Origin of the sequence: Streptomyces tamarix (assembly GCF_032423885.1) — a bacterium.
In the GTDB taxonomy this organism is placed as follows: Bacteria; Actinomycetota; Actinomycetes; order Streptomycetales; family Streptomycetaceae; genus Streptomyces; species Streptomyces tamarix.
The window spans coordinates 1-57,671 of record NZ_JAWCTQ010000029.1 but is presented as its reverse complement, the minus strand read 5'-3'; the positions used below and the strand labels follow the sequence as shown (position 1 = coordinate 57,671).

The window sequence follows — 57,671 nt, the reverse complement described above, 5'->3', positions numbered from 1 at the left end:
GGACGGTGTCGGTCGACTCCACGATCAGCCGGGCTCATCAGCACGCCGCCGGCGCCCGCAAAAAGGGGCGGCGGCGGGGGACGAACTGGAAGATCCGGCATGTCCGTCGGCTGGCCAGGCGCTGGGCCGGTCCCGCGGCGGGCTGACCACCAAGATCCACCTCGCCTGCGACGGCCGGGGCCTGCCCCTGGCTGTCGTCGTCACGCCCGGCAACGTCAACGACTCCACCGTCTTCGACACGGTTATGGACGATCTGAGAGTGCCCCGGACCGGCGCGGGGCGCCCCCGCCTCAGGCCCGATACGGTCGTCGCGGACAAGGCGTATTCGTCCCGGGCGATCCGCCAGTCCCTGCGACGCAGAGGCATCCGGGCGGTGATCCCGGAGCGGGCGGACCAGAAGGCCAACCGCCTGCGGCGAGGGAAGGCCGGCGGCAGGCCGCCGGCCTTCGACCGCGAGCTTTACAAGGCCCGCAACGTGGTCGAGCGCTGCTTCAACCGCCTCAAGCAGTTCCGCGCGATCGCCACCCGCTTCGACAAACTCGCCACCCGCTACAAGGCCGGAGTCCACCTCGCCTCACTCATCCTCTGGCTCCGCGAACCCAACCAAGATCCTTTGTCAGACAGGACCTAGTACGTCGACGCCCCCGGCCCCTCCGGTTGCGCCGGTTCGGCCGACGGGCCCTGGGCCGCGTCACCACCGACCGGCCGTGCCGCTCCGACAAGCACCGCCCGCGCGGGACGAACGTCCGGGTCGGCCGTCGAGCCGCTCGGAGCCCGTACGAGTCCCCCTCACCCCACCCGGAGCGGCCCACGCCGCCCGCGCGACCCGCACCCACGCCACCACCGACACCCCGGGGCTCCGGAGCCGGCGCCGTTTCGGTTCCGCGGGGTGGCCGCCCCATCGAGGCGAGTCTCCCCATCGACTCTCCCCCGGCGGCCCACCGCCATGTCGCGACGGCAGCCGGCTCCCGCTCACCGAGCACCCCACCACCTCATCCCTCGTCCCCGGAGCCCGCACCCGCACCCGCACCCGCACCCGCACCCGCACCGCGCGATCCCACCCCGCTCACCCACACGGCTGAGCTCCGTACCGCCGTGTTGCCGCCGAGCGAGACGTGCCCCCGGCGTTTGCGGTGAAGCGCGGCACAACGGGGGTCGCCTCACCCTTTCGTGGGACGGCATTGTTCGATTTGAGCTCGCTAGCATTCCCCTCACACCGGGCCATGAAATTGCATGACGGGATTGCATGGGGTTCCCGCCTGCGCGATTCCAGCGGACCCGCCAAGAAGGATCAATTAATAGGATTATCCAACAGGAAGGGTGAGTCTCGAATGCAGGACTTCACGAACGGCATGGCGGCCGGCCTCATCACCACCCCGTGGGTGAAGAGCAGCGTCAGCGAAGCCAACGGCCAGTGCGTCGAGCTGTCGCAGCTGCGCAAGGGGAGCGTGGCGATGAGGAACTCCACCGACCCCGACGGACCGGCGCTGGTCTTCCCCGCCGTCGAGCTCGCCGCTTTCCTCGAGGGAGTCAAGGATGGCGAGTTCGACGCCCTGGTGGCCACGAACTAGGCTTACGTGGTAGTGAGTTCGGGCGACACTTCGCGCTCGGGCGTGTCATGATGGCGCATATGACAAGCCTCTAAAGGAGCGTCAGTGTCCCCGGACCCGATTCCCATCAACCGTCGGGCTCGGCGCATCGCCGGGCCCGACGGTACCAACACGGCCGCCTTGGTCATGCTGGGGCTGGCGGCTAAGGACCTGCGTGACGAAGCGGGACTTACACAGACCGCCCTCGCGAAGGCGATTCACGTATCGAACTCGACGATCAGCCGCCTGGAGAAGGCCGAAACCGCCCCGGAGCGGCGGACGGTCGAGTCGGTGTTGAACCATCTCCGCCCGAGCCCCGCGAAGAGGGCGGAGATCGAGACGTTGTTGTCGCGGGCGCTGGAGCCGGAATGGTTCCAGCATCGTTTCAGTGACTGCACCCCGGATTACCTTCGGCGGCTGCTGGGCCTGGAGTCGATGGCGATCCACCTGACGACGTACGACGTGCGGCTGGTCTCCGGTCTCCTGCAGACGCCCGCGTACACGCGCTGCGTCATCCTCACCGGTCTGCACCTTCGCGAGTGGGACTCCCCCGAGGTGGAGCTGCGTCTCACTCAGCGCATGGAACGCCAGAAGCGCGTGTTCGAACAACCCGACCCACCTCGGTGCATCTTCCTCATGGACGAGTCCGTTCTGCTTCGGCGGGTCGGCCCCGACGAGGTGATGCGCGAGCAGATGTCACACCTTCGCGCACTGGCCGACCTGCCGCACATCACCATCCGGTTCGTGCTCCTCGACCGTATGATCGCGGGCAATGCCGGCACGATGGCCGGCTCGATGACCCACCTCGTGTTCGGCCGCGGCGGCCTTCCCGACTTCGTCTACGTCGAGGGGTACGAGAAGGCCGACTACTACAGCAAGCCCGCGCTGAGCGCCGAGGAGCGTGCGAAGCCGTGGCCGACCAAGGAGAACGAGTTCGAGCGGCATCTGCAGCTGCTCCTGCGTCTCCAGGGCGAAGCGTGCGCGTCCCCGGCCAAGAGCCGACTCATGCTGGACGAGGCCGTCAAGCGCTACTCGTAACAACTCGCGTGGCCCGACCGCCTACTCCCGGGGCGGCACCTTCCCCAGCCCCCCGTACTCCGTCCACTCGATGCTGCGCTGACGCTGCTGGAGTTCGGAGTCAGGACGCCAGTCGGTCACATCGACGAGTCCCGGCTCCTCCACGACGAGGTTCTTGAAGATCTCCTCCACGTCCGCCTTCTCCCGGACGCGGCCCCAGTTGCCGTGGGTCTGGACCCGCATGAGTTCGGTGACGTCGTCGCGGACCTCGGGATCGTCGCTCACGAGCTGGCAGACGACGACGAAACTGCCGGGGCGGAGCTTGTCGACGACCCTCTCCACGAGCTCTTTGGGGCCGGCGCTGTCGGGCAGGCAGTGAAGCACGGAGACGAACAGGGCGGCCACCGGCTCGGTGAAGTCGATGAGCCGGGTGAAGTCCTCGTGCGCGAAGATCGTGTCGGTGTCCGTCATGTCGACGGGCAGGATCGCGGTGTTGTCGTTCTCGTCCAGCAACGACTGGCCGAGCGCCAGGACGACGGGGTCGTTGTCGATGTAGACGACGTGGGCCTCGGGATCGACCTCTTGGGCGATCTGGTGCACGTTGCGCTGCGTCGGCAGACCGGATCCGAAGTCGATGAACTGCCTCATGCCGTGCTCCTCGGCGAGCACACGGACCACGCGCTGGAGGAACAAGCGGTTGTTCAGTGCGAGTTCGCGTGATGTGGGCGCGATCTCCAAGAGCAGTCGGCAGGCTTCCCGGTCGACTTCGAAGTTGTTGCTGCCACCCAGCAGCCAGTCGTACATCCGCGCCGCGCTTGGCACCGACAGATCGACATGCTTCTGCTTCGCCAACGGGCGTGTCCCCTCGCCGTTTCCGCCGCGCTCCCAGTGGATTCGCCCATCCTATGAGGGCAGCACACAGCGCACCAGCGCCGGTACGGGTGAAGGGTGGCGCAAGGTGGCGAAAAGTGGCGGAGCGGAGTGCCACGCCGGCGGATACGTGCGCGGGTGTCGTTCAGGAGTGCGTCAGGGGAGCTTCCCCCCGGCGAGGTGAGGCAGCGCGCGCCGGGCGACACCGAGGCCGGCCTCGACCGCGGGAGGTTCGAGGCCCATGAGTTCGGCCGCCTCGTCGACGGAGAGGCCGAGCCCGTGGCAGAGCACCACGCTGTCGGCGCTGGTCTCGGGAAGGCCGTGGTACAGGGCGGCCACCCCGGCGTCCTGCGGTGGGCTGTCGTCGGCCTCGCAGCGGATGTGGTGGCGGAGTTCCTCCCAGACGTCGGCCGCGAGACAGGGCTGGTTCAGCAGCCAGTCCCAGTGCCGGTGGGCGTAGGCCAGGGTGGCGCGCACCACGGTCACCACTCCGGCGGACAGGCGCGCCTCGGCGTAGCGCGTGTAGCGGGGGCGGTTTCGTTCGGCGAAGGCGGTGAACCCGAGGTCGGCGGCGACGAGGGCGGGCCCCGGCTGCACGCGGGGGTGAGTCCGCGCACCGGCCTTCGGCGCACTCGATCGAGGGGTGGAGAGAATGGGGAGCTCCTCAAGCATGCGGGACTGTTCGCCGGCCCTGTACTCATTGCCGCGCATCGCAGCGGCACGGGGAGAGGGCTCCACGCCCTTCAGGGCGCGGAGCCGGAATGCCCGGGCTGCCCGGACCGGGCCCCGGGTGACGTTCACGCCGGCATGTCAGGTGAAGCCCAGCGCGGTCACGACGAAGGCGGATCCGGCCGCGTCGGCGTCGGTGTCCGGGCCCGGAGTCCGCCCCAGGGCCAGCGCGGCGGGAAGGGCACTCGGCCTGACCGGCGCGCATCTGCCGGATCCATCGTGAAGTGCCACGGAAAAGGCACGGGAGCTGATACCGTGAAATTGCCCGGAGGGCGGCTGCAGATGCCCTCGGCGAATCGGTTCGAACATTTGGTGCATTTACCTTCGATCTGAATCGTCCTCGGGAATGTGGTGACGCACCTTCCCGGGCGGGCCCTCGACCAGGGGTCCGAAAGGAAAGTACCGCGCCGCGCAGGGCGATCGGGCCCCTCACCCCCCTCATGCAAAGTCATTCTTGTCGTACTTAGCACTTCGGTCAAAAGTGATCAGAATCTTCCATCGTTTGACCATGGCTGGTAATGGAAGAATCAATCTCATTCCCTCTCGGTCCGAAGGGGCAATTTCACCTCACATTTGACGTGGAAGGACTCCAGGCGGGGCGACGCCGGCCGGGGTCGGAAAGGCCACTTCGGTTCCCGTACCCGTGACCGACCCGTCATTCCTCGTTCACGCCGACGGCCTCGGCATACCGGCCCTCTTCCGCGACGGCCCGCACCGTCCGACAGCGAACGGTCCCCGCCTCGGCGGCCCGGCCGGCGAGGGGACCAAGAGCAAGCACACCCGCGAGGTCCCCCTCGTCGAGGAGATCCGGTCCGTCGTAGCGCAGCGCGTCCTGGCCGCCGGCCCCGTCTCCGATGCCCGCCTGTTCACCGGGTCCCGCGGCGGCCTCATCACCACCGCCGGAGCCGTGCTCACGCCCCACCCCGGCGTGCCGCGCGCCCCGTCGCCGTCGCGCGCCGGCACGGTCAGCGAGTTGGTCCCCAAGAGGCCCCAAAACGATCAAGGGGCCGTTTCAGATCTCTCTGAAACGGCCCCTGACCTGCGACTCTTTCGAGTCGGGACGACAGGATTTGAACCTGCGACCCCTTGACCCCCAGTCAAGTGCGCTACCAAGCTGCGCCACGTCCCGATGCGTCTCGGCCCGGCCATCGCCGGGTGAGCGCGCAAGAGAACATTACCTCACCGCGCGGGCAGGTCCGAAAGGGGCTGGTGGGTGCGGGCCGCCAGGGTGTCGGCGCCGCAGACCGCGGCGAGGGCGGCGGCGCGGGCCAGTTCGGCGCGGGAGCCGAGGGCGTGGTCGTGGCGGGCGAGGGCGCGCCCGTACGCGGGCGGGGACGCCTCCGGGTGGCGTACCGCGCGGGCCAGGAGGGGCCCGGCCTCGTCGGGGGTAGCGAAGCGGCGCGACGCAGGGCCTCTCGGAGGGCGGTTCCGGTGCCGGAGCGTTCCGCGCGGGTGAGGGCGGCGAGGCGGGTGACCAGGCCGCTGCCGCGTGCCGACGCGCCCAGGCCGCGCAGGAGGCCGGCGGAGCGGGCGACGGGTTCCGACCTCCGGTCCCGTACGGTCGCGAGGAGCTCGACCGTCCCGTACGGGTCGCCGCCGGTGACCCCCCGCAGTTCCCGGCAGGACGGGGCGTCGGTGCGGTCGCCGAGCGCCGTGCGGGCCGGGTCGGCGATGGTGTCCTCGGTGAGGGCCCGCAGGGTGGCGGTGAACCCGGCCCGGGCGGCGGCGCACCCTTTATCGAATGCGGGTTCGAGTTGCGAGGGTGGCCGGGGCGCCGGTCGGAGCAGACGATTCGGGCCGTCCGCGCCGTGCGGGGACAATGGGCGGATGGACAGGGCTCGGAGGGACCGCGACGCGGAGGGGCGCGCCCGCAGTGCGCGGCCCCGGGACGGGCTGGGGAGGCCGCTGCCGTACGGAACGCCGGGGGTGGAGCGGCAGCCCGAGGGGGTGGAGCGCTCCCCCGAGGAGAGCCTGCGGGAGGCGCAGCGGCTGCTGGACGCGGGGCGGCCGTTCCACGCGCACGAGGTGCTGGAGGACGCGTGGAAGGCGTGCGCCGGGACGGGGCGCGAGCCGGAGCGGGAGCTGTGGCGGGGGCTGGCGCAACTGGCGGTCGGGCTGACGCACGCGGCGCGCGGCAACGCCGCGGGCGGGGAGCGGCTGCTGCTGCGCGGTGCGGACCGGATCGGGCCGTACGGGGCCGGGAGCGGGGCTCCGGGGCCGTACGGGGTCGACGTGGGCGGCCTCGCGGCGTGGGCACGGGAGCTCGCGGGGCGGCTGCGCGGGGGCGCGGACGCGGCGGTGGACCCGGTCGCGGAGGCGCCCCGGCTGACCGGGCGCTGACCGGGCGCCGGCCGGGTCGGTCCGTCGGTGGTCCTGGCGGAAACCGCACGGTGAGGGGTGCCGGGGGCGGTGCGGTCACCCGCCGCCGAGCCGGTCGCGCAGGACGGCGGCGTGGCTGCGCTCCGGGTCCTTGGCGGCCGTCAACAGGGTGAGCGGCCCCTGCCGCGTGAGGGCCCGGACGCGGTCGAGGGCCTCGGCGGCCCGGGGTTCGGCGAGCTCGGCCTCGTACCGGCGCCGGAACTCCTCGAACACCTCGTCGGACGTGGCGTCGGAGGCGTGGAACCAGCGGCGCAGCCCGGTCGACGGGGTGGCGGACCTGGGCCACTCGTCGACCCTCGCGTCGGCCTTGGAGAGCCCGCGCGGCCACAGCCGGTCGACGAGCACCCGCGGCCCGTCGCCGGGCTCCGGGGACTCGTACACCCGCCGCAGCCGGACACGGGACTCGGGACGGCTCATGCCCCCAGCGTCCCCCGGCCCCCGCCCTCCGGCAACACCCACCGGCCGACCCGGCGGCCTGTGCGGGGCGGCGGGCGGCGGGCGGGCCGGAAGAGGCCGCCCCCGGCGCCGGGGGCAGGCCGGAGCCGGGGGCAGGGGCGCTCCCCGCCGTGCCGGGGCGGGGGCGCGGGCGGGGTCCGTGTCCGGACGCCCTGGCCGGTGTGCTGGTGTGACGTTTCCGCGGTGGGGTCCCCGTGCCTAGACGCGCTGCCAGAGCGCCGGCACGTTCGGCGGCTCCCAGCCGGCCTGGGCCTGGTGGGACTGGAGGCAGCGGTAGGTCGCGCCGCCGTACGTGACCTGGTCGCCGGCGCTGTACACGGTGCCCGCCGCCCACGTGCCGCCCGGTTCCTCCGGCGGGTCGCCCGGCCCCGGCTCACCGGGGTCCGTCGTGGTGGTGAGGGTGAGGCCGTACGTCTGGAGGATCGGGTTGATCGGCTGGTGGTACGTCGTGCCGCCCGACCGGCAGTCGCCGGAGCCGCCCGAGGTGACGCCCTGGGCCTGGCTGCCGGAGATGTACGAGCCGCCGGAGTCCCCGGGCTCGGCGCACACCGACGTGCGGGTGACGCCGCTGATGGTGCCCTCCGGGTAGGTGACGCTCGTGTTGTGCTGCTGGATCGCCCCGCAGTGCCAGCCGGTGGTGGAACCGGACCGGCAGATCGACGCGCCGACGACGGCCTGCGTCGACCCGGTGACCTGGACGTTCTGGCCGCCCGCTCCCTTGACGTACGGGGTGGAGCGCCAGTTGCTGTTCGCGGCCACCCACGCCATGTCGCGGCCGGGGAAGCTGGACCCCTGGAAGGAACCCAGCGCGATCTGGTTGAAGCCGCTGGTGGCGGTGCCGGCACGGCCGCAGTGGCCGGCGGTGGCGAAGCCGTGCTGGGTGCCCTTGGTGACGGCGTAGCCGATCGAGCAGCGGCCTCCGCCGCCCATGTAGTACGCGTCTCCGCCCCGGATGTCGTACAGCGGGCGCGGCCGCTCGGCGGAGGACTCGACACGGACGAGGGACCGGTCGACGCCGGCGGCCCTCAGGAACGACTCGGCGGCGGCCCGCTTGGTGGCGCGGACGGTGACGGAGTTGGTGCGCACGTCGACGTACCAGACGGGCGTGTCGAGGGTGTCGGTGCGGGCGGCGGCCCGGTCGAGGGCGGCCTTGGCGGCGTCGAGGGCGGCCAGCGCGTGGGGGACGACCTTGGCCTCGGCGCCGGCCGCGCGGATCGCCGGGGCGTCGGCCGGGTCGGTGGTGGCGACGGTGAGGGTCGCCGACTCGGCGCCCCGCACCCAGGCTCCCGCGTAGTCCGCGCCGAGGGTGCCGCCGAGGCGGCCGGCCACCGCGCCGGCCTCCGCCTCGTTCACCAGGCGCCGCTGGGCCTGGGGCGCGCTCAGCCCCAAGTCCCGCTGCATCGCGGCGAGTACGTCGGGGGACGGCTTGTCGGCGCCCATGCTCACCGCGGCCGAAGGGGGGGTGGCGGGCGGGGTGGGCGCGGCGACCGCCGCGCCGGGGAGCGCGGTCAGCGCGAGCGCGCCGACGGCCGTTGCGGCGACGGCCCACGCGGCTCCGGTGTGTCTGTGGAGCATCTGGTGTTCTCCTCGGTTTCGGTGGGGGTCCCGAAACCGTAGGTGTTGCCGAATGCCCCTCAGAAGATGTCGCTTTTCCCTCTCTTCGACGTTATGGGAGGGCCGAAGCCCTCCAGGCGGCGTAACTGCGGCTGCGGGCCGCCGCCTCGGTGTGCGCGGCGCGCGCCCGGGCGACGACGGACGGCGCGGCGAGCGCGGCGGGCGCGGCCGGGTGCCAGCCGATGAGGTGTCGCCACACGAGGGGCGTGCCGGCGAGCGGCCGGGTCACGAGCCCGGCCGTGTCGGGGAACGTGGCGCGGCAGAGCCCGACGGCCCGCCCGACCTGGACCAGGTGGACGCAGGAGGCGGTGTCGGTCTCGTACACCCGGGACGGGGCGAAGCCGGCGCGGGCGCAGGCCGCGTGGAAGCAGTCGGCGAAGCAGCCGTCGCCGGGCACGTCGGCCCAGGCGGCGCCGGCGAGGTCGGCGAGGTCGACCTGGTCGCGGGCGGCGAGGGGGTGGCCGGTCGGCAGCATGACGAAGACGGGGTCGGTGGCGATCTCCGCCCAGGCCAGCCGGTCGCCCCCGGGCGGGGCGCTGGTGCCGCAGGTGCCGATCAGGGCGTAGTCGAGGCGGCCCTCGGTGACGGCGGCGGCGATCTCGCGCTCGGACCAGGAGGTGTGGGTGGTGACGGCGGCGCCGGGGTGGGCGGCGGCGAGCCGGTCGACGAGGGCGCCGAGGAGCGGGCCGTGCGTGCCGCCGAGCCGGAAGCGGCTGCCCGTGCCCTCGGTGGCACCCCTGGCGAACCGTACGGCGTCCTGCTGGAGCTCGCTGACCGCGGGCAGCACGATCCTGGCCCGCTCCAGGACGAGCTCGCCGAGGGGCGTCGCCCTCACCCCGTGTCGCCCCCGCTCGAACAGGGCCCCTCCCAGTACGCGCTCGATCCGCTTCAGCTGGGCGCTGAGGGCGGGCTGGGCCAGGCCGAGCGCGGTGGCGGCCTTGGTGAGGCTGCCCGCGTCGGCGATCGTCCGCACCGTCTTCAAGTGCCGCAGCTCAAGGTCCATGGAGCGAGCTTCGCGGGCCCGCCCGGACAGGGCAAGACTCTGGTCCGGACCTGTACGGCCGCTCCGGGGAAACCGCCGCGGAATCCGTGGGAGGGGGTCTGTCGAGCGGGAGGCGATCACGAGATATCTTGATGTCGAGCAATGTTACAGACGTGGAGCGGAGCACCCGGTGACTGACTCGACCATCATCTACACCCACACTGACGAGGCCCCGGCCCTGGCGACGTACTCGTTCCTGCCCGTGGTCCAGGCGTACGCCTCGACGGCCGGCGTCAGCGTCGAGACCCGCGACATCTCGCTGGCGGGGCGGATCATCGCCTCCTTCCCGGAGCACCTCCAGGAGGGGCAGCGCATCGACGACGCGCTGGCCGAGCTCGGTGAGCTGGCCAAGACGCCCGGCGCCAACATCATCAAGCTGCCGAACATCTCGGCGTCGATCCCGCAGCTGAAGGCCGCCGTCGCGGAACTCCAGGAGAAGGGCTACGCCCTTCCGGACTACCCGGACGACCCGAAGACGGACGAGGAGCGCGACATCCGCGCCCGGTACGACAAGGTCAAGGGCAGCGCCGTCAACCCGGTCCTGCGCGAGGGCAACTCGGACCGCCGCGCCCCCGCCTCGGTCAAGAACTACGCCAAGGCGCACCCGCACCGCATGGGCGCCTGGTCGGCCGACTCCAAGACGAACGTGGCGACGATGGGCGCCGACGACTTCCGGTCCACCGAGAAGTCCGCGGTGATCGCCGAGGGCGGCACCCTGCGCATCGAGCTGACCGGCGAGGACGGCACGACGACCGTGCTGCGCGAGTCCGTGCCGGTCCTGGCCGGCGAGGTCGTGGACGCGTCGGTGATGCGCGTCGAGGCGCTGCGCGAGTTCCTGTCCGCGCAGGTCGCCCGCGCCAAGGCCGAGGGCGTGCTGTTCTCCGTCCACCTGAAGGCCACGATGATGAAGGTCTCGGACCCGATCGTCTTCGGCCACGTGGTCCGCGCGTTCTTCCCGAAGACCTTCGCCGCCTACGGCGACGTGCTCGCCGGCGCCGGCCTCAGCCCGAACGACGGCCTCGGCACGATCCTGAAGGGCCTGGAGGCGCTGCCGCAGGGCGAGGAGATCAAGGCGTCCTTCGACGCCGAGCTCGCCGAGGGCCCGGCCCTCGCCATGGTCGACTCGGACCGCGGCATCACCAACCTCCACGTGCCGAGCGACGTCATCGTCGACGCCTCCATGCCGGCCATGATCCGCACCTCCGGCCACATGTGGGGCCCGGACGGCAAGGAGGCCGACACGCTCGCGGTCCTCCCGGACAGCAGCTACTCCGGCGTGTACCAGGCCGTCATCGAGGACTGCCGCGCCAACGGCGCCTTCGACCCGGCGACGATGGGCTCCGTCCCGAACGTCGGCCTCATGGCGCAGAAGGCCGAGGAGTACGGCAGCCACGACAAGACCTTCGAGATCGCGGCGCCCGGCACGGTCCGCGTCGTGGACCAGGCGGGCGAGGTCGTCCTGGAGCAGTCCGTGAACCGCGGCGACATCTTCCGGATGTGCCAGACCAAGGACGCGCCGATCAAGGACTGGGTGAAGCTGGCCGTCACCCGCGCCCGCGCCACCGGCGACCCGGCCGTGTTCTGGCTGGACGAGAGCCGCGCCCACGACGCGCGGCTGATCGAGAAGGTCAAGGCGTACCTGCCGGAGCACGACACCGAGGGCCTCCAGATCGAGATCATGGCGCCGGTCGAGGCGACCAAGTTCTCCCTGGAGCGCATCCGCCGCGGCGAGAACACCATCTCCGTCACCGGCAACGTGCTGCGCGACTACCTGACCGACCTGTTCCCGATCCTGGAGCTCGGCACGAGCGCCAAGATGCTGTCGGTCGTCCCGCTGATGAACGGCGGCGGCCTGTTCGAGACGGGGGCGGGCGGCTCCGCCCCGAAGCACGTCCAGCAGCTCGTCAAGGAGAACTACCTGCGCTGGGACAGCCTGGGCGAGTTCCTCGCGCTGGCCGTCAGCTTCGAGCACTTCTCGCAGGTCACGGGGAACGCCCGGGCCAAGGTCCTGGCCGACACGCTGGACCGCGCGACCGCGACGTTCCTCAACGAGGACAAGTCGCCGACCCGCCGCGTCGGCGGGATCGACAACCGCGGCAGCCACTTCTACCTCGCCCTGTACTGGGCGCAGGAGCTGGCGCGGCAGACCGACGACAGCGTGCTCGCGGAGGCGTTCGCGCCGCTCGCGAAGACCCTCACCGAGCAGGAGGGCACGATCGTCGAGGAGCTGATCGCCGTGCAGGGCCAGCCGGCCGACATCGGCGGCTACTACCAGCCGGACCCGGAGAAGGCGGCGGCGGTCATGCGCCCGTCGCAGACCTTCAACCAGGCCCTGGCGTCCCTGAGCTGACGCCACGCGCGCGAAGGCCGTGCCGGGCACTGTCCGGCACGGCCTTCGCCGTACCCGGGCGCCCTCCCGGGACGGACTTCCCGGACGGACTTCCCGGGGGCTGCCGGGCGGACTTCCCGGGGCTGCCCGGACGGGCTCCCGGGAACGGCCGTACTCGGCCGGCCGTCCCCTGCCGCCCGCGGGCCGCTCACCGGGACGGCAGGGCCACCGCGGGCTCGGCGTGTGCCTCCCGCCCCGCCCCGCGCGGCGCCGCCGGCTCGTCGGGCTCCCGGATCGTCCCCGGCAGCAGCCCTCCCTGGTCGCGCAGGCGGCGGCAGACGTCCGCCAGGACGGCGATGTTGGGGTTCTCGCGGTTCGGTTCGGGCCAGACCACGCTGAAGGTGCACGGCGCCAGGTCCGCGACGGGGCGGTAGCGGATGTCGGGCCGGGGGAACAGCTCGGCCGCGACGGCGGGCAGGAAGGCGATGGCCCCGTCGAACGAGACGGCGGACAGCAGGGACTCGACCCGGATGGCGTGGTGGTCGGTGTAGCGCACCGGGGTGCCGTCGGGGCGGGGGTCCATGCCCCAGAAACGTCGCTCGGCGACGGACACCGCCGGTGCCAGGCCGACCATGGGGCGGTCGGCGAGGTCCGCCAGCCGCAGCGCCGGCCGCCGTGCGAGCGGGTCGGAGGAGGACAGGCACACCACGCGCGGCTCGGTGGTGAGCGGCTCGGCGTGGAAGCCGGCGGACACCGGACCGTAGACGAACGCCGCGTCGATCTTCCCCAGCGCCAGGGCCATCGGCTGCTCGACGAGGTCGAGCACCTGGAAGTCGACCTCCAGGCCTCGGTGCAGGGTGGTGAGCGTGGCGATCACGCTGCGCGTGGCGGCCAGGGTCGCGGCGCAGTCGGTGAGTCCGATCCGCAGGACCATCCCGTCGGCCCCGGCCGTCGAGTGCCGAGCGGCGTCGCGCAGTTCGTCCGCCGCCCCCACCACGTTCCGCACGAGCGGCAGCAGGGAGCGGCCCAGAGGGGTCAGTTGCACCCTGCGGCTGGTACGGGTGAACAGTTGGACCCCCAGGCGCCGCTCCAGGGTGCGGATCTGCTGGCTGAGGGCGGGCTGGGTGAGGTACAGCCGCGCGGCGGCACGGCCGAAATGCAGTTCCTCGGCCAACGCCAGCAGCGACCGCAGTTGATGAACGGCTGGGTCCTCCGCGCCGGCCATCCCCCACGCCTCCTACCACTGCAGTTGCGTCTTCATCCATCAAGCATGCTAATCGATGGATCATTGCGCAAGCCCTCCGGTTCGCGGGAAACTGGCGTAGCCCGGGTCCGGTTGCGGGGATTCCGGTACAGCGCGAGGGCATTGGCCGAAAACCGGTCCGCCGATCCTTTGCCCTGTCCTGAATTCGCCCGCACACGGCAGGGCGCTCTCCGGCACGTTCCGCGGAGGGCGGTCGCCGGATCGCGTGCGGAAGGGTCGGCGGAGGACCGCACGAGCCCGACCGGCGATACGGCGACAACCGCGCACGGCCATAGAGCATCGAACGGTTTGTCAGGTCATCGGTGATCGTCGAACATCCCCCGGGAACCGCCCGCCCGCACGGGCCGATCCCCCGGTCCCGCGCCCGTGTCCGTACCCGAATGCTCCGTGGAGGTGGTGTGAACGGCGACTGGTCGGGGACACCGGCCGTGAGCGCGGAAGCGGCGGCCGGGCGGCGTCCCCCGTCCCCGGCGGTCCCGCGGCGAACGCCCCGGGGACCCACCGAACGGCACCGGAGCGCTCCGCCGGGCGCGGCGGCCGGACCACCCCCGGGCGCCGGTCCTCCCGTGACGCCGCGCGGCGCGCCGCGCCACGGTCGAGGAGGCGGTGGACCGGCAAAGCCGCACGCCTCCGGAAACCGTCGCCTCACGCATTCCTCTTCACGGACCGCGAATCCCCGCTTCCCGGACCCTCTGAAAGGAAGTACCCGCACATGACGAATTCCACGTCCACCCCCGTGGGTGGCCGGCGCGTTCCGCCGTATTCCCCCACCCGCCCGGCCGGATTTCCGGGCGGCAGTGCCCCGGGAGGAATTCCGTTCCCGGCGCGGGTGGGGTGAGACCATGGGCATCGGTATCGTGGGCACGGGGATATCCGGTCTTCACCTGGCCCTCCGGCTGCGGCAGTCGGGCATCGACGCCACCTTGTACTCGGCCCAGGGGCCGGACGAGATCCGCGGCGGGCCGCCGTTGAACTTCGTCACCAGGTTCGCCTCCACCCGGGAGCGGGAAAAGGCGCTCGGTCTGACCGCGTGGGAGTCGAGCACGTTCGACAACGCCTGGGTCCACATGTGCGTGGAGGCGCCCGGGGGGCCGTCGTTCCGCGCCCGGCTGCCCCGGCCCGCCAGTTCGGTCGACTTCCGGATGTACCTCGCCGCGCTGCTGGAGGAGTACCGGCGGCGCGGCGGGAGCTGGGTCCGCGAGCGGGTGGCGGACCGGGACGACCTGCTGCGGCTGGCCGAGCGGCACGAGCTGCTCGTCGTGGCGGCCGGACGGGGAGCGCTCACGGACGTCTTCCCGCGCGACCCGGCCCGCTCGCCGTACGACTCCGCGCCGCGGCACCTGGTCGGCGGCCTCTTCCACGGCGTCCGGTCCCCGGAGGAGCCCGGGATGACCATGCACATGGTCCCCGGTGCCGGTGAGGTCCACGCCCCGGCGTACCACTCGTTCACCGGGCGGGTGACCGCGGTGCTCGTCGAGGCGGTGCCGGGCGGCCCCTTCAGCGCGGTGACGGACCGGGACCACCGGGAGGATCCCGGCCGGTTCGCCGGGGAACTGCTGGAACTGCTCGCCGCGTACGCGCCCGCCCTGCGCGCCCGGATCGACGAGCGGGAGTTCGCCCTGACCCGGCCCGTGGACCTGATGCGGGGCGCGGTGGTGCCGGGGGTCCGCCACGGCTGGGCCCGGCTGGCCGACGACCGGTACGCGCTGGCCGTGGGCGACGCGTGGATCACCAACGACCCGATCACCGCGCAGGGCGCCAACCTCGGCTCGGCCCTGGCCTTCCAGCTGGCGGACGCGCTGCGGGAGCACCCCGGGCCGTACGACGAGGCGTTCTGCCGCGCGGTCTCGGAGCGGATGTGGACGACCGCCCAGCCCGTCGTCGACTGGACGAACCTGTTCGTCGGCCCCCCGCCGCCCCAGGTGGGCACGCTGATGGCCGCCGCCGCGGCCGACCAGCGGGTGGCGGACGCCTTCGTCGCCCGGCTCGACCGCCCGGACGCCATGTGGCGGTGCGTGCGCAGCCCGGAGAGCACGGCCCGGTTCATCGAGGAGGCACGAGCAGTGAGGAGCGCCGCATGAGTGTGAAGGTCGGCCTCGTCTGGGACGCGGTCGGAGACGTGGGGGCCGGACGCGGGCTGCTGGAGGTCGCGCGCCGGGCCCGGCTGGACGCCTTCATGGTGGTCGACCACCTGATCAACGTCTTCCCCCGGCAGGCCTGGGACACCGACTTCAGCTACCTGGCCGCGGACATGCCCACCCCCGACCGGTGCCTCGACTTCGCCACCGTGCTCGGCAACTTCGCCCCGCTGGCCGGCCCGGTCCGGCTCGCCATCGGGGTCACCGACCCCCACCGCCGGCACCCCGCCGTACTGGCGCAGACCGCGCTGACCCTCGCCCAGCTCACCGAACGGGCACCCGTGCTCGGCATCGGGGCGGGCGCGCTGGAGAACCTCGTGCCGTACGGCGTGCCGCACGACCACCGGGTGGGCCGGGTCGAGGAGGCGCTGCGCGTCCTGCGGATGTTCTTCTCGGGCGAGGGCCCGCACGACTTCCGGGGCCGCCACTTCACCCTGGACCGCGCCCTCATGGGCCTGCCCGCTCCGGCGGGCCGAACCCCGCTGATCTGGCTGGGGGCGAACCGCGAGCGCATGCTGAACCTGGCCGGCCGCTACGCCGACGGGTGGATCCCCTCCGACCTGATGGCCCCGGACGAGTACGCCCGGCGGCTGGCCGTGGTGCGCACGGCCGCCGAGCAGGCGGGCCGGGACCCCGACGCCGTCCTCCCCTCGGGCGGCGTGCCGATCGTGGTGGCGGAGTCCGACGCCGCCGCCCAGGACCTGCTGCGGGCCGCCCCGATCCGGTTCCTGGCCCTGCACGCGGGAGCGCGGGCCTGGCGCGCGCACGGTGCCGCGCACCCCTTCGGCGAGGAGTACAAGGGCCTGGTCGACCTGCTGCCGCACCTGCTGACCCGTGAGGAGGTGACCCGGGCGCTGGCCGCGGTGCCCGACGAGGTGGTCGCCGACCAGGTCCTGGCCGGCAGCCGGGAGACGGTGCTGAAGAAGATCGGCGAACTGATCGAGGCGGGCATGCGGCACCCCATGCTGATGCCCGCCTCCGCCATGGCGTCGCCGGAGGCGGCCCGGTTCACGATGGAGGCCGTGGGCTGGCTCGCCGACCGGCTGCGCGGCGGGTCCGCCGAGGAGGAGGCGAAATGAGCGGCGTGGGCATCATTGGCTGCGGCATCTCCGGTCTGCAACTGGCCCTGCGGCTCCAGCAGCTGGGGGTGCCGGCCACGGTGTACTCGGAGCACGACGTCGACCGGCTCAAGGCCGGGCGGCCACGGAACTTCCCCGCGCGGTTCGGCCCCACCCAGGAGCGGGAGCGGGAGCTCGGCGTCTTCGACTGGGACTTCCCGGACGCCCAGGTCCACCACTGGGCGGTCACCATGCACACCGGCGGTCCGCGGCCGCTGGAGTTCCTCGGCGCCCTGCGGCCCCCCTCCAGCGTGGTGGACTTCCGGATCTACCTGCCGCACCTGCTGTCCGCGTTCGTCGACCGCGGCGGTGAGCTGGTGATCGGGGACTTCCCGGTCGAGGACCTCGCGCCCCGCCACGACCTGCTGGTCGTCGCCAACGGCAACCAGTCGGTGCGGCGGCTGTTCCCCGCCGACCCCGAGCGGTCGCCGTACTCCGCCCCTCAGCGCGTCCTGTGCACCGGGATCTACTTCGGCATCGGCGAGGAGGTGCCGCACTCCGTCGACATCCACTTCCTGCCCGGCGCGGGGGAGATACTGAAGCTCCCGTTCCTCTCCCCCGCCGGGCGGGCCGACGTCCTGTCGATAGAGGCGATACCCGGCGGCCCGCTGGAGGCCGCCCGGCACTTCGACGCCGACGCCGACCCCGCCGCGTTCCACCGGGACGTACTGGACCTGGTCGCCGCCTACGCCCCGCGGCTGCGCGAACGCATCGACACGGCCGGGTTCTCACTGATCGCGCCCGGCGAACTGGCCCAGGGCGGGATCACACCGGTGGTGCGCCGGGGCTGGACCCGGCTGGACGACGGCACCTGCGCGCTGGCCATCGGGGACGCCTGGATCACCAACGACCCGCTCACCGCGCAGGGCGCCAACCTCGGCTCGTACACGGCCTTCGCGCTGGCCGGCCTCATCGCCGGCAGCGAAGGGCCGTTCGACGAGGGGTTCTGCCGCGAGGCGTCGGCCCGGCTGTGGGAGCACGCACGCCACGTCGTGGAGTGGAGCAACGCCTTCCTCGCCGAACCGCAGCCGCACGTGGCGGGGTTGTTCCGACGGGCCGCGGCGGACCCGCGGGTCGCCGACGCGTTCATCAGCAACTTCCACGACCCGGTCTCCATGTGGCAGGCCCTGGCGACCCCGGAGGGCACGGCCGCCTTCGTGGCCCGTTGCGAGCGGCAGGCGCCCCCGCCCGCCGGCCCCCCGGCGGTCCCCCGCGGGTGACCGGCCGCGCCCGGCCCCTCCTCCCGGCACGACCCGACGCGACCCGAAGCCGCCCCGACGCCGACCCGAAGCGACCCGATACGAACCGACGCAAAGGAACACCATGACCTTCCCGGACATGGCCCGTGACGAGAAGGGCCGCCTGATCCCGGAGTCCGAGCAGACCGCGGTGTGGCTGCTCGGCGGCCTGGCGCAGATACGCGTGCCCGGCTCGGCCACCCGGAACTCCTTCACCGTCGTCCAGCACACCGGCAACCGCGGCTACAACACCCCGCTGCACGTCCACGACTACGAGGACGAGGTCTTCATCGTCCTGGACGGCACCCTGCGCATGGTCTGCGACGGCGAGGAGCAGGTCGCCGAGGCCGGCAGCACGATGATCGTCCCGCGGAACGTTCCGCACGGCTTCGTGACCACTTCGGACAACGCTCGTTTCCTGACCATCCACTCCACACCGCAACCGGACCGCCGCCCGCAGTTCGACCTCTTCCTGGAAGCGGAGCTGCCGCACGCCAAGACGCTCACCCTGCCCACCGAGGACCTCGCCGGCCCGGACCTCGACCACCTGATCGCGCTGGGTTCCGCGTACGCGTTCCGCTACGCCGGCCCGCCACCCGCCCCGTGAGGGGCATCCCGCGGGGCACCCCCGGCCGGGGCCCGACGCGCCGTCCACCGCGGCGCGTCGGGCCCGGCCCCGCGGGCGACAGTCGCGTCCACCCCGAATCAGAAGAGACAGCATGTCGTTGAAGCTCGTTGCCCTGATGCTGTGCGTGTTCGGCATCACCTCCGGTGAGTTCGTCATCGCCGGCATCCTGCCGGACGTCGCCGACGACCTGGAGGTGTCGATCCCCTCCGCCGGACTCCTGGTCACGGCGTACGCCATCGGAATGATCGTCGGCGGTCCGGTGCTGACCGCGCTCACAGCGCGCTACCCGCGCAAACCGCTCATCGTGGGCCTCATGGTGATCGTGGTGATCGGGAACCTCGCCTCGGCGCTGGCCCCGGTGTACTCCGTCCTGTTCGTGGCACGCGTCGTGACCGCGCTGATCACCGCCACCTTCTTCGCCAACGCGGTCGTCATCGCCGTGTCCACGGCCCCGGAGGGCAAGCAGGCCTCCACCGTGTCCAAGCTGGCCTTCGGGATGAACCTGTCGATGATGCTCGGTGCGCCGCTCGGCACCTTCATCGGCAACAACTTCGGCTGGCGCGCCACCTTCGGCGTCATCGCCGTCGTGTGCCTGCTCGGCCTGCTGCTGGTGCTGCCGTCGGTGCCGAACGTGGCGGGCGCGACACCGGGGGGCTCGGCCGTGGCCGAACTGCGGGTGTTCCGCAGCCGGGACGTCCAGCTCGCGATCCTCATCACCGCCGTCGCCAACATGGGCCTGCTGATGGTGTTCACCTACTTCGCGCCGCTGCTCACCGACGTCTCCGGATTCGCCGCCGGCTCGGTCGCGGTGCTGCTGGTCGTGTACGGCGTCGGCGCGGCGGTCGGGAACTTCGCCGGCGGCTGGCTGTCCGACCGGGCCCTGATGCCGTCGCAGGTCGCGCTGCTGGGGCTGCTCGCCGCGGGCCTGCTGTTGACCTGGGCGGTTAGCGGCAGCACCGTGGCCGCCGCCGTGATGGTGTTCTTCGTCGGCGCGCTCGGCTTCTCCGTCATCCCCGGCATGCAGACCCGGGTCCTGAACACCGCCAGTTCGGCACCGACCCTGGCCATCGCGGTGAACGCCTCCGCCTACCAGGTCGCCGCCGCGCTGGCCGGCTGGCTGGGCGGTCTGGTCATCGACGGCCCCGGTCTGCGCTCCGTCTACCTCGCCGCCGCCGCGGTCACCGTCCTCGGCATCCTCGTGAGCTGCTACGCCTGGTACCGGGACCGCGCCACGGCCGCCTCCGGGTCCCCGGAGACGGCGGTGGAGACCTCGCCGGCCTGACGCCCGTACCGTACGGGCACCCCGCGAGGAGGAACCCCGAGCCGCGCGTCCGCCCCGGTCACCGGCGGCCGGAGCGGGCGCCGCGGCTCACGGGGGCTTACGGGTGCTCACGGGTGCTCACGGGGCCGTACGGCCACCGGCCGGTACGGCCCGCCCGACGGCGGACGCGGGAGGCCCAGCGGCACCGGCACCGGCACCGGCACTCACACCGGTACCGGCGAGTCCTGGCCTCCCACCCGCGTCACGCGTCACCCCTTCCCCACCGACCCCATGTCCGAAGGGAGCAGGGCCGACCCGACCGGGCGGCACCGCCACCGATGAGCGCACACTTCCCGCACCGCATCTCCGACAGCACCGCCCTCCGGCACCGGCTGGAGGGCAAGGTGGCCCTGGTGACAGGCGCCAGTTCCGGTATCGGCGAGGCCGCCGCGAAGGCGCTGGCCGCCCAAGGCGCGGCCGTGGTCCTGGCGGCCCGCCGCCGCGCGGACCTGGACCGGGTCGCCGGGCAGATCACCGCCGCCGGCGGCACCGCGGCCGTCGTACGCGCCGACGTCACCGTCGACGAGGACGTCGCCGCCGCGGTGCGCACCGCCGAGGAGCGCTTCGGCGGGCTGGACATCGCCTTCAACAACGCCGGCTCGCTCGGCACCCCCGGGCTGATCGCGGAGCAGAAGCCCGAGACCTGGGCCGAGGACGTCGGCAAGGTGCTCACCAGTGTGTTCCTGTCCATGCGGCACGAGATCCCCGCCCTCCAGCGCAGAGGGGGCGGAGTGATCGTGAACAACGCCTCCCAGCTCGGTGTCGTCGGATTCGGTGCCGGGATCAGCTCCTACGTGGCCGGCAAGCACGGGGTGGTCGGCCTGACGAAGGCCGCCGCGCTGGAGTACGCCGGGCAGAACATCCGGGTCAACGCCCTGGCGCTGGCATCGGTGGACACGCCGATGTACCGCTCCACGGTCGGGGGGAGCCAGGAGAAGGCGGACATGTTCGCCGCTCTGCACCCGCTCGGCCGCGTCGCGACCCCCGAGGAGGCCGCCTCGGCGGTGGTCTACCTCGCCGGGGACGAGGCGGGCTTCTTCACCGGCTCGGTGCTGGTCATGGACGGCGGGTGGACCGCGCAGTGACCCCGCGACCACCCCCGGCCGCCGGAGGACACCCCGCCGGCGGCCGGGCCGGAGGTGCCGCCCGTGACCGGCCGGACCCCCGCGCCGCGCCCCGGCCACACCGCGGGCACCACGGCACGGGCTTCCGCCCCGGCGGTCTCCCCGGGCACCCGCGGACAGCCCCGGGGGCCGGCGCGGCGTCCCGCGCCGCACCGGGCACCCGTGCCACCACCGGCACGGGGCCGGTCGCGCCCGGCCCCGCACGGTCCCCCGGTAGCCCCCCGGCGGCCGTACCCGTCCCGTCGCCCGCGAAGGAGCCCCCGATGACCTCCCTGCTCGCGATATCCGCGAGTCCCTCGGCGCGCTCGCGCACCGCCGCGGTCGCCGCCCACCTGGTGCAGCGCCTGTCCCGTGCCGGCTTCCGCACCGCGCACCTGAGGGTCCGGGACCTGCCGGCGGCGGAGCTGCTGGCCGGGCGGACCGACCACCCCGTGATGCGCCGGGCGCTGGACGCGGTGGCCGCCGCCGACGGCGTCCTCGTGGCCACCCCCGTCTACCAGGCCGCCTACAGCGGCCTGCTGAAGACCTTCCTCGACGTGCTGCCGCAGTCCGGGCTGGCCGGGAAAACGGTGCTGCCGGTGATGACCGGCGGCAGCCTCGCACACGCGCTCGCCCCCCACTACGCCCTGCAGCCGGTGTTGGTGGCGCTGGGCGCCCGGCACGTCGTCCGCGGCGCGTTCGTACTCGACCACTCGATCGGCGTCGACGGCGACGGCCTCCCCCCGGTCTCCGGGGACGCCGCGCCCCGGCTCGACCGCGCCCTCGAGGAGTTCGTCGCCGCCCTGCCGCCCAAGGAGCCCTCCGCCTCCGGGGCCCTCCACGCGGTCCGGTTCGGCGACCCGGCCGCGCCCCGTACGCACTGACCCCCGGCGCCGTGCGCACGGTCGGTCGGGCGGTCGCCCCGAGTGCCCGGGCCGGTTCCCGGGCCGCGACGGCCCGGGGCCTGTGGTGACGTGCTCCGCGGGCGTCACCCCATGTGCACGGGTGTCTGTCCGCCGCTGGTGACGCCCTCGCCCGTGGAGTGGGCGAGGAACGGGCGGACGGCCCTGAGCAGTTCGTCGGCGGCTTCCATCGGTACCAAGTGCCCGGCGCGGGGGACCAGTTTCAGCCGTCCGTCATGCAGACGGCGGCGGGCGGCGATCCCCTGCCAGAAGGGCACCAGGACGTCCTGGAGGCCCCAGGCCACCAACGTGGGCATCGGCAGTTCCGGCAGTCGCCCGAGAAGGAGGTTCCTCTGCCCCAGCGGTCCCACCGAGGTGCGCTGCGAGCGCAGCGTCATGGACAGGGCACCGGGCGAGGAGACGGCCTTGACCTGGCTGGACCACCAGGGGGACGGGATGCGCCAGGGGCGGCAGGACCCCACGGCCGCCACCGCCGTCACGAGCAGGCGCGGCCCGAAGGGCAGACGGGGGATCAGCCACTTCGTCAGGTCGCCCAGGGGTGTGAGGGCCAGCACCAGCTTCGCCGGGTTGATGGCGCGTCCCATACCGGCGGGGCTCACGAGCACCAGGGACGGCACGCTGCCCGGCTGCTGCAGCGCCATGTTCACCGCCACGGCACCCCCGAAGGAGTGCCCGACGACCACGGGACGCTCGGCACGGACCGCTCGGGCGAACTTCCACGCGAACGCCGCCATGGCCGCCGGGTCGGCGCCGGGGACCGGTTCGCTGTAGCCGTAGCCCGGCAGGTCCACGGCGATGACCCGGTAGCCGTCCGCGAGCCCCTTGAGGACTCCGTACCACTGTTCGGATGCACAGCCTTCGCTGGGGATCAGCAGTACGGGGTCTCCGCGTCCGGCTTCGAGGTAGCGGGTCGATGTCCCGCCCACGTCGATCCGGCGTTCCCTCACGGTCTGCCCGTGTGCAGCGGTGGTTCTGTTCATCGTGGTCTCCCGTCTCGTCCGGTGCGGGGCGGGCCGCAGCGCGCCCGGGTGCGGTGTGGTGCGGTGGGGTGCGGTGCCGCCGGAAAGCGAACGGAGGTTCTCCCGGCGCCGGGCCGCACCTGCTGACGACCGGTGGGCCGCGGGGGGAGGGGCGTGCCCGAGCCGGAACCGGACCTTCCCCGCACGGAAGGCGACCCGGGTCCGTGCGGTGGAACCCGTACGTTCCCCGGGGTCACGCCGGCGCCCTCCCCCGGCGGCCGGTGACGCGGGTGACGGCACCGTGACGCGCGGCCCGTCGGCGCCGGCAAGGCGTATGGAGCGGGTCCGGGGGGCGGGCTCGCCCCGTGGCGTGCGCGCCTGCTCGTACGGCGGTGTCCGCACGCGCCGAGTCCCACCGCGCGGTCCGTCCCGGCGCGCCTTCCGGTCCACCGCGCGCGGCGGGCGGAAGGGTCCCGGTGACCGGGGCGGCGTGCGGGCCCCGCGCCCCGCGGAGGGGACGCGCGGTGCGGGGCGCGCGGTGCGGGGCGCGCGGAGCTCCGGGCCGCTCACGGGGCGGGCGCCTTCAGGGACGCGGCCGGGGCGTTCCGTGTCCGCGGCTCCTCGGACCGGGCCCGCCGGACCGTCGCCAGCACCGCGCCCCGGACGGCTTCCGCCTCGTCCGCGTGGAGGCCCACCCCCCACAGGGCACGCGTGTCCGTACCCTGGACGACCTCGCAGAAGGCGACGTGGCCGGCGCGGCCCTCGCGCCGGTCGACGATGAGGTCCCGCACCGTGGCCGGTGTGAGCAGAGTGGCGAGCAGGTGCTGAGCCCGTTCGCGCCAGTCGCCGGGGCACCGGTCGAGGTCGAAGGTCGTTTCCGGACCGCCCGCCGCGGCTCCCCGCCCTACCTCCGTACCCGGTGTGACGTACCGGTCCACGAAGGTCTGCCAGAGCTCGTCCGCGCCGACCTCACCGCCCTGCTTCTCGCAGAGCTTTTGCATGACGTGGGCGAAGTCGATCTGCAGCCTCCTGGGCAGGACCACGCCCTGGGTGCTCCGCAGCAGGTGGGCGATGCCGCCCTTGCCCGACTGGGTGTTGATGCGGATCAGGGCCTGGTAGCTGCCGCCGATGTCGCGGGGGTCGACCGGGAGGTAGGGCACGTCCCAGAAGGCGTCGGCGTCCTCCTCCTCACGGGCACGGAGACCTTTGGCGATGGCGTCCTGGTGCGTGCCGGCGAAGGAGGTGAACACGAACTCGCCCACCCAGGGGTGGCGACTGGAGACCGGGAGCTGGCTGCACTTCTCCGCCACCCGCCGTATGCCGTCCAAGTCGTGCAGGTCGAGCATGGGGTCGATGCCCTGGGAGAACAGGTTCATCGCCAGGGTGGGCACACAGACGTTGCCCGTGCGCTCACCGTTGCCGAACAGGCAGCCCTCCACGCGGTCGGCGCCGGCCAGCAGTGCCAGCTCGGTCGCGGCGACGGCGCTGCCGCGGTCGTTGTGCGGGTGCACGGTGAGGATGGTGCGGTCGCGGTGCGCCAGCTCCCGGCTCATGTACTCGACGCGGTCCGCGAACTCGTGCGGGGGGTACGCCTCGACGGTCGCGGGCAGGGTGATCCGCAGGGTGCGGTCGGTACGGGGGGCGCAGTACTCCTGCACCGCGTTGCAGACCTCCAGGGCGAAGTCGGGCTCGGTCTGGGTGAAGGACTCGGGCAGGAAGGACAGCAGGATCTCGGTTTCCGGTGTCGTCTCCTGCAGGTGCACTGCCTGCCGGGCGCCTGCGAGGGCCATCGCCAGCATCTCCTCGCGGCTGGCGCGGAAGACCACCCGGCGCTGGGCGGTGGAGGTCGGGATGATGTACTGCACGATCGCCTTGCGGGCGCCGCGGACCGCGGCGACGCTGCGTTCGAGGGCTTCGGCACGGATCGGCGTGAGGACCTGGATGACGACGTCGTCGGGAATGGCGTCGGTCTCGATCAGGTGCCGCACGAAGTCGTATTCGTCCTGGGACGCGGCGGGGTAGCCGACCTCGATCTCCTTGAAGCCGATGGACACCAGGAGGTCGAACATCTCGCGTTTGCGGGCGACGTCCATCGGGTCGATCAGGGCCTGGTTGCCGTCCCGGAGGTCCACACTGCACCAGAGGGGTGCCTCGGTCAGCCGCCGGCCGGGCCAGGTGCGGTCGGCCAGCCCGATCGGCTCGTACGGCGCGTACTTGTGAAAGGGCATGCCGCTGGGTGTCTGCACCCCCCTGTGCTGCGGGGGGAAAGTCCGGCGCGGCTGCTGAAGGCCACTCATCTCGTCCTCCTCCGGGAATCGGGGATGGGGGATCGGGACCGTAAAGACCGGTCGGGCCGTGGTGCCGGCACGGCGGAGCGTCCACGGGACGACGCGTACGCTCCGGCGCCGCGGTCGGGGCCCGTCCGGGTCCGGTACGCCCCCTCCGTCCGTGTGGTCACCGCGGTCGCGGCCCTCCCGCCGCGGTCCGCGCGTCCGCGGCGGTGGCGATGCGCTGTTCGGCGATCTGGTCGGCGGCGGTACCGGGCAGGATGTCCTCCGCCCTGGCGCGTTCCAGGACGGCCAGCGTCGTGTCGAAGATCCGCTCCACCTTCGTCATGCTCTGCTGGGGCGTGGCCCCGCGCAGATCCCCGGCGGCCTGGATCACCCCGCCGGCGTTGACGACGTAGTCCGGGAGGTAGAGGATTCCCCGGTCCGCGAGTTGGCGCTCCACGTCGGGACGGGCCAGCTGGTTGTTGGCCGCGCCGCACACCACCTCGGCCGTGAGCACCGCGGCGACGGCTTCGTCCAGTGCCCCGCCCAGCGCGCAGGGAGCATAGACGTCCATGCCCTTGAGCTGGATCAGCGCTTCGGTGTCGTCCGCGACGACGATCTGGGGGAATTCTTCCGCCAGGCGGCGCACCGGCTTCTCGCGCACGTCGGTGACGGCCACGCGGGCACCCTCGTCGAAGAGGTGCTCCACCAGGAGGCGGCCGACTTTGCCCACTCCTGCGACTCCGACCGTCCGGTCCCGGAGCGAGGGCGTGCCCCAGCGGTGGAGCGCTGCCGCCCGCATGCCCTGGAGCACGCTGAGGGCGGTGAAGACCGACGGGTCTCCCCCGCCGCCGCTCTCCAGCGAGCGGGTCGCGGTCCACCGGCACGTGCGGGCGATCGTGTCCATGTCCGCCGTGTCCGTGCCGACGTCGCACGCCGTCACGTACCGGCCGCCGAGGGAGTCCACGAACCTGCCGTAGGACATCAGCAGTTCCTCGGACTTGATCTGTTCGGGGTCCCCGATGATGACGGCCTTGCCGCCGCCGAAGTCGAGTCCGGCCATGGCGTTCTTGTAGGACATGCCGCGCGAAAGCTTCAGCACGTCGGCGAGAGCCTTCTCGTCGCTGTCGTACGCGTGGAAGCGGGTGCCCCCCAGGGCCGGGCCCAGGGCCGTGGAGTGAAGGGCCACGATGGCTTTCAGGCCCGAGGCGGGATCCTGGAACAGGGCGACTCGTTCGTGGTCGAAGGGGTCCGAGCCGAGAGTGGTGAGGAGTGCCTTGAGGTCGACGGAATGCATGGTGCTCCTCCTTGGGAGAGACGGGTCTTCCTGCGTCGTGCCGGTGGTTCCGGTGGGCGGTTCACGCCGTCGCGGACGGCCGTTCGGGGTCGGGTGCGTTCTTCCAGCGGGGGTTCGTCCACCCGTGGGCGGCCTCGCCGGTGGCGGCGGGCGGGAACGACGGGGCGAGCCGGGCACGGCGACGGCGGACGCGGCGGCGGGGGGACGCCGCGCGGGTCGGGCCGCCGGCGGTCCCGCGGTCACCGGGCAGCACGTAACGCCCGGGTGCGGGGGTGCGGGCCGGATACCGCGCGCTGCCCGTCGTGCGGCTCGGGACGCGCGGGCCCGACCGGGGGCCGAGCCACCGCGACCAGGCCGTCCACCAGGACTCGTGCTGTGAAGCGGCGCGGGCCAGCCAGTCCTGGGGCCTCGGGGGAAGCCCGTCCCCGCCGATGAGGTAGTCGGCCTTGGGGCGTGGCGGGCTGATGATGCCTCCCACGTGTCCCGAGGGCACCAGGTGGAAGGCGACGTCGCCGCCGAGCAGCCGGGCGCTCCGGTACACCGTTTCCCAGGGGATGATGTGGTCGCGGGAGCCGGCCACCACGAACGCGTCCTGCGTGACGGCGGAAAGATCGATGGTCCTGTCATCGATCCGCAATCGACGCTGGGCCAGGGAGTTGTCCGCCGCGATCCGCAGGGTCTGCTTGAAGAGCGTGTCGGGCACGTCTATTCCGTCCTCGCTCCACGCCCAGATGTCGAAGGGTTGCGGCCTGTCGCCCATCAGCCAGCCGGACACGAGCGGTTGCCAGATGGTTTCCCTGGGCCTGAGCAGGTCGAAGAGAAGGCTGATCTTCTTGCCGTCGACGAGGCCGCGCTTGTTGGAGAGCATGCGGGTCAGGAGGTCTATCTCCGCCTCCGACGACTTCTCGCGGCCGTCCGGACCCGCGTAGTCGAGTGCCGACATCAACAGGGTCAGCGATGCCACCCTCGCCTCGCCGCCCGCCGCCAGCCAGGCGGCCGCGGATGCCGCGAACATCCCTCCGGCGCACACTCCCACCAGATGGGCCCGGGGGGCCCCGGTGATCTCCCGTACGACATCCAGGGCGCGCAGTGGGGCCTGCGGCAGGTATTCGTCCAGTCCGAGCCCCGCCTGGTCGGGTTCGGGGTCACGCAGGCTGATGGCGAACACCGTGAAGCCCTCGCGGACCGCCCACTCGACGAGACTGCGGTCGGGGGCCAGGTCGTATATGTAGAACTTGTTCACCCAGGCGGGGACGAACAGCAGCGGCACCTGGTGCACCTCTGCGGTCTGGGGCTCGTACTGGATCAGCTCCATCAGTTCGTTGCGGTACACGACGCGGCCGGGGGTGGCGGCCAAGTCCTCTCCCAGCCGGTAGGCGCCGGGCGGCATCTTGGCCGGCCGCCCCCGGCGGCGCACCACGTCGTGCAGGAGGTTGCCCGAACCGCGGACCAGGCTCACGCCCCGGGTGTCCGCGGCGCGGCGCAGCGCGGCGGGGTTCCCCGGAAGGAAGTTCACGGGGGCCAGGGCCTCGGTGACGACTTGGGCGAGGAACTGCAACTGCTGCCGGCGCCGCACCGGCAGGTAGGGGGCTTCGGCGGCGGCCAGGGTCAATCGGGACCACGTCAGGTAGTACTGCAGAAGACGTTGGTACTTCGGGTCGGAGCTCCAGGCCGGGTCGCTGAAACGCCGGTCGTCGGGTTCCGGGCTCCACAGGGCCGCTGGGGACGTCTGACGCGGCCGCCCCCGGCGGAGGCGCCGGAGCACCTTCGCGCGCCGGTTTCCCGAGGCCGGCCCCACGTCGTTGTCGTCGTAGGCATAGGGCTCGCTGCCGCACGGACTCATCAGGGTGTCTCCTTGCCGGGCCGGCGATCGCACCGGCACTCGATTTCGCAGGGGGGTGGGCCTGTTCCTGTGACGGGCAGGTGGCAGAGGGGGCGGCGGGCAGGGAATTCGGCTCGCCCGTTTCCTGAGAAAGGAATGTAGAGGCGTGCCGGATCCGCCGGCAGGCGTGTTCGTGGCCCGCGGAACGGCTCACCGCCCAAAGGTGCAGTCGGCGCACGGCAGGGCGCGTACCGGCTCCGGCCCACCCCCGCACCACCAGTGCGACAACAGGCGTGTGTCTCATGTGGGGCACTGCGGGGAAATCGCGGTCCCGGGCGGAACGCTCGCGCGAACACCCGCCTTTTGGTGTCGCCGGGCCTTGTGGAGGACGTCCCGGGAAGGCCCGCGGGCCGGGGCGCGGAACAGCGGAAAAACCGACCACGACGGCATGTGGCAGTCATGTCCTTTGTCCGGTGGTCGGCGACCACGCGAGACCGGCGGGGAGGACGACAGGCGAAGCGGAGGGGAAATACCTTGCCGTTACGGATTCACGAGGGCCCGACAATCCGTTCCATCTGGCACGACACCCGATCCGGAGGATCACCATGCGCAGCACCATGCCGGACACTCCGCTCACCATCGCCCGTGTCCTGCAGTACGGCTCCACGGTCCACGGCGCTTCCACCGTGTCCACGTGGAACGGAAACGGATTCGACCGCAGGACCTACGCGGAGACGGGTGAGCGTGCCGCTCGTCTGGCGCACGCGCTCCGCGATCAGCTCGGTGTGCGCACCGGTACCGGACCGTCGAGCGAGCAGAGCGTCATCGGTACCTTCATGTGGAACAACGCCCGCCACCTGGAGCTGTTCCTCGCGGTTCCGGCGATGGGCGCCGTCCTCCACACGCTCAACCCGCGCATGCCGGCCGAGCAGTTGGCCCACACCCTCAAGGACGCGGGCGACGAGGTCATCGTCGTGGACGCCGACCTGACCGAGGCGCTCGCCTCCGTGCTGCGCCTCCTGCCCCGAGCGGTGCGGCACGTCGTCGTCGCCGGTTCCGGCGAACGCGCGGCGCTCGCCGGGCTCGCCGGTGAGGTGCACCGGTACGAGGAGCTGATCGCCGACCGTCCTCTCGACTACCCCTGGCAGGAGCGGCTCGACGAGCACACCGCCGCGACGATGTGCTACACGTCCGGCACCACCGGCCGCCCCAAAGGGGTGGTCTACAGCCACCGGTCGATATACCTGCACTGCTTTCAGATGATGGCCCCGAGCCACTACGACGTCGGCCAGCGCGACGTCCTCTTCCCCATCGCGCCCATGTTCCACGTGAACGGCTGGAGCATCCCCCACGTCGCGTTCCTCACCGGCGCCGACCTGTTGCTGGCGGACCGGTACTCCCGGACCGCATCGCTCGCCCGCATGATCGAACAAGGGCGGCCGACCTTCAGCGCCGCCGTGCCGACGGTCTGGGCCTCCCTGCTGGAGGAGCTGGACACCCACGCGTACGACACCGGCAGCCTGCGCCGGGTGTTCGTGGGGGGATCCGCGTGCCCTCCCGCCCTGATGGCCGCCTACCGGGACCGGCACTCCATCGACTTCCTGCACGGGTGGGGAATGACCGAGACCCTCGGGGCGGTGAGCGCGGCCGTGCCTCCGGGAGGGGTGGGCGCCGACGAGGAGTGGGCCTACCGCGTCAGCCAGGGGCGGTTCCCGGTGTCGGTCCGCTTCCGGCTCGTCGACCCGGACGGGGCCCTCGTGCCGCACGACGGCGTGTCCGTGGGCGAACTGCAGCTGTGCGGTCCCGACATCACCACGGCCTACCACGGCGGCGTGGGCGCCCTTCCGGTACGGCCGGAGGGGAACTTCACCCCGGACGGCTGGCTGAGGACCGGCGACGTCGGAAGGATAACCCCGGACGGGTTCCTGACCCTCACCGACCGCGTCAAGGACGTCATCAAGTCCGGTGGCGAGTTCATCTCCAGCGTGCACCTCCAGAACACGCTGATGGAGCACCCCGCGGTGTCCGAAGCGGCGGTGGTCGCGGTGCCCGACGAGCGCTGGGGCGAGCGGCCCCTGGCGGTCGTGTCGCTGCGTCAGGACACCGGCGCCGACCCGGAGGAGCTGCGGGACTTCCTGGCCCGCCGCGTCGACTCCTGGATGATGCCCGAACGGTGGGCGGTCGTCGGGGAGATACCGAAGACCTCGGTGGGCAAGTACGACAAGCGCCGCATCCAGGTCCAGTACGAGCAGGGCGGGTTCGACGTCGTCAGCCTCGACAGGCGGCCCGGCAGTGCGCCCGCCACCAGGTCGGCGGAGCATGCCGACAGGTGAGGCGACGGCCTCTCCGGACCGCCCGCGGCGACGGCCCCGCGGCGGCGGACCTCACCGGGACATCGCGGCCTCCACGATCTCCATCGCCCACTCCCGGTCGCAGCCGATCTCCTCGTACTCCAGCACCGCCTGCCGCAGCCGCCCCCACAGCCCGGCCCTCGACCACGAGGCGAAGCGACGGTGCGCCGTGGCCGGGGAGACCTCGAACGAAGGGGGCAGGCGGCGCCAGGCGCACTCGCTGGTGAGGACGAACACCACGGCCGTGAAGACGTCGCGGCTGTCCAGCGGGCCGGTGCCGCCTCCCTGGCTCCGCGGGGCGAACTCGGGGATCAGCGGTGCGAACAGCTCCCACATCCGGTCGGACACCAAACGCCGTGCCAACGTCTCTCCCATGGTCGACATCATGGTGCTCGGCCGGGACCGCACAACCGGGCAGGGCCGTCTCACGTGGTGCCCGGTGCCCGCGGCAGCGATTCCACGGGGCCCTCCCGGCGACGTCCTGCCGCGAACCCGTCCCGACCCCCCGGCCTCCCCGCGCCCACCGCCGTGTGGGACGTGTCCCCGCGAAGGGCCCCGAAGCCCTTCCCCCCCCGTTGCACGCCCGCGCTCCGCCCGGGGCGCGGGGAGCGAGTGGCCCGGCGCACCTCCGCCACCGCCCCGTACGCCTGCCGGCGAAAGCCGAACCGCGTCCACGGTGACGGCCCGGCGGGCACAGCGCCCGGCGGTGACGGCAGGGCGGCGGGCGGTGGCCCACCACGGTCCACCCCGGCGCGGAACCCCGCCGATCGCTCCGCGACACCGCACCCGAAGGCTCACGGCGCGCCGCTCTCCCCCGGCACGTGCGGCGCGGCCGGCCACCCGAGGAAAGGAAGGCACCCATGAAACCCCGGTCGTCCAAAACCGGCGAGACGGTCATCGACCACCTCCTGTACCGCTTGAGCGGCGTGGGGGTGAACCACCTGTTCGGTGTGGCGGGTGACTACAACCTCCCCGTCCTGGACCGTGTGCTCGCCCACCCGAAAGTGAAGTGGATCGGAACCGCGAGCGAGCTCGGCGCCGCCTACGCGGCCGACGGCTACGGTCGCACGCGGGGCTTCGGAGCGCTCCTCACCACGTTCGGCGTGGGGGAGCTGAGCGCGATCAACGGGGTGGCCGGCAGTTACGCCGAGCGGGTCCCGCTGCTCCACATCGTCGTCGGACCGACGCAGGCCTCCGAACGCGCCGGGCTGGTGGTCCACCACACCATGGGGGACGGGGACTTCGACCGGTTCGCCCGCGCGCACCGGCAGGTGGTCTGTGCCGATGCCGTCCTGCGGCCCGGCAACGCCCTCGCCGAGATCGACCGGGTGCTGGCGGCCTGCCTGAACGAGAGCCGCCCCGGCTACCTCCGGGTGCCCCGTGATGTCGCCCTGGCCACCGTCCGGTCACACCGCCCGCCACCGCTCCCCCGCGGGTGGGCCGCCGACCCGGGCAGCCTCGAAGCCTTCCGTGCCGCGGCCCGGGCCCGGCTCGCCGCCGCGGACACCGTCGTGGTGCTGGCCGACTTCCTCGTGGACCGGTTCAAGGCCCGTTCCGAACTGGCCGGTCTGCTGCGGGCAGGTGCCTTCCCCCACGCGGTCCTGGCCACCGGCAAGACCGTCGTCGACGAGAGCGCCCCCGGCTTCCTCGGCCTGTACGCGGGAGCCATGAGCGAGAAGCGGGTCCGTCTCGCCGTCGACAGGGCCGACCTGCTGATCCGTGCCGGGGTGCTGCTCGCCGACATGACCACCGGCAAGTTCACGCACCGTTTCGATCCCGCCGCGGGCATCGACCTCGGGCCCACGACCGCCGCGGTGGACGGCGTCGCCTTCCCGGACGTGCCGCTGGCCGCGGCACTGGGCGTGTTGACGGACCTGGTCGGTGACCTCGCCATGGCCCCCGCCCGCGCCCGACGCCGCGGGCCGGCCGCGCCGGCACGCCGGGTCCCCGCCCTCCCGGCCGTGGCCCCCGGGAGGATCCTCGCCCACGGGCCGAGGCCGTACCGCTCCCTGCGCCCGCTCACCCAGTCCTCCCTGTGGGAGGCGGTGGGCGACGCCATCCGTCCCGGCCACACGGTCGTCGCCGACGACGGCACTTCCATGCTCGGCATCGCCGACCGCCGCTTCCCCCGCGGAGCCCGGTTCATCGCACAACCGATGTGGGCGTCCATCGGCTACAGCCTGCCCGCGCTGCTGGGAGCACAGCTCGCCGACCCCTCCCGCCGCGGAGTGCTGATCGTCGGCGACGGCGCGGCCCAGCTCACCGCCCAGGAACTGGGCACCATCAGCCGCTACCGCCTCAAGCCGATCGTGATCCTGGTCAACAACCACGGCTACACCATCGAGCGGATCACCCACGGTCTCCGCGCCGAGTACAACGACGTCGCCCGGTGGCGCTGGGGCAAGGTACCGGCCGCCCTCGGCGTCTCCCACCCCCTGGTACTGAAAGCCCGTTCCCCGGCCGCGCTGGACCGCGCGCTCGCCCGGGCCGCGGCCACCCCCCACCGCCTCGTCCTGATCGAAGCGGTGACCGGCCGGTACGACGTCCCGCCGGCGCTGAAGCGCCTGGCCATCAACAGGCCGGACAGGGCCCGCTGGGTCGCCTGACGGGTCCGCGCCCGCGGTCGGGCACCGTGACCCGCTCGACTGCGGGCGGGTTCCTCCTCCGGCCCGACCGGCGGGGCGGCCTCCGCTCCGGCCGCACCCGTGGGACCCGGCAGGACGACGGGGCTCCCCCTGCGGGATGTCCGCGCCGACCGCCAGGTCCAGGTCCGTGGGACCCGGCAGGACGACGGGGCTCCCCCACCGGAAGGGCTGCCGAACCTCGATCGTCCCATGGGCTCACGGCGCGGTACCCGCGGTACGGGGGCTCCGCTCAGGAGGGCTCCGTCAGGTTTCACCGCCGGGCCCGTCCGGGAGCACGGGGGACGCGTGAACGCGTGGACGCGCACGAAGTGGACCGCGTACGGGTGAAGTCGGCGTCGTACGCCGCTGATGTGCCGGTTCCCACGGCGCGTGGCGGGGTGAGGTCGTGCAGGCGGGCGGTGCCGAGCGCACCGTCGCCCCTGAGGCGGCAGCCCCGGAGGATCTTCCAGGTGCTCGTCCGCGCGGAGGCGTGCCTGACGCGGGGCGGACCTCGTGAGGGGAGGCGTGGCGTCCCTCCTTCCGGGCCGGACGCCCCCGCCCGGCCGCGTTCGCAAGGGTGGGGAGGGCCGGAGCGGTGCCCCGGCGACCGCCGTCCGCGATCACCGTGGTCAGGTCGACGACGCCCTTCGCACCGGGCGGCGCCCATGCCCCGCGGCCGTCGCGGCTGCCCGGCAGCGGCCGGCCGACCACGGGGCCCGGGCGGGTGCCGGCGTCGACGACGGCCTGGTGGCCGGTCGGGCAACGGCAGTCCCTCGGCTGCTCGGCGACCGTGGGGTCGCGGGTGGGAGGGAGCCGTGGTCAGTGCTCGTCCGCCGGACGGAGGCGGTGGGCTTCCTCATGCCGCCCCAGCGCCTCCAGGCGACCGCGGAAGGCTTCCAGGCGTCTGGCGCACTGCACGGAGCGCACCCCGCCCAGCACCTCCACGGCTTGTGCCGCGGTGCCGCAGCTCCGCTCCACCTCCCCGAGCTGCAGCTCCACCGATGCCAGGAGCAGCAGCCTGAGAGCGCGGCGCCGGGCCTTCGGCGCGCCTTCCCGCAGCGCCTCCTGCGCCCACCGGACGGCGGCTTCGGGCCGGCCCAGGTCCTGGTAGCAGTGCGCCAACTCCTGCGCCAGGTACGCTCGGTCGACGTGGGGGATCCCTTCCTGGCGCTCGTGCGCGTCGGGACCGTCACCGTTCAGCGCTTCGAGTACCTGGTCGGCGGCCTTCTCGCAGGCGCCCGCGTCTCCCAGAAGGGCGTGGCCGCGGGCTTCGGCGGCGTAGAAGACCGCCCGAGAGGTCGCAGTGGTCCGTCGTTGCGTTCCTTCCCGGGCCACCTTCGCGAGCTGAACGGTCTCGCCGGGGTTGTCGAGCAGCAGGGCCACGTGCCCCATCCCCGACGCGAGCACATAGCCTCCGAAGACGCGGTCGTCCGCCGCCTGCGCCAGGCGCAACGCCTGTATGTAATAGCGCTGGGCGAGTCCGAGCTGCCCGGTGTCGACCGTCATGTAGGCGGTGAGCTCCGTCAGCCGCGCGACGGCGCCGAGCAGGAGCCGCCCGGTCGACTCCCGGTACGGGCCCGCGAGCAGCCCGGAGACGACGCTGTCCAGGTAGCGCACGGCGACCGGGCGTATGTGCCCGCTGCCGAAGCTGTGGTCGAGGTCGGTCAGGGCGGCGGTGGTCGCCCGCACCACCTCGATGTCCGCCGGGCCGACCGCGGGGACGCCCTTGACCGCGACACTGGGGTCCGGCTCGGCGATCAGCCAATCGCGGCTGGCCTGGACGAGCACGGAGGTGGCCAGCCGCTCCCTGGTCACCAGACCGCTGTACTTGGTGTCGCTGCGCCACAGTGCGCACGCCTGCTGGAGGGCGCCCGCCACCGTCGGCTCGAACCGCAGTCCCACGGTGGGGGCCAGCCCCGGGCCCGTGCTCATCCCTATGTCGTCGACGGTCACCGTACGGCCCAGCTTGCGCTCCAGCGCCTCGGCGATGATGGCGGGGGCGCGACCGCGGGGTTGCTGGCCCCGGAGCCACCGCGCCACCGACGTCTTGTCGTAGCGCAGATCGAGTCCGTGCTCGGCACCGCAGGTATTGACCCGGCGGGCAAGTCCCGTATTCGAACATCCCGCTTCTTCCATCACGGCCCTCAGCCGTTCGTTGGCCTCACGGCCAGCACGCGGTGCTACGGCCATATTCACGTCTCCTTCTCAGGACCTGTATCGGGGATAGGTACCCGTCGCCGAGCCGCAACAGCCCTGCCAGGGGCTTTTGGCCAATTCCGGATGGGCCGATTCCGGACGCATCCAACGGCAAGCAGATATCGATTTCGGCGGGTTGGCCGCCTGCATCGCAAGAACTAACCAGAATCGATTTGATTCGATGGACCCACCGTCACATCACTTCACATCGAAGATGCGTGCCGTCCGCATCCGCGTCGATCCAGCGGCCGCGTTCTGGATTTTCATCCGTTCTTTTTCCGAGCCATTGGCCTTCAGGCGAGTGGACACGCTTGGTGCCGCGAAGGCGCCGCGTGGTCCCCGAGTTCACCCGCCGTCGACAACGCCGGAACGGTCCGACGGGGCGCGAAGCCCTTTCACCCGGTGGGACGGGCGGGACCCGAGGCGGCGGCTCATTCGCCGCGGCGCCTGCGGCCACGGTCCCTTCGGCCGCAGGCCCGGAATTCGAGAGCGACGGATCCGCGTCGTCCTCCCGGCACACCGGGCGGCGTTTCTTCCGACCCGCCCGTGGTTGCCGTACGCACGCACCGCTCGGGCCTTCCTCGCCCCGGTGCCCGCCGCCGGCCCGACCGGACCCAGGAATCGGCGTGCCTCGTTTGTCCCGACAGCCGAAGAAACGGGGGTGCTCCTCGCGCTGCCCGGTGGCGTAAAAGGCGGATGGAACAGTTTCTTGGGTCCAGCGGCCCCTCCTCGCCCGGAACACGGTCCCCACCCACCCCATCACGACTCGGTCGACAATGGTGACGAGCCATGACACATGATTGGTCATTGGCACTAGTGGACGATAGACGTACGTTCGGGGCAACCCTGCTGCAGGGGCGCATAGAAGGCTACTGGCATCCTTTGGCGCACATGCTAGGTGAGTAGTACTCGTCGGTATGCACTTCGGAACGCGTGCCCCCTCACGACGTGTCCCACGAGTCACACCAGGGGCCACCGGTGACACGGGCCGGGTGACCGTACGCACGCGCGCGCGGACCACCGCGCCGCCCGTCGTGCGGCATGCGCCGGGCCCCGGCCCGCCCCGCGGTACGGCGTCCCCCGTGCAAGCCTCGCGAGGACCGGTCCGCCGGACGCCGGGCCGGGAGAGCCGTGCGGTGACGCGGCAGTGGAAGGCGCCTCCGCGCCGGGGCCGCCCCGCGCGACCGGTGCGGCGCGCGCGTCACCGCGGGCCGGCGTCCGCCTGCCGTGCGTCGCCGGCCGGGCCGCGCCCGGTACGGCCACCGCGGTGCACCGGCGGTGTGCGCGCGCGGATGCCGCGGCACGCGCAGGCGTGCACGCCACGGGGCGGGGCCGCTTCCGGCCCCGCCCCGTGCGCCTGCCGGCGTCGACAATCCGAAACTAGGGTGCCGTACACCCGCACACCCGGCCCATCGGAAAGGGACGCCGCGGTGGGTGCACGGGGATGTGGTTTCAGGTCTCGCCGCACGACTTCCGTTCCACTTCCGCACGGGAAACGCCCGCTCCGGCCCGAGCTCGGCCCCCTTTCACCCGCAGTCCGCCGGTCATCAACCCATCCACCGTGGCCCGGCATTGAAGAAAACACGTCGTTTCCTCCGGCGGTACGGCATTCGATCACGCTGGAACGTGCCACACCCACGCCCACGACACGAGACGGGACACCGTAATGAACAAACCCCCCGCCGCACCAAGGGAAAAAGTGGCGGAGCACTGGACCGACGTAGAAGGAACAGCGGTCCGGTACCTCGAAGCCGGGCGGGGAGACCCGGTGCTGCTGATACACGGCGAAGGCAGCGTCTCCGAACAGTGGTACGACATTCTCCGGGGCCTTGCCGGAAGCCACCGGACCATCGCCGTGGACCTGCCGGGATACGGCCACAGCGAACCGATCCGGAGCGCCGGTCCCGAAGCGATGGCCTCCTTCCTGTGGAAGTTCGCCCGAGCGGTCGGCGCGGAGCGGCCCGCGGTCGTGGGGCACTCCTTCGGAGGCGCCGTGGCCGTCCACATGGCCCTGCAACGACCGGACCACGTGCCGTCCCTCGTCCTGGTGGACTCCGCCGGCATGGGGCGCGCCATCAACCCGGCCATGGTGGTGCTGGCCGTCACGCCCCTGGGTGACCTGACGAAGTGGCTGATCCCCCGCCTGACCTTCGGACCTCGCCTGCTCGTGGTCTCGGTGGCGGTGATATCGGCCTGCCGCCCCTGGCGCGTCCCGCGCCCCTGGTGGTCCAGCCAGACCAAGGCCGTCTCCTCACCCGAGGCCCTGCCCACCACCCTGCGTTCGCAGCGCTCCTCGGTGGGGCCGCTGGGACAGAAGAACCTTCTCCTCGGGCGGTTACCCGAACTGCCGATGCCGACCCTGGTGGTCTGGGGCCTCCAGGACCTCTTCATACCTTTCTGGCAGGGGATCGCCGCCCGGCGCCGCCTGCGCGACGGGCGTCTGAAGCTGGTCCCCTGCGCCGGCCACCTGCTGCCGGCGGAGGCCGCCGGTGAACTGCTGAAAGCCGTCCGCCCCTTCCTCGCCCACTCCACCGGGGCGGCGGCGGCCGAAGGAGGACTGCGACGGTGAACACCGAAGCCGATGTGATCGTGGTGGGATCGGGCCTGGCCGGTCTGGTCGCGACATACGAGTTGACGCGCGCCGGACGGCGCGTGGTCATCGTCGACCAGGAGAACCAGAACAACCTCGGAGGCCAGGCCTTCTGGGCTGAGGGCAGCCTGTTCCTGGTCGACAGTCCCGAGCAACGCCTGCTGGGCATCAAGGACTCCCGTGAACTGGCCCTGTCCGACTGGCTGGCCTCGGCCGGGCACGACCGCGACAGTGAGGACCGGTGGGCCCGCAGGTGGGCCGAGGCCTATGTGGACTTCGCCGCCGGGGAGAAGCGCGACTACGTGTACCGGCTCGGGCTGCGCCTGCTGCCCCTCGTCGGGTGGATCGAGCGGGGGGAGGGAACCGCGACCGGTCACGGCAACTCCGTCCCCCGGCTCCACTACACCTGGGGAAGCGGACCGGAAGTAGTGCGGACGTTCCGCAAACCGGTGCTCGCCGCCGCCACGCGCGGACTGGTCACCTTCAAGTACCGGCACCGGGTGGACGAACTCGTCATCGAGGGCGGGGCCGCGGTCGGCGTGCGGGGAGCGGTGTTGGAGCCCTCGCGGGAGCCGCGCGGCGTGCCCTCCTCCCGGAAGGAGACCGGGAGGTTCGAGATACGTGCGCAGGCGGTGCTCATCGCCTCCGGCGGCATGGGCGCCAACCACGACCTCGTGCGCGCCCACTGGCCGACCGACCGCCTCGGCCCGGCGCCGGCGACGATGCTCACCGGTGTGCCGGCGCACGTCGACGGACGCATGCTGCAGATCACCGAGCGCGCCGGCGGTTCGGTGGTCAACCTCGACCGCATGTGGTTCTACAACGAGGGCATGAAGAACTGGGCTCCCGTGTGGCCCGGCCACGGGGTGCGTCTCCTGCCCGGCCCGTCGCCCCTGTGGCTCGACGCGACGGGGCGGCGGCTTCCCCCGCCGCTGTTCCCCAGCCACGCGTCCCTGGCGACGCTGCGGCACCTCAGGTCGACCGGTCACGACCATTCGTGGTTCATCATGACCCACTCGATGGTGGACAAGGAGTTCGCACTGTCGGGATCCGATCAGAACCCCGACCTGACCGGCAAGAACTGCCTGCTTCTGCTCCAACGGTTCAAGAAGAGCACGATGGCGCCGGTACGCGCGTTCATCGAGAACGGCGAGGACATCCTGGTGAGCCGTACGCTCTCCGAGTTGGTGGAGGGCATGAACGCCCTCACGCCCGAACCACTCCTCGACTACGCGCGCGTGGAGCGGGAGGTGGTGGCCCGCGACCGGCAGGTGGCCAACGACTACGGCAAGGACATGCAACTGATGGCCGTGCGCAACGCACGGGCGTACCTGCCGGAGAAAGCGGTCCGGATCACCGCTCCGCACCGCCTGCTCGACCCGGCCCACGGTCCACTGGTCGCCGTACGACTGCGTCTGCTCACCCGCAAGACACTGGGCGGAGTGCAGACCACCCTCGGCTCGCAGGTCGTGCGGCCGGACGGGACGACTTTCGACGGTCTGTACGCGGCGGGAGAAGCAGCCGGATTCGGCGGCGGAGGGGTACACGGGTACAACGCCCTGGAAGGGACCTTCCTCGGCGGGTGCATCTTCTCCGGCCGGGTCGCCGGCCGTACGCTCGCCCACGACCTGGCGTGAACCGCCCCGGACCGTCGGCGAGCACCGGGGGGACTCTCCCGCCCCGATCGTCGTCGCCTGCTGACGCCGGTCGGGGAGCACCGGTCCCCACCGACCCCCAAGAATAATCAAGAGGCCGCTTCGGATTACTCCGAAACGGCCTCTGACCTGCGACTCTTTCGAGTCGGGACGACAGGATTTGAACCTGCGACCCCTTGACCCCCAGTCAAGTGCGCTACCAAGCTGCGCCACGTCCCGATGCCCGTCTGACCTGGGGTTTCCCCGGCCCGGCGTGCATGAGAACAATACCGCACTCCGAGCGGTGATCACTAACCACTTCGGCGGAGGGCGCGTGTCGGGGCCGCCGGGGCGCACGCCCCGAAGGCCGCGCGCACTGGATGCGCCCTCTCGTGCATCCGAGCGCCTCCCCCGGCTTCGGGCGCCGGGCGCCGGGGAGGTCGCCGTCCGGCGCCGGACGGCGCGTTCCGGCCCTTCGGTCCACTCCGGCGGCCGATCGGAGGGCCGCACATTTGTGCGGAACGTTCGGCCCGGCACCGCCGCCGCACCCTTGCCCTTGGCATGTGGCAGGAGGGCAGGCGGGGAATGCCCCACGGAGGGACGGCCGCCCGACCCGACGCCATGCACAGCCCTCTTCGAACGTCAATGGATCTTGTTTCGGACAATGTTCAGGACCGTGTTGAACCGCCCCCGGGAGATCAACACCATGAGGTGTCTGCCTGCTCGGGAGGGGAGCGCTACCGATGCACCACCTGCTCGAACACCCACACGAGCAGGCGTTTCGCAGAGGAGGGCTCGCATGGACGGCTATTTCGCCGGTCGGCTGCACCACCAACTCAGGCAGCAGGTGAGAGACTTCGCGGAGGCCGAGGTCCGGCCACGGATTCCCGCCATGGAGGCGGCCCGCTCCGTGCACCACGAACTGTCCCGGCTCATCGCCCGCCAGGGCTGGCTGGGCGCGACGATCGGCACGGACCTGGGAGGGATGGGCGTCGGCCATCTCGGCAAGACGATCATCATCGAGGAGCTGTCCCGTGTGAGTGCGGCGATGGGCGCGATGGTGCAGGCGTCCCAGTTGGGCGTCGCGAAGATCCTGCACTTCGGGAGCGACGAGCAGAAGAAGACCTGGCTGCCGCTGATAGCCGCCGGTGAGTGCCTTCCCACGATCGCGGTGACCGAGCCGGAGTCCGGCGGCCACGTGCTGGGCATGGCGGCCACCGCCGTGCGCGACGGCGACGACTACGTCCTGACCGGCCGGAAGGTCTTCGTCGGCAACAGCCACGTCGGGGACCTGCACGGCGTCGTCGTGCGCACCGGCCCCGGCCCCAGGGGGCTCACGGCGTTCCTGGTGGAGGCCGACCGGCCCGGCCTGCACGTCGGTGGCGAGAGGCCGACGATGGGCCTGCACGGCTTCGGCTTCGGCGAGTTGTCCTTCGACGGCTGCCGCGTTCCGGTCGCCAACCGGCTCGGCGAGGAGGGCAACGGGTTGGCCGTCGCGTACTCCTCCAGCGTGCTGTACGGGCGGGCGAACCTGACCGCGGTCTCCCTGGGCCTGCACCAGGCGATCCTGGAGGAGACCACCCGCTTCTGCGAGGAGCGCCACCGCTACGGCCAGCCGCTGCACGCGCTGCCGTCGGTGAAGCTGAAGCTGGGCCAGTTGCAGTCGCGGCTGATGACGGCCCGGCTCACCGCCTACCACGCCGTGCACCTGCTGGACCAGGGGCTGCCCTGCGACGCGGAGCTGATGAACGCGAAACTGGTCAACGTCGAGTGGGCCCTGGACTCGGCACGGAACGCGATGGAGATCCACGCGGCGGCCGGACTGTTCACCGACCGGCCCATCGAACGCTACCTGCGCGACGCCCACCACCTCTTCGCCCCGGCCGGCACCTCCGACGTCCAACTGCTACGACTCGCGGAAGTGGCACTCGGCACGACGAAGGGCCAGTGGTCAAAACGACTCGCGGACGTCGTACGGATGGAGCCGGTCCCGTAGCCGGACCGGACCGGGGCGCGGCCCGGATCCGGACACGCGGCGTCCCCGAGGGTCCCGTGCACCCTCGGGGACGCCGCGCGGAACGCGTCAGACGCGGCTGTCCTCGCGGCGGTGGATCTGCTCCACCAACTCCGCCGCGAGCGACTTGATGGTCTCCAGGCCGGCCCGCCCCCACGGCCGGGGCTCGGTGTCCACGACGCAGATCGTGCCCAGGGTCGTGCCCGTGCGGTCGATGAGCGGCGCGCCCAGGTACGAGCGGATGCCGATCTCGTCGACGACCGGGTTCCCGGCGAACCGCGGGTAGTCGCAGACGTCCTCCAGGACCAGCGCCTTGCGGCGGACCACCACGTGCGGGCAGTAGCCGTGGTCGCGGGCCATGTAGCGGCCGACCGCGCCGCCGGCCGCGGCGAGGTCCGGGCCGGAGTGGGTGCCCGAGTGCGTGCCCGTCGGAGTGTGCAGGCCGGCGAAGAACTGCCGGTTCTCGTCGATGAAGTTGACCATCGAGTAGGGCGCGCCGGTCACCTCGGCGAGCCGGTCGGCGAACGCGTCGAACGCGGGCTCGGGGCGTTCCCCCAGGCCCAGTTGGCGGAGTCGCCGCACGCGGGCGGGCGCCTCCTGGTCGACGGGGGTGAGGAGGAGGTGCCCGGTCGGGTCGTAGGTCATGCGGGTGCTCCGTAGCTCGGCGCCGGTGCCGGGGCCGGATCGGTGGTCAGCAGGTGCTGGACCAGGGTGACGAGGGTCTGGGTCCCCGAGGCGGCGACCCGGGCGTCGCACAGCACGACCGGCACCTCCGGCCTGAGGTCGATGGCGGCGCGCACCTCTTCGGGGTCGTAGCGGTAGGCGCCGTCGAACTCGTTGACGGCGACGACGAAGCGGATGCCGCGCCGCTCGAAGAAGTCCACGGCCGAGAACGACTCCTGCAGGCGGCGCGTGTCGGCGAGGACGACCGCGCCGAGGGCCCCCTCGGACAGCTCGTCCCACATGAACCAGAAGCGTTCCTGGCCGGGGGTGCCGAACAGGTACAGCACGTGCCGCGGGTCGAGGCTGATGCGGCCGAAGTCCATCGCGACGGTCGTGGTGGTCTTCGACTCGATGCCGTCCAGGCGGTCGGTGGCGGCGCTCACCTGGGTGAGCAGTTCCTCCGTGCTGAGCGGTTCGATCTCGCTCACCGCGCCGACGAAGGTCGTCTTGCCCACCCCGAAGCCGCCCGCGACGAGGATCTTCAGGGCGGTCGGGAAGACGTCCTCGGTCACGGCCCGGGGTTCAGAGCCGTCGTCGTAGGCCATCGAGCACTGCCTCCAGCAGGGAACGGTCGGTGGTGTGGTCGTGGGGTCGGGGTTGCCGCGCGGTCAGTGCTCCGCAGTCCACCAGGTCCGAGAGGAGCACCTTGGTGACGACCGCGGGCAGACGCAGGTGCGCGGCGATCTCCGCGACCGACGTCGGCCCCTCGCACAGGCCGAGGGCCGTGGTGTGCTCGGGGCCGAGGGGCGCCGGCGGCGCCGCCCCGGTGGCCATGACGAGCGACAGCAGGTCGAGCGCGGCCGTGGGCCGGGTGCGGCCGCCGCTCACCGTGTACGGGCGGATGAGGCGGCCGGCCGCGTCGTCGAGCCACGGCCCGTCCTGTCGGAACGGCATGGCTCAGCGCCCCGGGGCGGCGGGCACGGCGGCCGTCCGCCGGGCCGGTGTGACGAGGTACGGCCGGACGCTCTTGACCAGCATCGCCATCTCGTACCCGAGGACCGCGGCGTCCGTGCCCCGGCCCGCGACGACGGCGAGGCAGGTGCCGGAGCCGGCGGTGGACACGAACAGCAGGGTGTTGTCGAGTTCGACGACGACCTGGCGGACCTCGTCGCCGTCGCCGAAGCGGGCTCCGGCGCTGCGGCCGAGCGAATAGAGGCCGGAGGCCAGGGCCGCCATGTGGTCGGCGCTGTCGGGGTCGAGGCCGTGCACCGATTTCACCAGGCCGTCCGAGGAGAGCAGAACCGCGCTGCGGGTGTGGGGGACCCGCTGGACCAGGCCGCCGAGCAGCCAGTCGAGATCGGGGGCGTGGCCGTTCGGCACATCGCTCGCCATGGTGCATCTACTCCTTGTGGGCTTCGTCTTGTCGCTGCGGTTCGACGGGGCTGGCGGACGGGGCGGGGAAGGGCGGCGGCATGGCCTCGGCGAGGCCGATGCCGCGCTGGAACGCCGCCATCAGTCCCGGGTCGTGCAGGGCGTGGTCGTCGTGGTGGCGCCGGACGGGCTCGTCGCGCAGTTGCGGGACGAGGTGCTCCTGGGCGCGCCGCTTGGGCAGCCGGGGGCGTCCGTCCTGGCCGTGGCCGGGGTCGTCGGCGGGGGGCGGGGGCGGTTCCGCGGCGGGCCGTACCGGGTCGGGGCGGATCGGGTCGGGGCGGATCGGGTCGGGGCGGACCGGGTCGGGGCGGACCGGCGGGGATGGCGCGTGGTCCGCGGGGACCGGCTGGTACCGCGCCGGTTCGGGACGGGCCGACCCGGGGTGGCCCGGGTCGGGACGGGCCGGTCCGGGGTGGGTCGGGGCCACGGGGTCGTGCGGGTCGGGGCGTTCGCCGCGTACGGGGAGGGGCGCCGGCCCCTGTCCCGCCCGGGGCGCGGGGGCCGCGTGGCGCGGTTGGCGCGGCAGGCGGTCGCCGGCGGTGACGGGCGCCCGTACGGGGCCGGGGGCCGCGTACGGGGCGGGGATCGCCGCCGGTGGGGCCCCGGTCGGTACGGCGCCCACCGGCGTGGCCGTCGCGTCGCCGGGCGTGCCGGGCCGCGGCCGGCCGGGTTGGTGCGGGTTGGCCGGATCGGCGCCGAGGAGGCCCTGCGGGATGACCAGGACGGCCTGCACGCCGCCGTAGATGTTGGACTGGAGGCGTACGGCGATGCCGTGCCTGCGGGCCAGGGCGGAGACGACGTACAGACCGATCCGGCCGTCCTGGAGCAGGTGTGCCACGTTGACCTGGTCGGGGTCGCAGAGCAGGGCGTTCATCTTCTCCTGCTCGGCGTGCGGCATGCCCAGGCCCCGGTCCTCGACCTCCACTGCGAGCCCGGCCGTGACGTACTGGGCGCGGAGCAGGACCGTGGTGTGCGGGGCGGAGAACAGCGTGGCGTTCTCGACGAGTTCGGCGAGGAGGTGGATGACGTCGGCGACGGCGTGGCCGCGCAGGGTGCCGTCGATCGGCGGGACCAGCTTGACGCGGGGGTACTGCTCGACCTCGGCGATGGAGGAGCGCAGGACCTCGGTCATGGTGACCGGGTTCGACCACTGGCGGCGCGAGATGGCGCCGCCGAGGACGGCGAGGTTCTCGGCGTGGCGGCGGACGCGGGTCGCGAGGTGGTCGACGTGGAAGAGGCCCTTGAGCAGCTCGGGGTCCTCGACCGCGTTCTCCAGCTCGTCGAGGAGCTGGATCTCGCGGTGGACGAGGGACTGGAGGCGCCGGGCGAGGTTGACGAAGACCTCGACCTTCTGTTCGTCGCCGACGCTGCTGGAGAGGCGGGACGCCTGGACGACGGCCGTGACGGCGGCGTCGTGGGCGCGGCCGATCTCGTGGCCGAGCAGGTCGAGGTCGTCGCCGCCGGGGGCGGGCGGAGGGGTCTGCCGGGCCGGTGGCCGCTCGCCGCGGCGCAACTGTTCGACGATGCCGCGCAGTTCGTTCTGGTGGCGCACGGCGGTGCGGCGCAGGGCGTTGCAGCGGTCCAGTACGGAGCGGGCGGCGCGGTCGGCGCCGAGCGCCGCGGTGGCCACGGCCGCCACGGCGAGGGCGGCGGCGCCGACCAGGACCGCCCAGAGCGTGGCGGTGGGCCGGGCTCCGGTGGAGTGCAGGGTGAACAGGACCGCGACGGTGCCGCCGAGCGCGGCCACGGCGGCCGGCAGCACGGAGACGCGCAGCAGACGCGGACGTATGCGCGCGTCCGGAGGGGGCGTGACCGGGTGCGGGCCGCCGGGGTGCGGCAGGATGCGGGCGCCTGACCGGCCGTGCCGCCCGCCGCCCTCACGGCGGTCGGGCCGCGCGGCGGGTGCGCGAAGTGGAGACATCAGTGTCCTTGGTACGTGGGTCCCAGGGAATCGGTGCATTTCGGTACCGAACGGATATTTGACATCGCGTGAAGAGGACCAGCCACTCGCCCGATGAGCTCACCGTTCATCACCGGACACACACGGTAGTCGCCAACCGTTCACGGACGGTGGGCTGTTGTCAAACTCGCCCGCAGCTCGTCCCGCTCTGGTATGAGGGGTCGCACGGATGCCCGATGCCCGGGAAGCGCGTTCCGGACGCCCTGGCCACTTGCCGCGCGACACACCGGACAGCCCGGTACGAGTGTGCGCCGGGCTGCCGGGAGAACCCTCTCCCCCAGTCGGACGAGTCCGATGCCCGTGCCGGCCGCAGCCCTGGCGGAGGGCGCCCGTCGGCTCGCGCGCGACTTCCGATCCGGACGTCCTTCCCGCGGCGCCGTACGCGTTCGCCGACGACCACGTGGCCCCGCGTCACCGGATGGGACGACCCCGGAACCGACAGACGGCGAACTGCCGCGCCGCGCGGCCGCCCGGGACCCGCCCGGCTTCCCCTCCGTCCGGCACCGGCCCGTGCCTCACCCCCGCCACGCGCGGAGCAATGACCTCCGCAGCTCAAAGGCGACCACGTTGACCGTGCCGGGCCCCGGGTCAGGGTGGGGCACAACGCTCCCCGGGCCGTCCCGAACCGGGACCACCACCCGCAGTGCGTCGGCGACCGGCTTTCGGGAGGGCCGCGATCACCCCGCGATCGAGCGGACCGCCGACCGGAAGCGGAGCCGACCAGCCGTGCATCCTCCCCCTCTGCACAGTTCCGGTCCTCACGTGTGGCGTAGGCCACGTGGCCATCTTGAGGAACTTTCCTCCCCTCAGCACATATGTCCTGATCCAGATCCCTAGGCAGAGTGACACCGAGCGGGTAGGTTCCCACGGCTAATGATCTTCATGAAATCTCCAGAAAGTGACTGCGCATGATGCGACGCAGGCATCGCGGGGGAGCGATGCGTGGGAGAGCCGCTGCCGCGGCGCTGGTGATCCTCCTGGGTGGTGCCGGTGCCGAGAGCGCGGTGGGGGCCGAAGCGACCGAAACGCCGACACCCGCATCGGAAGTGCCCCCACCGGTGTCTTCCGAACCCGCGGACGAACCGGGGCGAGGCAAGGCGTTCTGGCAGGATGACGGCCCACCGATCGAGTCGGAGGAGCAGAAAGCTTCCCGTAGAGCCGTCGAGTCGGGACAGCGCGTCGAGGTCACGGGGCTCACCACGTCCACCGGGCAAGTGTTCGCCAACAGTGACGGCACCTTCACCGCCGTCTCCTCTCCCGTTCCCGAGCGCGTGCGCAAGGACGGCGAGTGGACGGCCGTCGACACCACGTTGGGTGTGGCGCCGGACGGCTCGGTCAGGCCGAAGTCGGCTGAGGACATCGTGCTGTCAGGTGGTGGTGACGACCCGCTGGCGCGGCTGCGACTGGGAGGAACCGAGTACGCGATCACCGCTCCCTGGGGGCTCCCTGAACCGGTGCTCGACGGATCGTCCGCGATCTACAAGTCGGTACTACCGGATACCGACGTGGTGGTGCAGACGCACGCTGACGGCTTCAGCTATCACTTGGTGCTGCGCACTCGAGCTGCGGCGGCCAACCCCGCGTTGAAGTCGCTGCGTTTCCCGATCACCACCAAGGGGTTGACCGCGCAGTCGTCCCCTTCGGGCGCTGCCACGTTCGTGGACGCTTCCGGCCAAGCCGTTGTGTCGAGCAGCTCCGCCCTCATGTGGGATTCGGCTCCGGCACCCGCATCGACGGCCGTGACCAGCCGACAGAGCAGTACCGTTGAGCGGACCAGTGCCGGCAGTGCCCCGCTCAACCCCGGCGCCGGCTCTCGGACAGCGGTCATGGACGTCACCGTCACCGACGAGACATTGTCCATCGCCCCGGACCATGAATTCCTCCAAGACCCTTCGACGGTCTACCCGGTGGTCCTTGACCCGCCGTCCTTGAAGGCCTCACTGACCGGATGGACCACGGTCTGGTCCGACTCCGCAAGTACCAGTTTCTGGAAGACCAAGCATGCTCTCGGCGTGGGCTACGACGCCTACGTGGACAACAAGAAGGTGCGCTCCCTCTTCCAGTTCGACACCAGGTCCGTCGCCGGCAAGAAGATTCTCGGGGCAACCTTCACGTCCTACGCCATTTGGTCCGCGAACTGCGAGAAGCGCGACGTCGGCCTGTACCGGACTGGAACCATCTCCAGTTCAACGACCTGGAGTAATCAGCCGTCCTGGTCCGCCCAGGTCGACACCGTCTCAGCGGCCAAGGGTCACTCGTCCAGCTGTCCGGACGGCGACATCGAGTTCGACGCCACGGCCGCCGTCGCCTACACGGCGAAGGCGAAATCGACGACGACCACCCTGGGGCTGCGAGCGAGCGAGTCGGACCCGATCGCCTGGAAGCAGTTCATGTCGCCCCTGGACGACCGGGCCACCACGGATCGCAAGCCGCGCCTGTCCATCACTTACGTGACACCACCGACCAGCAAGCCCTCCACGGTGAAGATGTCCGATCCCAACATTTCCTGCTCGGCCTCCACCAGCCCCGCGTTCATTCGGGACGACACGCCGCGGCTGACGGCCACGCCGATCTCGACTGACGGATCGAACGCCAGTCTGCGTCCGAACTTCGAACTGTACAAGGGCAGCAGCACCACACCCACCGTCCTCAAGCCGAGTACGTGGACCGCCAGTGGAACAGCGGGCACCTCGGTCACGGCAACGCTGTCCAAGGACACGACGTACAAGTTCCGCGCGCGGACGGAATACAAGTACACCTACGGGGGTGCGACTAATTACCTGTACGGCCCCTGGTCCGCCTACTGCTACTTCGAAGTGGACCCCGGAGGTCCTCCCCAGCCCGGCGTCACGTCGACCGCATACCCCGAGTGCGCCGGGACCGATTGCTCAGTCGACAGCGAACACGGCGGAGTCGGTACCCCCGGAAAGTTCGTGATCACGGCCAACGCCTCTGACGTGCGCCGCTATGACTGGTGGCTCAACGGCGTCAAGCTGGACAGCAAGCAGTTTTCCGCGAACACGCCCTCATACGAGATATCGGTGACTCCGGACAAGCGGCTGACCAATACCTTGCGGGTACAGACCTTTGACAACGCCGGTTATCCCAGTGCCCACAAGGACTACCTGTTCAAAGTAGGCCGCCCCGCCGATCCCGCCGCCACCTGGAAACTCGACGAAGGCACCGGGACTGCTGCGGCCAACGCGCACAGCAGCACCCACCCCCTGACCTTGAACCAGTCCTCCTGGGTCCCCGAAGCGAGGAACGGCGCAGGACTGGCAGGTGCCGGCACCGCGTTCTGGGCGGGCACCCAGGCTCCTGTGGTAGACACTGCGAACAGCTTCGCCGTCGCCGCATGGGTCCGCCTCAAGGAAAAGCAGCAGACCACCGTGCTCCAGCAGCGGGGTGTCAATGTCGGCGCCTTCCAGTTGTACTACTCCACCAGTTACGACCGTTGGATCTTCAACCGGTATGCCACGGACCAGACCAGCGACGCCACGACCATCGTTCGGGCTGTGTCCGCACGGCCGCCCGTCCTCGGCGCCTGGACCCACCTGCTGGGCGTCTACAACAAGGGAACCGGCAAGATCCAGCTCTATGTGAACGGGCAACTGGAGGCGGAAACGCCCTTCACCACACCATGGGCCTCAAACGGCCCCATGGAGATCGGACGCTGGCGTACCAGCACGCAGATGTACGCGGATGTCGACCATGTCCAGGCATGGAAGCGCGTGGTCTACCCGTCCGAGCTGAACGCGCTGGTCAACGTCGAGGACCCCGGGACGGGACACCCCCAGCCCGAACTCCTGGCTCACTGGGAGATGAACGAGGTCTCCGGCACCACTGCAGCCGACAGCACCGGGCGAGGCAACTCCCTTTCCCTTCAGTCAGGCGCGTCCTTCGCAGCCAGCGATGAATTCGGTCACGAAACCGTCATGGCTCTCAACGCGGATTCCGAAGGGCACGCCACCGCCTCAGCGGTACTGGACAACAGTGGCAGCTTCTCCGTAGCCGGATGGGTCAACCTCTCAGCGGACTCGAAACTGGAGGACCTCACCAGCGCCCACTCGCCCACCGTCTTCTCCCACCCGGGCACCCAGCGGGACGCGTTCCGCCTGTGGTACCGGCAAGAAGCAGGCGAAGCAGTCGGGGACTGGAACTTCGGCCTGTTCACCAATGACGTCCTCGGAGGGTCGGGCGCCATGACGACCTCCGACGAGGTCAACTCGCCCAGCGGCTGGGTACATGTGGTCGGCGTCTTCGACTCGGCCGCGCAGTCGATCAAGCTCTATGTCACCGGTGAGCGGCAAGGCGACGAGGACGGCGCTTTGTACAAGGGCGTCTTCCAGCCGACCGGACCGCAGATGATCGGGCGAGGGCGCCGCCACGACAACGGCCAGTGGGGCAACCTCCTGCCGGGCCGCCTCGATGACCTGCGCGTCTACGCCGGAGTGCTGTCAGAAGCCGAAATCACCAGGCTGTCCACCGTGGACGAGCCTCCGGTGCCCATCGAGTGACCCCTGCCCGTCCCTTCCCCTTGCGACAGGGCAGCGGTGCGCCGGGCTCGGCTCGGCGCACCGCTGGACGAGAACACGGGTAGCGCGAACGCAAGGACCGCGGCTTCCGTGCGGCATCGGGCACACCGACGCCGCACGGAGGCCGCCGCTCCCAGCGGCGCCGGCGTGGTCACCATGTCGTTGGACGTGACTTCCACCCCCGCACTTCGAGTGCGACCTCAGTGATATTCCGGGAGCGAATTCCGGGAAGGCTGTCGCAGCTGATCCCCTTTCCAGGACACCAAAGCCGAGTCGCGACAGCGGCCGACCAGAACCGTACGAGGCACACACGCTCTGAAATTGATCCAGGGCACTTCCATGCCGCGTATGAAAAAGGAAAGAAGATCCGCCCGGCGACCGTCGGCGACTCGCCAGTCGCACTGACCGGCGTCAAGTTCAACCCTGCTCCATCAGCATAAGCCCAGACCGGCGACCCTCCGGGCAACAGCCTCGAAAAATCGCCGTCACCAAGAATGCGGAGAAACCTTTGACCGGCACAAGACCAGTGCTGCGATCATGGTCCTGGAGAAAGGCCAGCCGCCGCCGAATAGCGGTGGTCGTCTTTCCCTTGACCACGGCCATCGTCACCACGTTGCTGGGCGCGGCCCCAGCCCAGAAATTCGAGCGTGACCCCAGCGCCTTGTCAAAGCCCGACTTCGGCAAGGCGGAACCCTTCCGGGCCGGGCACAAGCAGATCTCCGATCCCACGCGTGAGGCCGCGGCCAGGACGCGTGCGCGAGCCACCCAGAAGGTCGTGTGGCCTGGCTCCGGTGCCGCGAGCGCCAGCGTTCCGGCCACACCGCACACCGATGCCAGGGTGGGCGACCTGCCGGTCAGCGTCGGGCAGCCGCTTCCCGGGAAGGCGCGCAAGGCCGCGACGGCCAAGGCGGGTTCGTCCTCCCCCGCAACCGGGCCGGCACCCGCCAAGGTCGAGGTGCGGTTCCTCGATCGTGCCAGGACGGCGAAGCTCGGTATCGACGGCGTCGTACTCGCCGTGCGCCGCGCGGACGGCAAGGCCGACCCGTCCGGGCTGTCCGTCGCTCTCGACTACAGCGGCTTCGCCCACGCCTACAGCGGCAACTGGGCCTCGCGCCTGCGGTTGGTCCAGCTTCCGGCCTGTGCCCTCACCACCCCCGAGGAACGGGCGTGCCGCACCACCACGCCCGTCCCGTCCTCGAACGACACTGCAGGTCAGACCGTCACCGCTCAGGTGACCACACCGAAGACCGCCACCTCTCGAGCCGGTAGCGCCAGCGCATTCACGGTTCTCGCGGCCTCGGCCGGCACGTCCTCGGACCAGGGCACGTACGAGGCGACCCCGCTGTCGCCGTCGGCGACCTGGGCGGGGGGCGGGTCCAACGGCGACTTCACCTGGTCGTACCCCATGGACGTCGTACCGGCCCCGGCCGGCCCCACACCTTCGGTGGCGATCGGCTACTCGGCGCAGAGCGTCGACGGCCGCACCTCCTCCACCAGCGCCCAGCCGTCGTGGGTCGGTGAGGGCTTCGACCTGCCGACCTCCTACATCGAGCGCTCCTACGGCTCGTGCGACGACGACGGCCAGGACAAGAAGTACGACCAGTGCTGGAAGGAGGACAACGCCTCCATCGTCCTGAACGGCAAGTCCAGCAGCCTGATCCTGCTCGACAAGGCCAAGGGCACCTGGCGCCTCCAGGGGGACGACGGCGAGCGCGTCGTGCGCACCACCGACGCGGTCAACGGCGATGACGACGGCGAGCACTGGACCGTCACCACCACCGACGGCACCCAGTACGTCTTCGGCAAGAACCGGCTGCCCGGCTGGACCAGCGGCAAGCCCGAGACCAACTCGGTGTGGACCGTCCCGGTCTTCGGTGACGACTCCGGCGAACCCGGCTACGACGCCGGCAGCAGCTTCTCCGCCCGCGCCAAGACCCAGGCGTGGCGCTGGAACCTCGACTACGTCGTCGACCCGCACGGCAACGTCATGACGTACTGGTACGACAAGGAGCTGAACCACTACGCCAAGAACGGCACCACGGGCAACGGCACGGAGTACGTCCGCGGCGGTTACCTGAAGCGCATCGACTACGGCCAGCGCACCGACACGGTCTTCTCCACCACGCAGCCGGCCGCGGCCCGGGTGGAGTTCACCGTCGCCGAGCGCTGCGTCCCGGTGAGCGGCGGGGAGACCTGCACCACGCTGACCGAGGCCAACCGCAACGCCTGGCCGGACGTCCCGTACGACCAGATCTGCAAGAAGGACACCGTCTGCACCGACCAGCCGGCCCCGTCCTTCTTCTCCCGCAAGCGCCTCACCGGTGTCACCACCCAGGTCTACAAGGGCACGGGCACTGGTGCCGACACCGACTACCGGGACGTCAACCACTGGACCCTGGACCAGTCCTTCCCCGACCCCGGTGACGGCTCGAACGCCGGCCTGTGGCTGAAGTCCATCCAGCACACCGGCAAGGTGGGCACCCCCATCGCCCTGCCGGCCATCACCTTCTCCGGCATCCAGCTCCACAACCGCGTCGACAAGACCGGCGACGACATCCCGCCGTTCATCAAGTGGCGCGTCCGCACGGTCACCTCGGAGACCGGTTCCGTCCTCACGGTCAACTACTCGGATCCCGAGTGCATCGCGGACACCAATGTCCCCACCGCGCTCGACAAGAACACCAAGCGCTGCTACCCGGTGAAGTGGATCCCGCCGTCCAACCCCACGGGGGGCACCAACCCGCAGCCGCGCACCGACTGGTTCCACAAGTACGTCGTCACACAGGTCACCGAGTCCGACCCGACCGGCGGCGCGCCGCTGAAGCAGACGGACTACACGTACCACGGCGGCGGTGCCTGGGCGTACGACGACCAGTCGCCCATCACCCCGGCCAAGTACCGCACGTGGGGCATCTGGCGCGGCTTCCAGAAGGTCACCACCACCACCGGCGAGGCCGCGGGCGTCCGCTCCAAGACCACTTCCCTGTTCTACCGGGGCATGCACGGCGACAAGCAGCTCGACGGCACCACCCGCACGGAGACGGTCACCGACTCCACGGGCACGTCGGTGAACGACGAGGAGCAGTACGCCGGCCAGGTGCGCGAGGCCATCACGTACAACGGCACCACCGGCGGCGAGGTCTCCGGCACGATCACCACACCGTGGTCGCAGAACACCGCCACCGCCACCCACTCCTACGGCACGGTGCACGCGTACATGACCCGTACGGGCAAGGAGGTCAAGCGCACGCCCGTCACGGGCGGTACGCCGATCACCTCCACCAGCACGACGACGTACGACACGCAGAACGGCCTGCCGCTCACCGTGGAGACCGAGGGCGGCGGGGTCAAGGACTGCACGCGGACCGAGTACGCCAAGAACGCGACGGACTGGATCCTCACCGCCGTGAAGCGGGTCGAGAAGGTCTCCGTCGGCTGCGGCGTCACGCCGAACCGGACGGGAGACCCGAAGACGACCCACGTCGTCTCCGACGTGCGCACCTCCTACGACGGGCAGGCGTACGGCGTGGCCCCGACCAAGGGCGACGTCACCGCGCAGCAGCGCGTCACGGGCTACAGCGGCAGCACGCCGCAGGTGCAGACCGTCCTCACCGCGAAGTACGACGCCCTGGGGCGACTGACCGACCAGTGGGATGCCGACGGCACCCGCACCGACCACATCGACTACACGCCGGCCGCCGGTGGGCCGCTGACCGGCAAGAAGGAGACCAACGCCCTCGGGCACACGGTGACGACGGAGATCGCGCCCGACTGGGGTTCGAACACGGTCAGCATCGACCCGAACGGCAAGCGCACCGAGAGCGCCTACGACGCCCTCGGCCGCCTGACCGACGTCTGGCTCGCCGACCGTGACCGTGCCGGGGGGCAAGCCCCGAACCGGAAGTTCGAGTACAAGATCCAGAAGGGCGACGCCTCCTGGGTGGCCACCAAGTCGCTCAACAACGACGGCACCACGTACCAGACCGCGTACGCCATCTACGACGCCCTGCTCCGACCCCGCCAGACGCAGTCGCCCGCTGCGGTGGGCGGTGGCCGCGTCATCGCGGAGACCAAGTACGACACCCGTGGCCTCGAGGTCGAGTCCTCGGTGGACTACATCGACACCACCGCTCCGTCCGGTCGGCTCGCCACCCTGCTGACCGCCTCCCCCGCCGGCACCCGGAAGGTCTACGACGGCGCCGGCCGGCCCACGGCCGAGATCACCCTCGTCCACGAGAAGGAGCACTCCCGGACCACCACGACGTACGAGGGCAACGCGACGACGGTCGAACCGCCGGCCGGCGCGTCCGCCGTGCGCGAGGAGGTCGACAGCCGTGGCCGCCTCGCCGAGAAGAGGGAGTACGAGGGCAACAAGGCGACGGGTGCCTACACCCGGCTCACCTACACCTACGGTCGCGCCGACCGACTGGCCACGGTGAAGGACAGCGACGGCAACACCTGGGGGTACGAATACGACTTCCTCGGCCGGACCGTCGCGACGAGCGACCCGGACGCGGGCACCAGCCGCACCGAGTACAACCACCTCGACCAGGTGAGCGTCACCGTCGACTCCCGGAACAACATCCTCAGCCACACCTACGACCTGCTCGGGCGGCCGACCGGCCGGCTTTCGGGGCGCATCCCGGTCGTCAACGGCGTGCCGACGATCGACGACTCCAAGTACCTGGCCCGCTGGTCGTACGACACGATCGCCCTCGGGCAGCCGACGTCCTCGATCCGGTACGAGGGCGGCAAGGGCGGCAAGGTGTACGCGACGACCAATGCCGCCTACGACCCGCTCTACCGGGTGCTGAAAGAGCAGTACACCATCAGCACCAGTGAGGGTGCGGTAGCCGGCACCGGCACGTACACCATCACCAACGCCTACAATCTGGATGGAACGCCACAGAAGCGGACCATCCCGGCCATGGGCGGACTCGCCCAGGAAGTGCTCACCTACGGCTACAACGACCAGCGCCTGCCCACCACCCTGCAGGGCCTGACCGGCATCGTCCGCGGGACGGACTACCTGCCGGCCGGAGAGCGCATCCGCGTCACCCTGGGCGTCTCCTCCACCGCCAAGTGGACGGAGATCAACACTTCCTACGAGGACGGCACCAAGCGTCTCGCCCGGCAGACCGTCGTGTCGGAATCCAACAGCGGCACGGACTCGGACACGTACTACCGCTACGACCCGGCCGGCAACCCGGTCGAGATCGACGACCGCTCCACCACCACGGGCGACAAGCAGTGCTTCACCTACGACGGGCACCGGCGCCTGAAGAGCGCGTGGACCGCCAAGACGGACTGCGCGACAGCACCCACCGCGGCGGGCGTCGGAGGGCTCGCGCCGTACTGGAAGTCGTACACGTACGACAGCGCCGGCAACCGCAAGACCGTGACCGACCACCTGGCCACGGGCGGCGCCGCCACCACGACCTACGCCTACGACCACACCGCCACCGACGGCACGGCCCGTCCGCACCTGCTGGCCTCCACCACGACCAGCCCGGCGGACCCGTCGAAGCCGGCCACGAGCTACACGTATGACGCGTCGGGCAACACCAAGACCCGCACGATCGGAGGCAAGACCCAGAACCTCGAATGGGGGCCGGAGAACAACCTCGTCAAGGTGACCGAGGCGAACAGCACCGAGACCTCGTTCCTCAACGACGCCAACGGCAACCGGCTCATCCGGCGCGACGCCACGGGCACCACCCTGTACCTCGGCGAGACCGAGCTGCGCCACGACAAGGCGACCGGCAAGGTCGAGGCGACCCGGTACTACTCGCACGGCGGCCAGGTCGTCGCGGTGCGCACCCCGCAGTCGCTGACCTGGACGAGCGCCGACCACAACGGCACGGCCAACGTGCAGATCGACGCGACGACCCAGGTGGTCACGCGCCGGCACTCACAGCCGTTCGGTGAGACGAGAGGCACCCAGCCCGCCAAGTGGGCCGGCGACAAGGGCTTCGTCGGCGGCACGCAGGATCCGACGGGTCTGACCCACCTCGGCGCCCGCGAGTACGACCCGACGACCGGTCGCTTCATCAGCGCCGACCCGGTCGCGGACCTGAAGGACCCGCAGCAGATCAACGGCTACGCCTACAGCAACAACAACCCGGTCGCCTTCGCGGACCCGGACGGCAAGTTCTTCCTGTCGTTCATCTTCGCGGTCATCCGGCTGATCAGGGCGGTCATCCGGTACGTGGCCGCGGCCGTCCACACGACGTACCGGCAGAACTCCAGCCACCGTGCGTCCAGGAGCGGGTCACGTGCCGGGCTCTCAGCCACCGGCAGCGCGAGCTTCGCCTCCGGCAGCACCGACAGCTGCCCCGCGATCCAGCGGAACTACGGGATCTGCAACAACAAGGAACCCGAGAACCCGAAGTCGCTGGGCCAGACGCTCAAGGACATGGCAGGAGGCGTCGGCGACTTCTTCGCCGGCAGCGCCGACGCCATCGAGTACGCCACCGAACCGTGGTGCTGGTTCGGCGCGGACTGCGGCGTCCAGGAGACGTACCGCGAGAAGGCCAAGGACGCCGGAGTCGAAGTCGGCTCCAAGGAGTACAAGGACACGGCCGAGGCCGCCGAGACGGTTTCGTGGCTGGCCGGCGGATTCGGTGCCCTGAGAGCCCTCATCAAGAAGGCCCTCAAGGGCGGAACAAAGGCCCCGGACGCACCCAAGGCAGCGCCCCCCGTCCCGGGTCCGGCACTGTACGGTGCGGAAGGCAAACAGCTCGGTAAGAAGTGGGGTAAGCATGCCACCGACTACGGCAAGCATCCCGGTGACACTGCTGCCCGCCAGTGGTACGGCGAGCGCATCAAGGAAGTGCGTGGGGCTCCTGACGAAGTGAGGCAGGGCGCGTACCGGCCCGGCCAGGGCGGCGCCGACGACTACTGGTTCTACAAGAAGGACAACGACTTGCTCATCACGAAGAATGATGGGGAATTCGTCTCCATGTTCCCGCTGAGCGGTCCGAACAAGTGGTACGAAAATGCCGATAATAAGTACTGAATTCCCCGACGTCACATGGGACAGGAGACGCAACTTGGGTGTCAGTGATATCTTCGCCGAAAAGCGGGTGACCCGTGTGGCCGAAGTGGTCAACGAGGACGACGAAATCGTCGGCCTGCAGGTGACCACGGCTTCCGGCGAACGCTTCGTTCTCACCGACTGGACCGACTGGACCCTCCGGGTAGACACCCGCGGCGACGACGAGCTGCCCGACTACTTCTGGCCGCCCGAAGAGCATTCTTTGAACACTGTCTTCGAAAGCCGAGATGGAGCGGTCGTCACCTCGGTCCGGGAGCACGTGGACGAGATGGGAGACGTCATCGGCTTGCACCTGAGCATCGAGAGCTTCGGGGACTTCTCAGTCCATGCGGACGCGGAAGGGTTCTCCTGGAAGCGGGGGGCCGGCGTCTGACACTCCGGCAGCCGCAGGAGACCCTCTCCCCTCGAAAGCGCCTGCTCAAGATTCGATGAGATCGGGCAGCAGTCCCCTCTCTTCCAGGTGCGCACGACCAGGGGGTGGGCGCCGGGCGGCGGGCCCCCCCACGGAGG

General features: G+C 71.6%; 38 protein-coding genes and 2 tRNA genes (1 of these 40 running past the window's edge). 20 read left to right on the top strand and 20 right to left on the bottom strand.

Translation table 11 applies throughout. From position 1 onward, the window contains the following. The 3 genes from RND61_RS21610 to RND61_RS21600 all read left to right on the top strand — a co-directional run. Positions 1 to 631 (top strand): IS5 family transposase gene (locus tag RND61_RS21610; RefSeq protein ID WP_315879687.1). Its coding sequence is split into 2 segments (ribosomal slippage): positions 1 to 69 and positions 69 to 631, totalling 912 coding nucleotides; it begins 280 nt to the left of the window's first position; the frame shifts between segments, so codons are not numbered across the junction. A 700-nt stretch (positions 632 to 1,331) separates the two neighbouring features. After that, entirely contained in the window at positions 1,332 to 1,571 is a 240-nt protein-coding gene (locus tag RND61_RS21605; protein ID WP_315879686.1) for a DUF397 domain-containing protein, read from the top strand. Between the two features lie 84 nt (positions 1,572 to 1,655). Continuing rightward, positions 1,656 to 2,627: a Scr1 family TA system antitoxin-like transcriptional regulator gene (locus RND61_RS21600; RefSeq protein ID WP_315879685.1), complete on the top strand. Its 972-nt coding sequence runs from the start codon at positions 1,656 to 1,658 to the stop codon at positions 2,625 to 2,627. 21 nt (positions 2,628 to 2,648) lie between these two features. Here the strand turns inward: RND61_RS21600 and RND61_RS21595 are convergent, their stop codons facing one another. The 4 genes from RND61_RS21595 to RND61_RS21580 all read right to left on the bottom strand — a co-directional run bounded on the left by RND61_RS21595 (position 2,649) and on the right by RND61_RS21580 (position 5,334). Then, positions 2,649 to 3,458 carry an SAM-dependent methyltransferase gene (locus RND61_RS21595; protein ID WP_315879684.1) on the bottom strand — a complete coding sequence of 270 codons (810 nt, stop codon included), beginning with the start codon at positions 3,456 to 3,458 and terminating at the stop codon, positions 2,649 to 2,651. A 174-nt stretch (positions 3,459 to 3,632) separates the two neighbouring features. Further along, positions 3,633 to 4,073 carry a hypothetical protein gene (locus RND61_RS21590; protein ID WP_315879683.1) on the bottom strand — a complete coding sequence of 147 codons (441 nt, stop codon included), beginning with the start codon at positions 4,071 to 4,073 and terminating at the stop codon, positions 3,633 to 3,635. A 787-nt stretch (positions 4,074 to 4,860) separates the two neighbouring features. Then, positions 4,861 to 5,127, bottom strand: a complete 267-nt coding sequence (locus RND61_RS21585) for a hypothetical protein (RefSeq protein WP_315879682.1) — start codon at positions 5,125 to 5,127, stop codon at positions 4,861 to 4,863. 133 nt (positions 5,128 to 5,260) lie between these two features. Beyond that, a tRNA-Pro gene (locus tag RND61_RS21580) sits at positions 5,261 to 5,334 on the bottom strand. Positions 5,335 to 6,032: 698 nt separating this feature from the next. Between RND61_RS21580 and RND61_RS21570 the strand changes: the two genes are divergently transcribed. Next, the gene (locus RND61_RS21570; RefSeq protein ID WP_315879681.1) at positions 6,033 to 6,545 is read left to right on the top strand and encodes a DUF309 domain-containing protein; all 513 of its coding nucleotides are present in this window, start codon (positions 6,033 to 6,035) and stop codon (positions 6,543 to 6,545) included. 75 nt (positions 6,546 to 6,620) lie between these two features. Here the strand turns inward: RND61_RS21570 and RND61_RS21565 are convergent, their stop codons facing one another. The 3 genes from RND61_RS21565 to RND61_RS21555 all read right to left on the bottom strand — a co-directional run bounded on the left by RND61_RS21565 (position 6,621) and on the right by RND61_RS21555 (position 9,657). Continuing rightward, positions 6,621 to 7,001 carry a DUF488 domain-containing protein gene (locus RND61_RS21565; protein WP_315879680.1) on the bottom strand — a complete coding sequence of 127 codons (381 nt, stop codon included), beginning with the start codon at positions 6,999 to 7,001 and terminating at the stop codon, positions 6,621 to 6,623. Between the two features lie 237 nt (positions 7,002 to 7,238). Then, a complete protein-coding gene (locus RND61_RS21560) occupies positions 7,239 to 8,615 on the bottom strand; it encodes a carbohydrate-binding protein (protein ID WP_315879679.1) in 1,377 nt (458 codons plus the stop codon). A 91-nt stretch (positions 8,616 to 8,706) separates the two neighbouring features. Beyond that, positions 8,707 to 9,657 (bottom strand): LysR family transcriptional regulator, encoded by a 951-nt coding sequence (locus RND61_RS21555; protein ID WP_315879678.1) that lies wholly within the window; start codon positions 9,655 to 9,657, stop codon positions 8,707 to 8,709. 169 nt (positions 9,658 to 9,826) lie between these two features. Between RND61_RS21555 and RND61_RS21550 the strand changes: the two genes are divergently transcribed. Then, the gene (locus RND61_RS21550) at positions 9,827 to 12,046 is read left to right on the top strand and encodes an NADP-dependent isocitrate dehydrogenase (protein ID WP_315879677.1); all 2,220 of its coding nucleotides are present in this window, start codon (positions 9,827 to 9,829) and stop codon (positions 12,044 to 12,046) included. A 187-nt stretch (positions 12,047 to 12,233) separates the two neighbouring features. Here the strand turns inward: RND61_RS21550 and RND61_RS21545 are convergent, their stop codons facing one another. Then, complete coding sequence (locus RND61_RS21545; protein WP_315879676.1) at positions 12,234 to 13,250, bottom strand: LysR family transcriptional regulator; 1,017 nt, start codon at positions 13,248 to 13,250, stop codon at positions 12,234 to 12,236. A gap of 881 nt (positions 13,251 to 14,131) precedes the next feature. Between RND61_RS21545 and RND61_RS21540 the strand changes: the two genes are divergently transcribed. From RND61_RS21540 to ssuE, 7 genes are all read left to right on the top strand, one after another. Continuing rightward, complete coding sequence (locus RND61_RS21540) at positions 14,132 to 15,370, top strand: styrene monooxygenase/indole monooxygenase family protein (RefSeq protein ID WP_315879675.1); 1,239 nt, start codon at positions 14,132 to 14,134, stop codon at positions 15,368 to 15,370. Continuing rightward, the gene (locus tag RND61_RS21535) at positions 15,367 to 16,506 is read left to right on the top strand and encodes an LLM class flavin-dependent oxidoreductase (RefSeq protein WP_315879674.1); all 1,140 of its coding nucleotides are present in this window, start codon (positions 15,367 to 15,369) and stop codon (positions 16,504 to 16,506) included. Before RND61_RS21540 ends, RND61_RS21535 begins: the two co-directional genes overlap by 4 nt. Next, positions 16,503 to 17,765 carry a styrene monooxygenase/indole monooxygenase family protein gene (locus tag RND61_RS21530; RefSeq protein WP_315879673.1) on the top strand — a complete coding sequence of 421 codons (1,263 nt, stop codon included), beginning with the start codon at positions 16,503 to 16,505 and terminating at the stop codon, positions 17,763 to 17,765. Before RND61_RS21535 ends, RND61_RS21530 begins: the two co-directional genes overlap by 4 nt. A 103-nt stretch (positions 17,766 to 17,868) precedes the next feature. After that, positions 17,869 to 18,390, top strand: a complete 522-nt coding sequence (locus RND61_RS21525) for a cupin domain-containing protein (protein ID WP_315879672.1) — start codon at positions 17,869 to 17,871, stop codon at positions 18,388 to 18,390. A gap of 112 nt (positions 18,391 to 18,502) precedes the next feature. Further along, positions 18,503 to 19,693: an MFS transporter gene (locus RND61_RS21520; protein ID WP_315879671.1), complete on the top strand. Its 1,191-nt coding sequence runs from the start codon at positions 18,503 to 18,505 to the stop codon at positions 19,691 to 19,693. A 317-nt stretch (positions 19,694 to 20,010) separates the two neighbouring features. Further along, positions 20,011 to 20,817 (top strand): SDR family NAD(P)-dependent oxidoreductase, encoded by an 807-nt coding sequence (locus RND61_RS21515; RefSeq protein ID WP_315879670.1) that lies wholly within the window; start codon positions 20,011 to 20,013, stop codon positions 20,815 to 20,817. Between the two features lie 302 nt (positions 20,818 to 21,119). Further along, the gene (gene ssuE / locus RND61_RS21510; RefSeq protein WP_315879669.1) at positions 21,120 to 21,719 is read left to right on the top strand and encodes an NADPH-dependent FMN reductase; all 600 of its coding nucleotides are present in this window, start codon (positions 21,120 to 21,122) and stop codon (positions 21,717 to 21,719) included. A gap of 104 nt (positions 21,720 to 21,823) precedes the next feature. On the opposite strand, the gene RND61_RS21505 is transcribed toward ssuE, so the two are convergent. The 4 genes from RND61_RS21505 to RND61_RS21490 all read right to left on the bottom strand — a co-directional run bounded on the left by RND61_RS21505 (position 21,824) and on the right by RND61_RS21490 (position 28,127). Next, positions 21,824 to 22,738: an alpha/beta fold hydrolase gene (locus RND61_RS21505; protein WP_315879668.1), complete on the bottom strand. Its 915-nt coding sequence runs from the start codon at positions 22,736 to 22,738 to the stop codon at positions 21,824 to 21,826. 545 nt (positions 22,739 to 23,283) lie between these two features. Further along, complete coding sequence (locus RND61_RS21500; protein ID WP_315879667.1) at positions 23,284 to 24,945, bottom strand: 2-isopropylmalate synthase; 1,662 nt, start codon at positions 24,943 to 24,945, stop codon at positions 23,284 to 23,286. A gap of 226 nt (positions 24,946 to 25,171) precedes the next feature. Further along, positions 25,172 to 26,284, bottom strand: coding sequence for a Leu/Phe/Val dehydrogenase (locus RND61_RS21495; protein ID WP_315879666.1), 1,113 nt, complete (start codon positions 26,282 to 26,284; stop codon positions 25,172 to 25,174). 61 nt (positions 26,285 to 26,345) lie between these two features. Beyond that, positions 26,346 to 28,127, bottom strand: a complete 1,782-nt coding sequence (locus RND61_RS21490; RefSeq protein ID WP_315879665.1) for a PHA/PHB synthase family protein — start codon at positions 28,125 to 28,127, stop codon at positions 26,346 to 26,348. Positions 28,128 to 28,711: 584 nt separating this feature from the next. Here RND61_RS21490 and RND61_RS21485 point away from each other — a divergent pair. Then, positions 28,712 to 30,439, top strand: a complete 1,728-nt coding sequence (locus RND61_RS21485) for a long-chain-fatty-acid--CoA ligase (protein ID WP_315879664.1) — start codon at positions 28,712 to 28,714, stop codon at positions 30,437 to 30,439. Positions 30,440 to 30,490: 51 nt separating this feature from the next. On the opposite strand, the gene RND61_RS21480 is transcribed toward RND61_RS21485, so the two are convergent. After that, positions 30,491 to 30,832, bottom strand: coding sequence for a transposase (locus tag RND61_RS21480; protein ID WP_315879663.1), 342 nt, complete (start codon positions 30,830 to 30,832; stop codon positions 30,491 to 30,493). Between the two features lie 485 nt (positions 30,833 to 31,317). Between RND61_RS21480 and RND61_RS21475 the strand changes: the two genes are divergently transcribed. Further along, positions 31,318 to 33,063 (top strand): alpha-keto acid decarboxylase family protein, encoded by a 1,746-nt coding sequence (locus tag RND61_RS21475; protein ID WP_315879662.1) that lies wholly within the window; start codon positions 31,318 to 31,320, stop codon positions 33,061 to 33,063. Between the two features lie 837 nt (positions 33,064 to 33,900). Here RND61_RS21475 and RND61_RS21470 read toward each other — a convergent pair. After that, positions 33,901 to 35,271, bottom strand: coding sequence for a transcriptional regulator (locus RND61_RS21470; protein ID WP_315879661.1), 1,371 nt, complete (start codon positions 35,269 to 35,271; stop codon positions 33,901 to 33,903). 1,774 nt (positions 35,272 to 37,045) lie between these two features. Here RND61_RS21470 and RND61_RS21465 point away from each other — a divergent pair. After that, positions 37,046 to 37,846 carry an alpha/beta fold hydrolase gene (locus tag RND61_RS21465; RefSeq protein ID WP_315879660.1) on the top strand — a complete coding sequence of 267 codons (801 nt, stop codon included), beginning with the start codon at positions 37,046 to 37,048 and terminating at the stop codon, positions 37,844 to 37,846. After that, positions 37,843 to 39,504, top strand: a complete 1,662-nt coding sequence (locus RND61_RS21460; RefSeq protein ID WP_315879659.1) for an FAD-binding dehydrogenase — start codon at positions 37,843 to 37,845, stop codon at positions 39,502 to 39,504. Before RND61_RS21465 ends, RND61_RS21460 begins: the two co-directional genes overlap by 4 nt. 163 nt (positions 39,505 to 39,667) lie before the next feature. Here RND61_RS21460 and RND61_RS21455 read toward each other — a convergent pair. Then, positions 39,668 to 39,741, bottom strand: a tRNA-Pro gene (locus RND61_RS21455). Positions 39,742 to 40,300: 559 nt separating this feature from the next. Here RND61_RS21455 and RND61_RS21450 point away from each other — a divergent pair. After that, the gene (locus RND61_RS21450) at positions 40,301 to 41,497 is read left to right on the top strand and encodes an acyl-CoA dehydrogenase family protein (protein ID WP_315879658.1); all 1,197 of its coding nucleotides are present in this window, start codon (positions 40,301 to 40,303) and stop codon (positions 41,495 to 41,497) included. A gap of 87 nt (positions 41,498 to 41,584) precedes the next feature. Here the strand turns inward: RND61_RS21450 and RND61_RS21445 are convergent, their stop codons facing one another. Genes RND61_RS21445 through RND61_RS21425 form a run of 5 tightly spaced genes read right to left on the bottom strand, consistent with a single transcriptional unit; the run spans position 41,585 to position 45,530 of the window. Next, entirely contained in the window at positions 41,585 to 42,160 is a 576-nt protein-coding gene (locus RND61_RS21445; RefSeq protein ID WP_315879657.1) for a GAF domain-containing protein, read from the bottom strand. Further along, entirely contained in the window at positions 42,157 to 42,783 is a 627-nt protein-coding gene (locus RND61_RS21440) for a GTP-binding protein (protein ID WP_315879656.1), read from the bottom strand. The genes RND61_RS21445 and RND61_RS21440 overlap by 4 nt, the downstream gene beginning before the upstream one ends. Then, the gene (locus RND61_RS21435) at positions 42,761 to 43,132 is read right to left on the bottom strand and encodes a DUF742 domain-containing protein (protein WP_315879655.1); all 372 of its coding nucleotides are present in this window, start codon (positions 43,130 to 43,132) and stop codon (positions 42,761 to 42,763) included. The genes RND61_RS21440 and RND61_RS21435 overlap by 23 nt, the downstream gene beginning before the upstream one ends. A 3-nt stretch (positions 43,133 to 43,135) precedes the next feature. Then, a complete protein-coding gene (locus tag RND61_RS21430) occupies positions 43,136 to 43,570 on the bottom strand; it encodes a roadblock/LC7 domain-containing protein (RefSeq protein WP_315879654.1) in 435 nt (144 codons plus the stop codon). A gap of 7 nt (positions 43,571 to 43,577) precedes the next feature. Then, positions 43,578 to 45,530: an ATP-binding protein gene (locus RND61_RS21425; protein ID WP_315879653.1), complete on the bottom strand. Its 1,953-nt coding sequence runs from the start codon at positions 45,528 to 45,530 to the stop codon at positions 43,578 to 43,580. 947 nt (positions 45,531 to 46,477) lie between these two features. Here RND61_RS21425 and RND61_RS21420 point away from each other — a divergent pair. From RND61_RS21420 to RND61_RS21410, 3 genes are all read left to right on the top strand, one after another. Continuing rightward, positions 46,478 to 50,086: a LamG-like jellyroll fold domain-containing protein gene (locus RND61_RS21420; RefSeq protein ID WP_315879652.1), complete on the top strand. Its 3,609-nt coding sequence runs from the start codon at positions 46,478 to 46,480 to the stop codon at positions 50,084 to 50,086. A gap of 856 nt (positions 50,087 to 50,942) precedes the next feature. Further along, positions 50,943 to 57,122, top strand: a complete 6,180-nt coding sequence (locus RND61_RS21415; protein ID WP_315879651.1) for an RHS repeat domain-containing protein — start codon at positions 50,943 to 50,945, stop codon at positions 57,120 to 57,122. Positions 57,123 to 57,156: 34 nt separating this feature from the next. After that, positions 57,157 to 57,534: a hypothetical protein gene (locus RND61_RS21410; RefSeq protein ID WP_315879650.1), complete on the top strand. Its 378-nt coding sequence runs from the start codon at positions 57,157 to 57,159 to the stop codon at positions 57,532 to 57,534. The last annotated feature ends 137 nt before the right edge of the window (positions 57,535 to 57,671 follow it).

Bases quoted from the DNA above. Each gene is read 5' to 3' on its own strand.
- RND61_RS21605 (WP_315879686.1), top strand. From the start codon at position 1,332: ATGCAGGACTTCACGAACGGCATGGCGGCCGGCCTCATCACCACCCCG.
- RND61_RS21570 (WP_315879681.1), top strand. From the start codon at position 6,033: ATGGACAGGGCTCGGAGGGACCGCGACGCGGAGGGGCGCGCCCGCAGT.
- RND61_RS21565 (WP_315879680.1), bottom strand. From the start codon at position 7,001: ATGAGCCGTCCCGAGTCCCGTGTCCGGCTGCGGCGGGTGTACGAGTCC.
- RND61_RS21560 (WP_315879679.1), bottom strand. From the start codon at position 8,615: ATGCTCCACAGACACACCGGAGCCGCGTGGGCCGTCGCCGCAACGGCC.
- RND61_RS21555 (WP_315879678.1), bottom strand. From the start codon at position 9,657: ATGGACCTTGAGCTGCGGCACTTGAAGACGGTGCGGACGATCGCCGAC.
- RND61_RS21545 (WP_315879676.1), bottom strand. From the start codon at position 13,250: ATGGCCGGCGCGGAGGACCCAGCCGTTCATCAACTGCGGTCGCTGCTG.
- RND61_RS21540 (WP_315879675.1), top strand. From the start codon at position 14,132: ATGGGCATCGGTATCGTGGGCACGGGGATATCCGGTCTTCACCTGGCC.
- RND61_RS21535 (WP_315879674.1), top strand. From the start codon at position 15,367: ATGAGTGTGAAGGTCGGCCTCGTCTGGGACGCGGTCGGAGACGTGGGG.
- RND61_RS21530 (WP_315879673.1), top strand. From the start codon at position 16,503: ATGAGCGGCGTGGGCATCATTGGCTGCGGCATCTCCGGTCTGCAACTG.
- RND61_RS21525 (WP_315879672.1), top strand. From the start codon at position 17,869: ATGACCTTCCCGGACATGGCCCGTGACGAGAAGGGCCGCCTGATCCCG.
- RND61_RS21520 (WP_315879671.1), top strand. From the start codon at position 18,503: ATGTCGTTGAAGCTCGTTGCCCTGATGCTGTGCGTGTTCGGCATCACC.
- RND61_RS21515 (WP_315879670.1), top strand. From the start codon at position 20,011: ATGAGCGCACACTTCCCGCACCGCATCTCCGACAGCACCGCCCTCCGG.
- ssuE (WP_315879669.1), top strand. From the start codon at position 21,120: ATGACCTCCCTGCTCGCGATATCCGCGAGTCCCTCGGCGCGCTCGCGC.
- RND61_RS21505 (WP_315879668.1), bottom strand. From the start codon at position 22,738: ATGAACAGAACCACCGCTGCACACGGGCAGACCGTGAGGGAACGCCGG.
- RND61_RS21500 (WP_315879667.1), bottom strand. From the start codon at position 24,945: ATGCCCTTTCACAAGTACGCGCCGTACGAGCCGATCGGGCTGGCCGAC.
- RND61_RS21495 (WP_315879666.1), bottom strand. From the start codon at position 26,284: ATGCATTCCGTCGACCTCAAGGCACTCCTCACCACTCTCGGCTCGGAC.
- RND61_RS21490 (WP_315879665.1), bottom strand. From the start codon at position 28,127: ATGAGTCCGTGCGGCAGCGAGCCCTATGCCTACGACGACAACGACGTG.
- RND61_RS21485 (WP_315879664.1), top strand. From the start codon at position 28,712: ATGCGCAGCACCATGCCGGACACTCCGCTCACCATCGCCCGTGTCCTG.
- RND61_RS21480 (WP_315879663.1), bottom strand. From the start codon at position 30,832: ATGGGAGAGACGTTGGCACGGCGTTTGGTGTCCGACCGGATGTGGGAG.
- RND61_RS21475 (WP_315879662.1), top strand. From the start codon at position 31,318: ATGAAACCCCGGTCGTCCAAAACCGGCGAGACGGTCATCGACCACCTC.
- RND61_RS21470 (WP_315879661.1), bottom strand. From the start codon at position 35,271: ATGGCCGTAGCACCGCGTGCTGGCCGTGAGGCCAACGAACGGCTGAGG.
- RND61_RS21450 (WP_315879658.1), top strand. From the start codon at position 40,301: ATGGACGGCTATTTCGCCGGTCGGCTGCACCACCAACTCAGGCAGCAG.
- RND61_RS21445 (WP_315879657.1), bottom strand. From the start codon at position 42,160: ATGACCTACGACCCGACCGGGCACCTCCTCCTCACCCCCGTCGACCAG.
- RND61_RS21440 (WP_315879656.1), bottom strand. From the start codon at position 42,783: ATGGCCTACGACGACGGCTCTGAACCCCGGGCCGTGACCGAGGACGTC.
- RND61_RS21435 (WP_315879655.1), bottom strand. From the start codon at position 43,132: ATGCCGTTCCGACAGGACGGGCCGTGGCTCGACGACGCGGCCGGCCGC.
- RND61_RS21430 (WP_315879654.1), bottom strand. From the start codon at position 43,570: ATGGCGAGCGATGTGCCGAACGGCCACGCCCCCGATCTCGACTGGCTG.
- RND61_RS21425 (WP_315879653.1), bottom strand. From the start codon at position 45,530: ATGTCTCCACTTCGCGCACCCGCCGCGCGGCCCGACCGCCGTGAGGGC.
- RND61_RS21420 (WP_315879652.1), top strand. From the start codon at position 46,478: ATGATGCGACGCAGGCATCGCGGGGGAGCGATGCGTGGGAGAGCCGCT.